Source organism: Dyadobacter sp. SG02, assembly GCF_900109045.1.
Classification (GTDB): Bacteria; Bacteroidota; Bacteroidia; order Cytophagales; family Spirosomataceae; genus Dyadobacter.
The window spans coordinates 57,672-115,342 of record NZ_FNYL01000015.1 but is presented as its reverse complement, the minus strand read 5'-3'; the positions used below and the strand labels follow the sequence as shown (position 1 = coordinate 115,342).

The window sequence follows — 57,671 nt, the reverse complement described above, 5'->3', positions numbered from 1 at the left end:
CGAAGAACGCTTTTTTCGTGAAAAATTACCTTTCATCAATAACTTGAAACTACGGGCGTCGATAGGCTTTCTGGGCGGCGACCGCACTGCTGCCTGGCAATGGTTGCAACGCTACACGCCGCAGGCTTCGAATGGAGCCGTGTTCGGCGGCAACAGCGACCGCGCGGTGGGTATCAAACTGGAAAAGCTGCCTAACTATTTCGGCCGGTGGGATGATGTTACCAAAAAGAATGTCGGTATCGATGCCGCATTCCTGAACAACCGCTTGTCGACCACCATCGATGCGTATCACGACCACGGTTACAATTTGCTGACGACGCTCGCTTCGTCCGTACCGCTCACGATCGGTTCGGTCATGCCGGCGGAAAACTATGAAACCGTAAACTCGTTTGGTCTAGAATTTGCGACCGGTTGGAGCGACCGCATCGGCAAGAATATCGACTACAACATCGGCGCATTCCTGGCTTGGAGCGATAACAGGAACGTCCTCGTGGACGTGGCCGCAACCAACCTGGGCAGCTGGCAAGACCCTACGGGCCGGTCGAGCGACCGCGGCTTGCAGGGCTACCGCTACCTGGGCATGTTCCGCTCGCAGGAAGAGGTGGACCGCTACCTCGAAAAGAATCCCGATTACACGATTATGGGTTACGCGCCGAAGCCGGGTATGCTTTACTACCAGGATATCCGCGGCCCGCGCCAGACCGATGGCACCTACGCCGCGCCGGATGGCAAGATCACAGAGGACGACCAGGAATATCTTACCAGAAAGGAGAACAACCATTACACATTCGGTTTGTCGTTCGGTTTCGGGTTTAAAGGATTTAAAGTGGATGTCGTGACGGCCGGTTCTTTCGGCGGACAGGGTATTGTGGACGGCGACGCGCGCAAGAAAGCGGCAAAGGACATTTCCCGCCCCGTTTTCTGGGCCGACCACTACACGCCGGAAAACCCTAATGCAAAATATCCCGATCCTTACTGGGAAGAGACTTACTCGGTGGTGTCGTCGTTCTGGTTCCGCAATGCATTCGCATTCAACATGCGCAGCCTGAATGTATCGTACCAGTTAAGCCAGAATGTGGCCAAGAGGCTGGGGATAAGTTCCGCGAAAATCATTGGTGTGGGTATGAACCCGATCACCTTCTTCAACCCGTACGACTACAAGGCGGCCTCGGGCACCTATAACGTGTACCCGCAAATGCGCACGTGGTCACTGGGACTAAACCTTACACTTTAAAATCGGTATAGCGATGAAAAAGCATTGGATAATAGCAGCATTTATCGGTCTTGCATTGACCAGCTGCGAAAATATACTCGACAAAACCGACCTTTCGGCCTTCAACGAGGAGCAGGTTTTCAACGATACCCTTCTGGCAAAGGGCTATGTGGATTATGTGTATGACCAGAATCTGCCCACCTGGCCCACGGGCGATTTCCTGAAATGTACCGACGAGATTGGCGGCGAAAGCCGGTTTTTCGAAGGTACCGTGCAGGTGAATACCGTGCAGGATTTCGGTATCGGGGTGAATGCAACCAACAATTATGGTAAGCTTCGGTCGATCAACCAGTTCCTGGCCAAGCTGCCGAACGGGAGTTTGAGTGAGGATGCGCAAAAACGCCTGATGGCGCAGGTGACGTTCTTCCGCGCTTTCCGCTATTGGGACCTCGTGCAGCTTTACGGCGGCGTGCCGATGGTACTCGAACCGCTCGAAGGCGTAGGCGAGGAGGCCAAGGAAGAGGCCGCCATTCCGCGCAGCAGCACTTCAGAGAGCGTTGCGCTTATCGTGAAAGACCTCGATTACAGCATAGCCAATCTGCCGGCCCGCTGGGGCAATACCAACGACTGGGGCCGCATTACCAGCGGTGCAGCGGCGGGTTTCAAAGGCCGCATTCTCCTGCATTATGCGAGCCCGCAACATAATCCAACCGATATGACCGAGCGCTGGCAGGCGGCTTACAACGCCAATAAAAAGGCAGTTGAGATACTTTCGGCCAACGGTTTCAAGCTCCACAGCAGTTTCAGTGATTTGTGGTTCCAGGAGGTAAATAACCCCGAGGCTGTTTGGGTAACCTGCTATAATAACAAGGTCGGCGATCAGATCAACAAGAATATGACCTGGGACAATGGTACACGCCCGTCGTACCTCGGTACCGGCGGCGGTTCCAACCAGCCTACCTGGGAAATCGCGCAGGCATTCCCGATGAAAAACGGCAAGAATATCGAGGAAAAAGGCTCCGGTTACGATGCACAGCTTTTCTACAAAAACCGTGACCCGCGTTTCAACCAGACCATCGCATTCAACGGAGCAACCTGGGCCATTAATGGCAATCCCAACTACCGTTTATGGACCTATTTTGTAAACAATAAAACCGTGGAGCAGAAAGCTACTTCCACCGGTTTCTATTGCCGCAAAGCCATCGACCCGAACCTCGCACCAGGCGCCGTTGCCAATGCCGGTACCGACTGGATCGAAATGCGCTATGCCGAGGTAATGCTCAATTTCGCGGAAGCGGCGTGCGGCGTGAACAAGCTGGATGAAGCTTATACCCAACTGACCGAGCTACGCAAACGTGCGGGTATCGAGCCGGGTGCGGATGGTTATTATGGATTGAACCCCAAAATGACCCGCGCGGAAATGTTCGAAGCTATTTTACGCGAAAGACAAGTGGAACTGGCATTCGAAGGAAAGCGCTTTTACGACCTGCGCCGCTGGAAGAAATTTGAAACCGTCTTGAATGGCAAAAGCCGCAACGGGGTGACGATCAACCTGAAAGCATCGGCCCCCGAAGATTTCGCAACACGCCGCGACGTTATGAACCTCGATTCTGTTTACAAAAATTACCTGGAAATCGTACCTAAAAAGCTGGATACCAAATACCTTGTGAGCTGGAAACCGGAATACTATTTCTTCGCGATCCCGCAGCAGGCATTGACCAATAATCCAAGGCTCGAACAAAATATCGGTTGGCCGTCCGGCACGTTTGATCCATTGAAATGATTTAAAATGCCAATTTGGCGACCGTTATGGCGATGTGTACGCATGCAATCATCACGTCGCCCAGGTTCACAATAATCACGGCGCCCGGGTTCACAAATATTACGGCGCCCGGATTCACAAATATTACGGTGGTCTACAAATATTACGGTGCCTACAAATATTACGGTGCTCTGCACCTACAATTATCCGGGTGTTCTACACCTGCTACAAATATTGCGGCGCTCTGCGCCTACCCAGTGATGGTGCAGCATCGTAATATTTGCGGGAATAACATAATCAACCAATGCAGGGCGCAGCGTAGCGAAATATTTGTAAGAACATGGTAATCAAATCAATGCCAAGGTGCAGCGCACCAAAAGATTTGTAGGTGCCGCAATATTTGTGAACGATCATCAATCAATGCCAAGGTGCAGCGCACCAAAAGATTTGTCGGCAACGCAACATTTGTGAACGATCATCAACCAATGCCAAGGTGCAGCGCACCAAAAGATTTGTCGGCACCGCAATATTTGTAGACGATCATCAACCAATGCCAAGGTGCAGAGCACCGAAAGATTTGTAGGTGCAGCGAACCAAAAGATTTGTAGGCGCCGAAATATTTGTGAACGATCATCAACCAATGCCACGGTGCAGAGCACCAAAAGATTTGTAGGCGCCGAAACGTTTGTGAACGATCATCAACCAATGCCAAGGTGCAGCGCACCAAAAGATTTGTAGGCACCGTAACATTTGTGTACGATCATCAAACAATGCCAAGGTGCAGCGCACCAAAAGATTTGTCGGCACCGCAATATTTGTAGACGATCATCAACCAATACCAAGGTGCAGCGCACCGCAATATTTGTAGGTGCAGCGCACCAAAAGATTTGTAGGCACCGCAACATTTGTGAACGATCATCAACCAATGCCATGGCACCGCGCACCAAAAGATTTGTAGGCGCCGAAATATTTGTAAACGATCATCAACCAATGCCACGGTGCAGCGCACCAAAAGATTTGTAGGTGCAATGCACCGTAACATTTGTACAGCAAAAAACAACGCATTTAATAATATGACATCCATTCCTAAACATTCCATTCATTTGGCCCTGGCAGGCCTGCTTTTAAGCACAGCCGCCGTCGCGCAGTACCCGAAAATCCCTGCCGCCGCCAAAAAAACGAGCGATTCGCTCCTCGCTGAGGCTGAACGCAAATCCGAAATCGCCTGGCAAAAGGCACTGCCTGTCATTGAAGCAGAGGCGAAGAAGGGCAAGCCCTACATTCCCTGGGCGGCGCGGCCGGTGGATTTGCCGCAGTCCGATATTCCGGCGTTTCCGGGCGCGGAAGGTGGCGGTGCATTCAGTTTTGGTGGCCGCGGCGGGCAGGTTTATGTGGTCAAAAGCCTGGCGGACAGCGGTCCGGGAACATTGCGCGATGCTTGTGAGAAGGGTGGGGCGCGCATTATCGTGTTCAATGTGGCCGGTATTATCCGTCTGAAAACACCGCTCATTATCCGGGCGCCTTATGTTACGATTGCGGGCCAGACTGCCCCGGGCGACGGCGTTTGCGTGGCAGGTGAGAGTGTTTGGATCAACACGCACGATGTCGTGATCCGCCATATGCGTTTCCGCCGGGGCGAAACTTTCGTGGGCCGTCGCGACGATTCCATTGGTGGGAACCCGATCGGAAACATTATGATCGACCACGTATCGGCGAGCTGGGGGTTGGACGAAAATATGTCGATGTACCGGCATATGTACAACGACAGCACCGGCGCGCAGGAGCAGAAGCTTCCGACCGTGAACATTACCATTCAGAACTCGATTTTCTCCGAAACGCTCGATACCTGGAACCACGCATTCGGCAGCACATTAGGCGGCGAGAACTGTACGTTCATGCGTAATCTCTGGGCGAACAACGCGGGGCGTAACCCGTCGATCGGCTGGTTCGGGATATTCAATTTTGTAAACAATGTGGTGTTCAATTGGGTGCACCGTTCCATCGACGGCGGCGATTACCGGGCGATGTACAATATCGTAAACAACTATTTCAAACCGGGCCCCGAAACACCGAAGGATTCGCCGATTGGCTACCGCATTCTGAAACCGGAAGCGGGCCGCAGCAAGCTGAAATACCAGGTTTACGGACGTGCTTACGTGAATGGAAATATCATGGAAGGCTACGACAAGGTTACCAAAAACAACTGGGACGGCGGCGTGCAGGTGGAAGATCATGCGAATGCGGGCAAATACACCGACAATATCAAATGGCACGAACCGCTTCCGATGCCGGCATTTCCGATCATGAGCGCAAAAGAATCGTTCGATTACGTGATCGCGAATGCGGGCGCCACGCTCCCGCGCCGCGACCCCGTGGATGCGCGCGTGACCACGCAGGTACGTACAGGAAAGATCAATCCGCTGGATAATGTAAAATTGCCGGAGAAGCAGTTCGAGCACCGTCGCTTGCCGATCGATTCGTACAAAAACGGCATTATCACCGACATTTCGCAGGTAGGAGGTTACCCTGAATACAAAGGAATCCCGTACCCCGATTCCGACGATGACGGTATGCCGAACGACTGGGAGGTCAAATACGGCCTGAACCCGAAAGACCCGTCGGATGCGCGGAAAGACATGAGCGGGGATGGTTATTCCAATATCGAGAAGTTCATCAACGGCATCGATCCGAAGAAGAAAATGGATTGGAAAAACCCTAAAAACAACCATGATACCCTGGCTTCGCTGAAAGGCGCGCCGGGCCAAAAATAGTATTGCTTTGGACAGACTGAGATACTTGGTTAAGGTGATGAAATTCGATACGATCCTGTCGCTGACAGGATTGTATTTTCTTTTGGTACCCATTGCTTTTGGCCAGAAGAAGCCTAAAAAACCGTCACCCGTGGCATTGGCCGAGGACGGGCGGCTGGCCTATGCGCCCGATTCGCCCGGCAATCGCATTGTCGATTTCTCGTACGCGGGCTACATGGCCGGCGAGCAGGCGATCCCGGACGCGCCCATACGCGTAACCGTGGCGGCCCGCGAAGGCGATGCTACGGCACGCATTCAGGCGGCGATCGACTATGTGGGTGGGCTGCCTTTGGATGCGAACGGTTTACGGGGCGCAGTGTTGCTTGGTGCGGGTACGCATTCCGTTTTGTCAGGTATCGTCATGAGGAAGTCAGGTGTCGTTGTTCGTGGGATGGGAATGGGGGATGGTGGTACGGTACTGTTGGGCGATGGGCGTACGCGGGAGACGGTAATCCGGGTTTTGGGGGAAGAGAATGTTGTATTAAAACCTAAACTGCGCATTACCGATCCTTATGTGCCGGTGAATGCAATGCGTTTTGAAGTTGAAAATGCCGGTTCACTGAAAATCGGCGACCGGATCCGTATTGTGCGGCCTTCTACGGGTGAATGGATCAGAAGCCTGAAAATGGAGGAATTTGGCGGTGAAACCGGTTGGCTTGGCTGGAAACCGGGGCAGCGCGACATTACCTGGGACCGGACTGTGACGGCCGTTTCGGGGAGCAGCATTACGATCGACGCGCCGGTTACTACCGCGTTGGACGGGAAGTTCGGGGGCGGGTTTGTGGTGCCTTATCAATGGGCGGGCCGCATTAATCATGTTGGAATTGAAAACATCCGTATTGAATCGACATTTGACAGCCAAAACCTGAAAGACGAAAACCACCGCTGGATGGGCGTCACTTTCGAAAACATCGAAAATGCCTGGGTAAGGCAGGTTACTTTTCGCCATTTGGCAGGCTCGGCGGTGGCGGTTTATGAATCGGCTTCCAAAGTCACCGTGGAGGATTGTAAGTCGCTGGAACCGGTGTCGGAGATCGCCGGGCAGCGGCGGAATACGTTTTTTACGCAGGGCGGGCAGACGCTCTTTTTGCGTTGCTATTCCGAAAACGGGTTACACGATTTTGCGACGGGCTACGTCGCGCCCGGCCCGAATGCATTTGTGCAATGCGAATCACACTTACCGAACGGTTTCAGCGGGGCCATCGACAGCTGGGCTTCCGGCGTATTGTTTGATATAGTGAATGTCGATGGGAATGCATTGAGTTTTAAAAACCGGGGCCAGGACGGTCAGGGGGCCGGGTGGACGGCCGCTAATTCGGTGTTCTGGCAATGCTCGGCGTCGCGGATCGAGAATTTCGCCCCACCGGGGACGCAGAACTTTGCGTTCGGGGCGTGGGCTGCCTTTGCGGGTGATGGCTTTTGGGAGAATGTCAATGAGCATATCCAGCCGCGCAGCCTCTATTTCGCGCAATTGGCCGACCGGTTAGGCAAGCAGGTTCTGGCCAAAGCGTTTCTGGCGCCCAAAGAAACGGAAGCATCCAGCAGCCCCAGCCTCGAACAGGCCGCCGCATTGGTCACGGGTTCGCATCAGCCCGCCGTTTTATTGACCGACTGGATCGATCAGGCTGTGCAGCGTAATCCAATTACAGGGACCGTTCCCGCAGCCCGCGGTGCAGTCAAATCCATCGATGAAATCAATTTTAACCCAACCCAAAACACTAACACACCCCCGGCATTAACTATCCGCAATGGGCGACTGGTGCGCGGGAACGAACTCGTTACCGGTGCGCGGCACGAAGTACCCTGGTGGCGCGGGAGCATCCGTCCGCACGACGTGAGCGCGGCAAAGCCGCACATTACCCGCTACGTGCCCGGGCGTGTCGGCAGGGGCTTTACCGACGATCTTCCGGAAATGACCGACTCGCTGCAAGCGCGGCACATCACCGTCGTGGATCATAATTACGGTCTTTGGTACGACCGCCGCCGCGACGATCATGAGCGCATCCGTCGGATCGACGGCGAAACCTGGCCGCCGTTTTACGAGCAACCGTTTGCCCGAAGCGGCAAAGATGCCGCCTGGGACGACCTCAGCAAATACGATTTGCAGCATTATAATGAATGGTACTGGAACCGCCTGCGCGAGTTCGTGACGTTGGCCGATCAGAAAGGGCTTTTGTTGTACCACCAAAACTATTTCCAGCACAATATCCTCGAAGCCGGCGCGCATTACGCGGATTTCCCGTGGCGGACTGCCAACAATATCAACCACACGGGCTTCCCCGAGCCGCCGCCTTACGCGGGCGACAAGCGGATTTTCGTCGCCGATCAATTTTACGACATCGGCAATGCGGAGCGGAAGGCATTACACCGGGCCTATATTCGTCAATGTCTCCATAATTTCGTCGGTCAAAGTGGTGTCATTCAGTTTATTAGTGCGGAGTATACCGGGCCGCTGCAATTTGTGCAGTTCTGGCTGGATGTGATCGGTGAATGGGAGCGGGAGAAGGGTAAGAACGTGCTGGTCGCATTGAGTACTACCAAAGACGTGCAGGACGCGATCCTGGCCGATCCTAAATATGCCGCGTTGGTTGATATTATCGATATACGCTACTGGCATCGCCGCGAAAATGGCAGCGATTATGCGCCGGAAGGAGGCAAAAACCTCGCCCCGCGACAGCATGCACGTATTCAGAAAGTTGGTAAAGTGTCGTTTAATTCGGTGTACAGTGCCGTTTTGGAATACAAAAAGAAATTCCCTGAAAAGGCTGTGCTTTACAATGCCAACGGTGCCGAGCAAAATGCCTGGGCGGTGTTGCTGGCCGGTGGTTCGGTGAGTGCGGTACCGCCTTTGCCGAAGCCGTTTCTCGAAGCGGCCTCCGCAATGCAGCCTGTGGAGATGAAAGGGCGTTATATTTTAGCCCAAACAAGAGAGGGCTTGATCATTTATCAGGAGGCGAACGGGGAAGTGCAAGCGGATCTGACGCAGTTCAATGGTAATTATCAATTACAGCGTATCGATGCACGAACGGGTGCAGTTTTAGGTAAATCTGAAAAAATTAAAGGAGGAAAAATGGTTTCACTGTCTTCCAAAGAGGCAGGCCCGGTTATCTATTGGTTTTCGAAAAAGGGATGAGGAATTTAAAAATTGGTTTTGGCTTGATATGTGTCGGCCTCGCGGGGCTGACAGGCTGTGCGCGAAAAGCGGCGGGACCTTCCGTTTTGAAAGCGGAGGATTACCGGCACCATGTGGTGTATTTCAACCGCATGGAGGATGAAAACAAGGTGAATGCGATTCCGAATGCGCAGTCGTGGGAGTGGATGAAGGCTAATGTGCCGTTGTTCGATTGTCCGCAGGATAATTTTCGGGAGATTTATTACTACCGCTGGTGGACTTACCGGAAGCACATTCACAACACGCCGCAGGGCTTTGTAATCACCGAATTTCTCGTCGACAGGAATTATGCAGATAAATACAATATGATCAGTTGCGCCCTCGGCCATCACATTTACGAAGGCCGTTGGCTGCACGATCAGCGCTATCTGAACGACAATGTGCACGTGTGGTTCCGGGGGAACGACGGTGCGCGTATGAAAAAACTGTTGAATTTCAGCAGCTGGACAGCTGACGCGCTCTACAACCGCTACAAAGTGACCCAGGACAAGGCTTTTCTGCTCGATATGCTGCCCGACCTGGATTCGGAATACAAAGCCTGGGAAAAAGACCGTCGAACCGAAAGCGGGCTTTTCTGGCAGACCGATGTGAAGGACGGCATGGAAGAGTCGCTTAGCGGTGGTCGCCGCGAGCAGAATGCACGCCCGACGATCAACAGTTATATGTACGGCAATGCCAAAGCGCTTTCGGCCATTGCCGCATTGAAGGGCGACCAGGCCATGGCCGGACTTTACGAAAGCAAGGCGGATACTTTGAAGCGATTGATCGATAGTAAGTTATGGAATGCGGATAGTGCCTTTTTTGAAACAGTAAAGAAACGTGGTAAAGGCCCTTTTGCCGGAGTGAAGGAAGCGATCGGGTTTGTGCCGTGGTATTTCAATTTGCCCGACGAGAAGTACGATGCGGCCTGGAAGCAAGTGTTTGACCCAAAAGGTTTTAATGCGCCATTCGGCCTCACTACCGCCGAGCGGAGGCATCCCGGGTTCCGCACGCACGGCTGCTGCCAATGCGAGTGGGACGGCGCTGTGTGGCCATTCGCGACCGCGCAGACGTTGACCGGCCTGGCCAACCGCCTGAATGCGCCCAAGCCGGAAGTGGTGGCGGATACGACCTATTTTGGATTGCTGGAAAAGTATGTGGAATCGCAGTATTACCGCGGCAAGCCGTATGTCGGGGAGTATTTGGACGAAAAGACCGGCTACTGGCTCAAGGGCGACCAGGAACGGAGCCGCTACTATAATCATTCGACATTCAACGACCTGATCATCACCGGCCTCGTGGGTCTGCGCCCGCGTGCTGACGAGGTGATCGAAGTTAACCCGCTCCTGCCGGACGATAAATGGGACTGGTTTTGTCTCGACGACGTGCATTACCACGGCAAGCGCCTCACCATTCTCTGGGACCGCGACGGCAGCCATTATAAAAAAGGCAAAGGCTTGCAGGTATTTGTGAATGGCAAAAGAGTGGGCTCGGCCGATACGATTTCAAGGATTTTAATTAACCCATAAACCCCTGCATGGCAGCATTAACCAACATTTCAATGCAAAGAACCCAACCCATGAGAAGAGCATTACTAAAATGGCTGCTATGCGGCTCCGCGGCACTACTCGCGTGGCCCGCAAGCGCACAAAGCTTCAAGGACGGCATTACCGTCGACGAATTCATTTTTGAAACCGCCCCGTTCCCCGAGAGCCATGCCTCGACCATCGCCGAAACGCCCGCCGGACTGGTGGCCGCGTGGTTTGGCGGTACAAAGGAACGTAACCCGGATGTCGGCATTTGGATAAGTCGCCTCGAAAACGACAAATGGACCGCACCCTTTGAAGTAGCGAACGGCATTGTGAACGACAAGCTGCGCTACGCCTGCTGGAACCCCGTTTTATACCAGGTACCGAAAGGGGATTTGATGCTTTTTTACAAGGTAGGGCCGAACGTCGCAGGCTGGAAGGGTTTCCTGATTACTTCGAAAGACCATGGTAAAACCTGGTCGAAGCCCACGGAATTGCAGGAAGGCTTTTTGGGACCCGTGAAAAACAAACCCGTATTGCTGGCGAACGGTGAGCTCTGGTGCCCGTCTAGCACCGAAGGCGAGCTGGGCTGGCGGTTGCATTTCGAGGTGACGCCCGATTTTGGGAAGACATGGCGGAAAGTAGGCCCGCTGAACGATGGAAAGACGATCAAAGCCGTTCAGCCGAGCCTGCTGACGTATGCCAATGGCGATATGCAGATCCTTTGCCGCAGCCAGAGCCGCTCGATCGTCGAATCATGGTCGAAAGACGGGGGTAAGACGTGGTCGGAAGTGGCACCTTCCACTTTGCCCAACAACAACTCGGGGACCGATGCTGTGACGTTGAAGGATGGCCGGCAGTTGCTGGTTTATAATCACGTAAAACCGCCGGTAGGTCAGCCAAAAGGACCGCGTACGCCGCTGAACGTGGCTGTTTCGAAGGATGGTAAAAACTGGGAGGCGGTACTCGTTTTGGAGGATTCACCGATTAGTCAGTATTCGTATCCTTCTGTTATCCAGACTGCTGATGGGATGGTGCACATCGTGTATACCTGGCGCCGCCAGCGGATCAAGCACGTGAAAATCGACCCGTCGAAGTTGAAAGGCAAGGCGATCGTGGAAGAACAGTGGCCAATTTGATTTTGAACTCATGAAAAGAAGAAGTTTTCTGAATAGTTGCGTTGCCGGGATGGCGGCGTTGCCATTCGCGTCGTGGGCTGCGGAGATGTCCGGCATGGATATGTCCCGCATGGATATGCCCGGCATGGATATGCCCCGCATGTCGAAAAAGGCGCGATACAAGATCGCCGTAATCGATTTGATGATCCTAAAAAGACAGAAATTGAGCGCATTGCCGCTTGCAGACGAGATTGGAGCCGACGGCCTTGAAGTGGATATGGGCGGCCTGGGCGACCGGCCAACTTTCGACAATAAACTCGCCGACCCGGCTGTGCGCCAGCAATATATCGACAAAGCCAAAGAACTGGACCTGGAAATCTGCTCGCTCGCGATGACCGGTTTTTACGCGCAATCGTTCGCGAAGCGCGACGGCGCCGAAAGGACGGTGGGCGATTGTATCGAGACTATGAAGCAAATGGGGATTAAAACAGCCTTCCTGCCGTTGGGTATCCAGGGCGATCTGGTCAAAAATCCGGAATTACGTCCTGCAATCGTAGAAAGGCTTAAAAAGGTGGCCGAAATGGCTGAAAAGGCGGGTGTGGTAATCGGTATTGAAACGGCTCTAGACGCGAAAGGCGAAGTAGCATTGCTGAAAGAAATCGGTTCTAAAAGCATTCAAATCTATTTCAACTTCTCGAACCCGCTCAAAGAAGGCCGCGATCTTTGCGAGGAACTGCGCATTTTGGGTAAAAACCGCATTTGTCAGATCCATTGTACCGACGAGGACGGCGTCTGGCTCCAAAACAACACGCGGCTTGATATGAAAAAGGTCAAAGCCACGCTCGACAAAATGGGCTGGAAAGGCTGGCTCGTGATCGAGCGCTCGCGCGATGCGAGCAAGCCGCGTGATGTGAGGGGTAATTTCGGCGCGAATACCGCTTTTATGAAAACCGTTTTTCAATCCTGATCTACATTTTATCGGGCCATTTCGGCCTTTACATATCTACTCATGTCTCCTCGTTCTTGCCGGTTTGTCTTTGTTTTGTTTCTGTTGCTAAGCCAATACCATGCTTTTTCACAGGATTTCTCACCGGACCAATACAATTTGACATGGACGAGCCAGAGCAAAAACTCAGGCGAATCGATGCCTTGCGGCGGTGGCGACATTGGGCTGAATGTGTGGGTCGAGAAGGGCGATTTGCTCTTCTACATCTCCCGTAGCGGCATTTTTGACGAAAATAATGTCTTTCCCAAGCTCGGGCGCGTGCGGATGGCGCTTTCACCGAACCCGTTCGATGCGGGCGATAGTTTTCGGCAAGAGTTGAAGCTGAATGAGGGATACGTGGAAATTTCAGGTAAAAAAGGGAAGCTGAATGCCACTGTAAAGGTTTGGGTGGATGTTTTTAAGCCAGTGGTGCATGTCGATATCGAGGGTAACCAACCGGTTTCCGCGCAGGCATGGTACGAAAGCTGGCGGACTGATGTCACGGAAATGAAAGGCAATGCCAAAAGCGCCAGTTCTTACAAATGGGCGGCGCCGGTAGTGACTGTTTTGCCGGATACCGTCCGACACGAGAACAATGGCGTGCTATTTTACCATCAGAACCGCGATTCTACGATTTTCGATGTGATGGTGAGTCAGCAAAAGCTGGACGCCGTGAAATCAAAACTCTGGAACCCGCTGAAAAACCTCACTTACGGGGGATGGATGAGTGGCCGGAATATGATTGCGAATCCCGCGATTGCAAGCGGTCGGTACGTGGATGCGGCGTTCAAGGGGTTTGGGTTGAAAACCAAATCTCCCACGCGCAGCGTTCAGCTGAGCATTTACCTGCATACCGATCAGCAAAGTGATATTGCTGTCTGGAAAAAAGGACTTTTGGAAACGGTCGCCAAAGCGAAACTGGACGAGAAGACGGCGTCGGTAAAATCGTTGGAATGGTGGAAACAGTACTGGCAACGTAGTTATATTGCATTGAATGTCGGTAAAAAAGATGGCGCATCGCCCGTTTGGCAGGTTGGCCGCAACTTCCAGCTCTTCCGCTACATGCTCGGTTGCAATGCATTCGGTACCTATCCTACTAAATTCAACGGTGGGCTGTTCACTTACGACCCGGTTTTTGTAGATACTTCCTATCATTTCAACGCCGATCACCGCAACTGGGGCGGCGGTATTTTCACTGCGCAAAACCAGCGGCTGGTATATTGGCCGATGCTGAAAAGCGGGGATTTTGACATGATGAAGCCGCAATTCGAGTTTTACCAACGCATTTTAAGCAATGCGGAAACCCGTACGCAGCATTACTGGGGCCACAAAGGCGCTTCGTTTACCGAGCAGATCGAGAACTTCGGCCTGCCCAACTTTGCCGAATACAGTTCGAAGCGACCGGCCGGCTACGACCCCGGTTTGGAATATAACAAATGGCTGGAATACCTGTGGGATACCTCGCTGGAATTTTGCCTGATGATCCTCGACCAGCAGCATTTCACCGGTGCGGACATTAGAAGTTACCTCCCGTTGATCGAGAGCTGTGTCGTGTTTTTCGATGAGCATTATCAATACCTGGCAGCCCGGCGGGGCGCGGCTAAGCTGGATCAGAATGGCGATCTCGTACTTTTCCCTGGAAGCGCCGCCGAAACCTACAAAATGGCGTACAACTCCGCCACGACCGTCGCGGGTTTGAAAACCGTGCTTGAAAGAATGCTTGCATTGCCTTCGGAATACGGTGACGAGGCGCAGCGCAAGCGTTGGAATGAAATTCTGGAACGGGTTCCGCCGCTGAGCTTCCGCGAAATGCAGGGGCATCGCACGATCGCGCCCGCACAGGCGTGGGAACGCATCCAAAACACCGAAATCCCGCAATTGTACCCGGTATACCCTTACGGCATTTACGGCATCGGTAAGCCCGACCTCGAAACGGCGATCAATACCTGGAAATACGATACGGAAGCTATCAAAAACCGCAACCACACAAGCTGGCACCAGGACGGGATCTTCTGCGCCCGTTTAGGCCTTACCGAAGAAGCAGCCGCATTGACCATTAAAAAATTACAGGACTCCGGTCGCCGTTTCCCGGCATTCTGGGGCCCGGGCCACGATTGGGTACCCGATCACAACTGGGGCGGCTCCGGGATGATTGGCTTGCAGGAAATGCTCATGCAAACGCACGGTGATTCGATCTATCTGTTGCCTGCGTGGCCCGATGATTGGGACGTGCAATTCAAGCTCCACGCACCAAAGAACACGGTGGTGGAAGGGGAGTGGAAAGAGGGGAAAATCGTGAAGCTTAAAGTAACGCCCGAGTATAGGAGAAATGATGTAATTAGCTCAAAATGTGATGATTAGTTATTTGTAGTCGTTTGCAAACGTTTACAAACGGATAAAACCGGATAGATGCTTGACATTGCTTTGACATAGTGCTAGTTTTGTTAGGTTAGTTCTTTGTTAAACTATAAATCACGCACTGATATGAATACGAATACAGAAAATAGGAACGAATTGGGTAACCCAACTTCGTTTGGTGTTGCACTAGGATTATTGGCAGGCTTCTTCTTCGGTCCCGCAGGAGCAGTCGTCGGATTTGCTGCTGGCGCAACGCTTGGATTTTGGTACGATAAAAAAGAAAATCATATCATCAAGCCTTGTGATGGCGCAAAGGCGGCCAGCAAGCCTAAAATACAACGTGCCGCAGACTGCAGTCATTAACATCCACGAATGATTGTATGGAAAAGTATTCAAATCCTTATGCCATTTCGTTGGCTGTAAGTCTATTGGGCTGTGTAGCCTACACGATTGTTGCGACTGTCCGCTGCGGATTTCAGAACATACAGGAAAAAGACGTCGTGATCATCTTTGCGGACTTTTTGGCGATCTGTTCATCCCTTAAAATCATTTACATGTCCTTTGATACGTCGAACTGCCCGATCGAGACGCGGCTTGACATAATATTCTTTGCGTTGGGAGGTTTGATGATGCTGATAGTCTCATTTAAAAACATTGCAGCGAAGTTCAAGCAGCTCAGTAAGCCTGTAAATTGTACCGAAGGCAATATACCACATAAATAAATCAATATTTTTTAGCTTTGTTTTCGATTGTTTTTCTTTTCTTTGTTTTAGTAAACAGAAAATGGTTTAACATATTCAAAATAATGCTTCGCGAATGTTGAATGGCCCATTTGTTCTGGCGATCGATCAGGGTACGAGCAGTACTAAAACCGTCATTTTTAACGAGAAAGGAGCGGTGGTGGCACGCGGCAGCGAGCCGTTGCGTACGATGTATCTGGAAGGTGGCCTGGTAGAACAAGATCCCCGGGAAATTTTTGAGAATGTACTCGCGTCGGTCGCCAAATGCCTAGCCGACCTTACCTCGAAGGATGGACGTATAGAGGATATCCGTTCGTGCGGTATTTCCAATCAGCGGGAGACGTTTGTGCTTTGGGATAATGAGGGAAAGCCGTTGCACCATGCGGTAGTCTGGCAATGCAAGCGGTCGATGGCGGTCTGCGAGCAATTGCGCAATACGGGATTGGAAGAAACAATCCGGCAAAAGACCGGTCTGCTGGCCGATCCTTACTTTTCCGGCTCAAAGGTAATTTGGCTGAACCTTTACAATGAACGCGTCAAACAGGCGATTGCGCAGGGCAATGCATTTTTTGGAACGGTAGATACCTGGCTTTTGCATCAACTGACTGGCGGGGCGGCCTACCTCACCGACCACACCAATGCATCGCGGACGCTGTTTTTTAACCTTGAAACATTGACCTGGGACGAGGAACTAATACGGTCTTTTGGGTTGGATGGGTTGCATTTGCCTGGTATTCAGTCGTCTTCTTCGCATTTTGGTGCGACGGATTTTGGTGGGTTGCTGCCCTCTACCATACCGGTTACAGCGATGATCGGCGACTCACATGCGGCTGCGTTCGGCGAAGGATGTTTCAGTCCTGGTATTGCGAAAGCCACATTGGGTACAGGCTCGTCGATCCTGATGAACATCGGCCCTGAACCGAAGGCTTCGCATAAAGGCATGGTTACCACAATCGGTTGGAGCGCGGGCGACAGGGTAGAGTATGCGCTGGAAGGCGTGATCGTGACCTGCGGAGCAACGATCGAATGGCTCAAAACACACCTCGGACTGTTCAATGAGGTTCGGGAAACGGAATCTATGGCTCGTTCGGTCAACGATAGCGGCGGCGTTTACCTTGTTCCGGCATTCAGCGGGCTGGGTGCTCCGCACTGGGATATGAACCGAAAAGCATCCATTACAGGTCTCACATTCAATACCAACAAAAATCATATTGTTCGCGCGGCGCTGGAATCCATTCCTTTTCAGATCAAAGACGTGATCGTGGCTATGGAATCGGATACGGGCATTGCGTTGGAGGAATTGAAGGTGGATGGAGGGTTAACTTCCAATTCTTTCGTCGTACAACTGCTGGCCGATTTGCTTGAAAAGCCGGTCGTTAATCTCGGATTTCCGGAAGTTTCAGCTTTGGGTGCGGCGTACTTATCAGGATTGTATTCAGGTGTTTATCCCGATATCGACTATTTACAAAAATTAAGTGCGGGCCATTCATCGATCTTGCCCAATGCTGCCAACGAAGCAGTGAGGACAGCTTACCGGGGTTGGCAAGATGCCGTAGGTACGACACCGCAGGTTTATATAACACATTGATTATGAAGTTTAATGGTTTAGTTATAGCTCTTTTTTGGTGTTCTCTTTCCGCATTTGGACAGGACGGTGTGGAGCGCCCCGTGGAGCGCTGGGAGCGGTTTGAAATTACGCTGACCGGCCCGCAAACCGGCAATCCGTTTGCGGACGTCAGTCTATCCGCCGAGTTTTCAAACGGTGCCGAAAGGTTGAAGGCAGACGGGTTTTATGATGGTAATGGGCAGTACAAAGTTCGTTTCATGCCTCAAAAAACGGGTGAATGGAAGTACAAGACGATCAGCAACCTTAAATCTTTGAATGGTAAAACCGGAACGTTCAGTTGTGTAGAACCGGGTAAGGATAATCACGGACCGGTGCAAGTGGCTGATACATATCATTTTAAATATGCGGATGGCAAGCGCTATTATCCTTTCGGGACAACTTTGTACGCGTGGACGCACCAGCCCGGGGGTTTGGAGGAAGTCACCTTGAAAACACTCGCGAATGCACCTTTCAACAAGGTGAGGATGTGTGTTTTTCCTAAATTTTACGCGCATGTCGAGAATGAGCCGCCGTACTATCCTTATGTAAAGAAGTCGGAAACGAGAGATGCGAAGGGTAAACCGAAATTTCAATGGGACCTCTCGCGGTTTGAGCCGGCGTTTTTTCAACACCTTGAAAAGCGGATCGACGATCTGAAAAAACTGGGTATCGAGGCCGATTTGATCATTTTTCACCCGTACGATAAGGGTCATTGGGGATTCGACAGTCTTGGTAGAGAGAACGATCTGAAATATATCCGGTACCTGACGGCACGTCTGGCTTCTTTCCGGAACGTGTGGTGGTCGATGGCGAATGAATTCGATTATGTCAAAACCAAGCCACGCGCCGATTGGGACATTTATACCAAAGCGGTGGTGAACGCGGACCCGTACGGCCATCTTTGTTCGATTCATAACGGAAGCGTTTATTATGACAACTGGAAGCCGGAGTTTACCCACGTGAGCATTCAGAACGGATCCACCGTGGAGGATTTTGGTCGCGCGACGCTTTTGAGGGATGTGTTTTTTAAGCCGATGGTGTATGATGAGGTGTGCTATGAGGGGGATTTGCTGCAGCGCTGGGGGCATTTGAGCGGTGAGGAAATGACGGAGGCATTCTGGCAGGGCGTGATCGCGGGTACGTATGTGACGCACGGGGAAACCTACAAGAATGCGGGCGATACTATTTTTTGGGCCAAAGGTGGTCGCCTGATCGGAAGTAGCCCGGCCCGGATCGGCTTTTTAAGGAAGATATTGGAAGAAGCACCGGGGCCGCTGGAATTGTCGGACCCGTGGAAAGACCACCATACCGCACGTGCCGACAGCAGCTATTATCTGGTATACTTGGGTAAAAATATGCAACCGGAATGGGAATTCAGCTTACCGCGTAAGGGCGGGCCGAAGGCGGGGCGGAAGTTCAAGGTAGAGGTCATCGACACCTGGAATATGACGGTCGATGAGCGTCCCGAGATCTTCGAAATTGCCGAAACCACCGACTACCGCATTTACGACAAGAAAAGAACAGCGATCCGCTTGCCCATGACACCCTATCTGGCGCTTCGGATTAAAGAGTACCGGGAATGATAAAAACTTTGATTGGTTAACATAGATAGTAAAGGATTAAAAAGACCGGATCATGTCCGGTCTTTTTTTACTTTTGGCTTTGCAAAACCAGAACATTTAATTAAATTTCGAAACAATTAGAATATAATCGAAAGATAATTCGTCCCATCCGCCACAACCTGGCAATTATACTTTTCCGAAAAACGTATTCATGAAACCAGTGACATTAGGGCTGATTCACACGTCGGCTACACTTGTGCCGATCTTTCAGCAGCTGTGCAGCGAATACCTGCCGGGCGTAAATGTTTTTAATATCGTCGACGACAGCCTGATCAAAGACGTGATCGCAAAAGGCAAACTGGTGCCGGGAACCGCGCGCCGGGTGGTCGATTACGTGGCCTCGGCCGAAGCTGCCGGTGCTGACCAAATTCTCGTAACCTGCTCGTCCATTGGCCGGGCGGTGGAAACTGCTGCTGCGCTTTCATCCGTGCCTGTGCTCCGCGTCGATCAGCCGATGGCCGATCTGGCCGTTTCAAAAGGCACGAGAATCGGCGTGGTAGCAACTTTACCTACAACGCTGGAACCGACCGCCGACCTTGTAAAACGCCGCGCACAGGTTGCCGGTAAGGAAATTGAGCTGACCAGCAAGCTTTGCGAAGGCGCTTTCGACGCGCTGATGAGTGGAAATCCGGGCTTGCATGACCAGATGGTCGCGCAGGCGTTGCGGGAGCTGTCTGCGCAGGTAGATGTGATCCTGCTCGCTCAGGCGTCGATGGCGCGGGTGGTCGATACGCTTTCGGAAGCGGAGAAGACGGTTCCGATCATAGCAAGTCCGCCAGAAGCCGTTCGTTATCTGGCTTCGGTTATTAATCGGGTATAATTATGTTGGTATTCAGGAAGATATGTCTTGCGCTAGTCGTATTGGGTGTAGCAATGCTGGCCTTCGCCTGGATTACACAGGCAGAGGGGCTGTTCAAAGCCGCCTCGCTGGGTACGGCAATTGCCTGGGCCATCGGCATTGGCGCTATTCCGCGGTTACAGGGCTATCAGTACACGGTCTGGATTGTGGCCGCTGTTGTAGCCGGTATGATTTACCCGCAGTCTTTCCTGCATGTGGGAGATTTTGATTTACGGAATAAATGGCTCATTCTCATTGTAGTACAATTTGTAATGTTCGGAATGGGGATTCAAATGAGCCTGCGCGATTTTTCGGAGCTCGCTACCTCGGGAAAAGGCGTTCTGATCGGGTTATGCAGCCATTTCACGATCATGCCACTTACCGGTTTCGCATTAACCAAAATCTTCCATTTCGACCCTGAAATCGCTGCCGGGATCATTCTTTTGGGCTCCTGTTCGAGTGGATTGGCTTCCAATGTGATGGTTTATATTGCCCGTGCGAACCTTGTACTTTCTGTGGCCGTCACGGCTATGACGACACTCGCTGCCCCCTTTCTGACGCCTTTCCTCATGAAAATCCTGGCGGGAACGCTCATTCAAATCCGTTTCCTGGATATGATGATGGAAATCATCAAAATCGTCATTGTGCCTATCGGAGCTGCGCTGATTCATGATTTCCTGAAAACAGCATCGCCCGGCGGACGAAGAAACGTTTATAGTATAGCGTCAGTGTCGCTGATCTGGCTCGGTGCATTGATTTTAGGCCTGTGGTCCTGGCTCGCGGAAGCAGTGTCGGCGCCGACTTTGCAATCCCTCGAAGTACTGTCATTTTTCGGAGGGGCCGTTCTGGTCGGGTTGGCCTATCATTTGATCACATTATCCTTCGAAAACCTCGACCGTTATATGCCTTACGTTTCCATGTTCGGCATTATCTATTTCACGACTGTTACCACGGCAGCTGGTCGCGACAATCTTTTACAAGTTGGTTTTCTGCTCTTTTTCGTCTCTGTCTTGCACAATTCGGCAGGATATTTTTTCGGATATTGGTTAAGTCGTTTACTGGGCCTGGACAAAGCTTCGGCACGGACGATGGCATTTGAAGTGGGCTTGCAGAATGGCGGAATGGCTTCCGGATTAGCAGGTGCAATGGGAAAATTGGGGACCGTAGGGTTGGCAGCGGCTGTTTTCAGTCCGTGGATGAATATTTCCGGGTCGATTTTGGCCAATTATTGGCGTAGGAGAGAAGCGGAGCGCGTGGAAGAGATTCAGGAAATTTCCATTAATCCGTAAACTCCGGAATTGTTAAAGGTCGTAATCTCTGTTAGGGTGTTTAGTAGCAACCGGGCCACAGCATTGGTTGAACAGTTCCCTGTTTTCAAAAGTATGACTTTGGGTGGGAATGAGAGTAGGTCAGCCAGGTCCTTGAAGTCTTCATCGAAAGTTACTATGATGTAGCCTTTGTTCTTGGCGTATTCCCAAATGTAGCGATCACGAGACGCGTATTGGAGAGGGGTATGACTGACGTGAATGCTGTCAGGGAACGAGGATTTTAACTTTTTGACGATTCTGTAAGATATATTTTCGTCAAAAAGAAGTTTCATGTTTCTGTGATTAGAATTTTAGAGTTCTCTTCCCCGTTTGCGGCAAAATCAATGGCGGCCAGAATATCCTCCCGTGTAAGCGGAGGGAAATCTTCTATGATTTGCTCAACGGTCATGTTATTTGCCAGCCAGCCCAGAATATCGCGCACGGCTATTCTCGTGCCTTTAACACAAGGCTTTCCGAACCGTATTTCAGGGTTAATGCTGATCCGTTCCTGCCAATGCTCCATGATTTTTGAAATTTGGTTTTTATGAAGATACAATTTTAATGTGAGGTTTGAGGTGCTGTTTTATCAACCATTATCTATGGATTAGCAAAAGGCTGTAAAATAATCCTCCCCGCCAACTTGCCCGCCCTTGAAGTTAACCTCCAATCCGTTAGCAGGCGAGTCCGGCGCGAAAGTGCGGCAGAGTGGAGCGCCGGGAGATAAAGGGGCGATCATTTCTACGGCCTTGATGCCCAGCGTGCGGGCTACCACGCCGGAGGTGTCGCCGCCGGCGATGATCAGCCGCTTGACCGGAGCGTTTTCCAGTATATTGCGGGCGACGGCGCCCAGGGCTTGCCCGTAAAGCGTGGACGTGTGTGTTTGAATTTGAATGGGAGTTAATCCGTTGTTTTTGAGAATATTATTGGAGCGGATGAAACGCGGGTCCTGTGTGCTCCTCGCGGTGTGTATGATTACATTTTTGCCGCTTTCGATAAACCGGACAGCCTTCCCGATTTCATTCACATAGGCCGGATCATGTGTTCCGGCGGCAATGGCGGGCGTGTCGAGGGCGATTTCTTCGAAACCGTGCGCTAATGCATAGTCGATCTGTCGGGCGGTGACGGGTGAGCAGCTCCCCGAGACCACTAGCAACGGCGAGGACTCGCCGGGTTGGGGCCATTGCGTACGATTTTGGGTGATCCCTTTCGCATTCCAGAAGCCGGTCAGGGCCATTTCGACGCCGGACGAGCCTACTGAGAAGTGGGGGGATCCGTGGTTTCCGTAACGATCGATGAGTGCGCCGATGCGGGACATCTGGTGGGCATAGAGTCCGTCGAAAAGCACGATTTGTTTTTCCTCAATGATTTTTTCAAGTAATGCGGACGTTTCTTCTGGCGGCATTTCGATCTGCAAAATATCGATCAGGCCGCAGGATTTTGTGGTTTGTTTGCTCAAATGCAGCCGCAAATCGCTCTCGTCGGCGGGTGTCGTCGGATGGTTACTCATGCTTGGATGGCGATCGAGGCGGTGAATGTGGCCGTTACTGCCGATACCCATTCGGGCAAAAAGGTTTCCGAATGTGCAATAGCGGCCCAGTGACGGTGCAGCTACGACCAGGGATATGAACTTCGGCTCAAATACCTCTGCGCCAATGTCTATGGCTTTGCCAATGCTGCCAATATCGGGTGACGAATCGAACGTGGAGCACACTTTATAATGAATATGCCGTGCGCCTGCGTGTTTGAGTATTTCAAATGCGGGCCGAAGGGTGTCCTCCATTTGCCGGGGCGTCATCGCGCGCGTCATGCCGGCGATCCCGAACGCGCGTATGTACGGGAAGCGGCTAAGTTCTTCCGAAGTTGGTGGTTCTATGAAGAGCGCGGTACGGATACCGGCGCGTTCGAGGATTTCCATGGCGTCGGTGGAGCCGGTGAAATCGTCGCCGTAGAATGCGAGCAGGAGGTCGTTAGGGGTCATGCGCGATCAAATTGCAGTTTCCCGAACTTTTCTACCGACTGGCCGAACTCCGGATATTGCCGTGCGGCTTCTTCGAGCGTCAGGCCGTTCACTGCCCCTTTCCAGGCTTGCTGCAAAGCCGTCACGCCGGCCGCCGGTCCGCCCGGGTGTGCCATAATGCCGCCGCCGGCCATGTAAAGAAGGTCTGTGGTTCTCGTGCGCAGGTAAGTCTCGAAAGCTTGCCCGCCCCATTGCCCGGAAGATACCACCGGCAGAACCGGTTTATCCATCAGTGTGCGATCGAGGCAAGAGGTAATGGAGCGCACAACCGAGTCGTCCGATTCCCAGAACTTGTTTTGAATGCCATTCACATGCAGTTGATCCACGCCCGCAAGCCGCCAGAGCTTCTGGTATGCCGGAAATTCGATTCCCAGCAACGGGTGGCGGTTCAACATGCCCCAGCCGTTGCGGTGGCCGTGGATCGCCAGCTCGCCCAGGTCGCAGATGCGCTTGGCGCCCGCCAGCCCGACGCTGTTGAGGCTGATCATCGCGCAGGTGCCTCCGGCTTTGACGATGTGTTCATATTTACGGAGCATCGGCTCCATTTCATCGCTGATATTGAATGCATACATCACTTTTTTGCCTGTCCGGTCGGCGTGGCGGTTGATGACCCGCATGACGGCGCTCACGCGATCTTCGAAGCGGGAGTTGGCGGTCGAGGCCATTAACTCATCATCTTTGATAAAGTCGATACCGGCATGCGCGAGTGTTTCAACGATTTTAGCGGTTTGCGCAGGCGTAAGGCCCACGCTGGGTTTGATGATCGTGCCGATCAGCGGCTTGCCCGGGGCGACGCCGGTGAGCGACCGGCAGCCCTCGATGCCGAACTGCGGGCCGCGGTAATTTTTCGCATAAGACTCCGGGAAGCGGATGTCCATCAGTTTTAGTCCCGTAAACTGAGTAATCTCGTACAAATTCCCCTGCAAGGTAGAAACGAGGGTAGGGAGGTTGTGACCGAAGTTTTCTATCGACCACGACACTTCCACGTATGCGCGGCGGTATAGCCCATCGGGCGAAGTCGCGCCGGGAATTGCCGACTCTGAGACGGATTCAAGGTGTTCGATGAGCTCCACGCGGGCTGCGAAGCGATTTTTCAGTTCTTCCGTTTCGCCCGGTACAGCCACGAATGTTCCCGAAGACTGCTCCCCAGCCAGCACAGCTGCCGTTTTTTCTACTACATAAGGGGTTTCAATGTAGTATCGCGCCGTTATTCTTTCCATTATTTCCAGGTAATCTATTTTATGCTTACGAATATAGTCTTTTTTGATTCGATTTAAAGTCTCTATGGACTACCATCTACGCACCTTAAAATGACAAAAACTGTTTTTTAACAATTTTTTATAAAAATAAGATAGAAAAAGTTTTCAAATATTTTTTTAAACTGAAATACTTCATACTTTTCGTAAAAATTAGAATAAAAAAGAAATAAAAAGAAAATCACTACTTCCCTAATCGTTTGAAATGTTTATGAAACAACTCTTACGCATCATGCTGGTATGTCTGCTGGTACTCCCGGCGGTTCATGCGCAGACGCTGTCCGTAACGGGCAGGGTAACGGGTGTAAGCGATGCCGACCCGCTCCCGGGTGTGAGTGTCGTCATCAAGGGCACGCAGCGTGGAACGACCACCAACTCGGACGGAGCGTTCCAGATCGACGTGCCTGATCAGGCTACGGTGCTGGTATTCAGTTTTGTGGGTTACAAGTCTGTCGAAGAAACCGTTGGTGCGCGCGCCGACATCGGTGTAAGGCTTGTGCCTGAAAACAAATCGCTGGAAGAGGTGGTAGTGGTCGGCTACGGAACGCAAAGCAAGCGGGCGGTGACCGGTGCGGTGATTTCCGTCAACTACGATAAATTCAAGGACCGTTCATTCAGCAACGTTAGCCAGTCGCTGGCCGGAACGTTGCCGGGGGTAAATATCTCTCAATCCCAGGGCGCGCCGGGCGCGTCGCCGGTGATCAAGATCCGCGGGATCAGTTCGATTACCGCAGGTACCAACCCGCTGATCGTCGTGGACGGGGTGCCGCTGGAAAATTTTAACCTGAACCTGATCAACCCGCAGGACATTGAATCCATCGAAGTGCTGAAAGACGCATCTTCGGCGGCCATTTACGGTTCGCGCGGGTCGAGTGGGGTCGTTATCGTGACCACCAAAACCGGCAAGCCGGGTAAGGTGAATGTCAGCGCGAACGTCGAATATGGTTCGCAAAAAGTGACGCGCCGGGTGAAAATGATGGATGCGCAGCAGTATATCGAAACTTATATCGATGCTAAAAACAATGCGTGGACCGCGCAAGGCGGTAATGCGAGCGATCCTAACAGCGCCCGTCCGGCTACTTTGCGCATTCCCGAGGATTTTACCACCAATCCGCAGCAATTCGGAAAGGGTACCGACTGGCAGGATGTGATGTTCCGTACCGCGCCGTCGTTCAATGCGCAGGTAACCGTGACCGGAGGCACCGAAAAGACGCAATACATGTTTTCGGGTGCATACCTTGATCAGACGGCGGTTTTGGACGCTAACTATTATAAGCGTCTTGCATTACGCTCGAACCTTAAAACACAGATTTCCAAACGGCTCAGTGCGGGTTTGAACATCGGTATCACCTCCATTTTCGACCGTACCGATGGAACGCAGGGCAAAAGCGACGTGATCAGCCTTGGTCTCCAAAGCGATCCGATCTTCCCGGTTTACAATGAAAACGGCAACCTCGGTTTCCGTGACCCGAATTCGACCTGGTTCCGGTTTACTTCCTACGCCGATATGAACCTCTGGCACCCGTACTCGCTCACACGCGAGGTGGATAAGGGCCGGAAGTCGTTCAATACGCTGGCTACCGGTTACCTGGAATATGAAGTAATTGACGGGTTGCGGTTTCGTACCAGTCTGAGCGGTAACCTTTACAACACCCGCAGCAATTTTTATTGGAATGATAAACAGAAATACGGCTATTCGGCCGTGCTGGCCGCGCAGGGTAATGCTGGCGATGCTTATATGCTGAACTGGCTGAGTGAGAATACATTGACTTACGATAAGAAGTTCGGCGAACATGCATTTACCGGTCTGCTGGGCTATACGAGCCAGAAGCAGCGCGACGAAACGATGTATGTGGCGGCCAACAATTTCCCGAACGACCTCGTGCACACGCTCAATGCAGGAACGGTGACAGCCGGTAACACGACCGCCAGCGAATGGTCGCTGCTTTCGTATCTGGCGCGGGTTCAGTACAATTTCAAAAACCGCTATTTCCTGACGGGCGCGCTGCGTCGTGACGGCATGTCACGGTTTGGCGAGAACAACAAATGGGGGTATTTTCCTTCTGTATCAGCGGGTTGGTTGCTTTCGGATGAGGCATTTATGTCGGGTGTGACGGCGGTAAACAACCTGAAACTCCGTGCGAGCTACGGGGTGACGGGTAACAACCAGATCCCTAACTACGGAGCGGTCAGTCTGCTGGCCGCGGCGCAGTATGTGAATGGGGCGAATTTGGCCAATGGGTTGAAAGTGAACAGCCTGGCGAACCCGAACCTGAAATGGGAAAAGACCAATCAGTTCAACGTCGGTGTGGATCTGGGCCTTTTTAATAACCGCATTAACCTGTCGGCGGAGTATTACAACTCGGTTACCCGCGACATGCTGCTTTTCGTGCCGGTGCCCGACATTACCGGTTTTTCGACCCAGCTGACCAATATCGGTAAAATGCGCAACAGCGGGGTGGAATTGAATATTTCCAGCAAAAACCTGACGGGTGCATTTACCTGGACAACGGATTTTAACATTTCGAGAAACAAAAATAAAGTACTGCAACTTGGTCCGGGCAATGCGCCGATCCAGTATGTCGACAACGTCGTGACCGTGCGCACCGAGGTCGGACAGCCGGTTTCAAACTTCTATGGCTACATTTTCGACGGGGTTTTTAAAAACCAGGCGGAAGTCGATGCCTATCCGCACCACGCGAGCACCACGCCGGGTGATCCGAAAGTGCGCGACGTGAATGGCGACGGCAAGATCAGCGATGCCGACCGGACGACCCTGGGCAATTACCAGCCGAATTTCATTGCCGGTATTACCAACACGGTGGGCTACAAGGGCTTCGAGCTGTCGTTCCTGTTCCAGGGCTCCTTCGGCGGCGAGATCGCCAACAACAATGTGCGCTACCTCGGTACCTGGGATAACGGCCGCAATTTCTTCGCCGATATGTACAACTACTGGCGCTCGGAGAGCAATCCTGGCGATGGCAAACATTTCAAGCCGTCGGTGAATTACCTCGGGTTGCAGAAGCAGTTTTCTTCCTACTGGGTGGAGGATGCTTCGTTCGTGCGGCTGCGGAACGTGCGCGTATCGTACGCGCTGCCTGCGAAATGGGTTTCGAAGCTGAAAGTGAGTGGCGCGCGGGTGTATGTGAATGCGGAGAATGTGCATTTGTGGAGCAAATACATTGGCTATGACCCGGAGAATACCACCTATGGAACTACTTCCTATTCATCGAGCATGGAAACTTCCAGCTCGTACAGCAGCGGCAATGCGCCTGTGCCGGGAGCATTCCAGGGGGTTGATTATGGCTCTTATCCTTTGCCGAGAGTGATTACTGTTGGGATTAAGGCTGATTTCTAAAAAGACGAACGATGAAAAGATATATTAAATCCATAGCCCTCGCAGCATTGATCACTACGCAATGGAGCTGCAAGGACTCATTCCTCGAACTGGCGCCGGTATCGAACCCGAGCGCGGAGAATTTTTACAAGACGAAATCGGATTTCGATATTGCCACCAATGCGGCCTACAATACGCTTTACACGGTTTACCACCCGCAGGGCCCGGTTTCCTACGCCGGTGAGCTGATGTCCGACAATGTCACGATCTTCAATATTTCCGGTAACCAGGCAGATAAATGGCAGTTTCGCGACTACACGCTCGCGCCTGCGAACACGATGGTGTACCAGTTCTGGCAGGATTTCTACCGCTCCATTTACAACCTGAACATCATTCTAGACAAAATTCAGAATGCGGACCTCGACGCCACTTATAAAGCCCAGACGCAAGGCGAAATGCTTTTCCTGCGCTCGTTGTACTACTTCAACATGGTCCAGCTCTGGGGAGATGTGCCGCTGGTGACCCGCCCGGTGAGCGCCGCCGAAGCGTACGACATCCTGCGCACACCGTCGACGGAAATCTATGCGCAGATTACGAAAGACCTCGCCGAAGCGAAATCCAAACTTCCCGCAACATCGACCATTTCGGGAAGGGCTACCAAAGGCGCGGCGCAAACACTGCTCGGTAAGGTTTACCTGGCCACCGGCGATAAGGCAAACGGGGTGAAGGAGCTGAAAGAAGTGTACGATAGCAAGCAATACGAACTACTGCCGGCCTATGCTTCGCTTTGGGACCCCAAGACAAAGAATACCAAGGAGTCGATCTTTGAAATTCAGTACCTGGGTGGCTCGGCGACGGCTCCTTACAGCAACTATTACCTCGAATTTTTCCCCAATTCCAATGCATTGGGCTTCTACGGCGCAGGTATGAACCAGGTAGTGGAGGATATCTGGAATGAATACGAGAAAGGCGACGGCCGTCGCGAGGCTTCGATCGACACGGGCTTTACCGATGCGAAAGGCAATTTTACCAAAGCGAAATTTCCCAAAAAATGGCAGGACAAAACCGCGCCGCTGATCAACCAGAACATTGCCGCCAACAATAATTTCATGGTATTGCGCTATGCCGATCTGTTACTGCTGCTGTCGGAAGCGACCGGTGACGCCACCTACCTCAACCAGGTACGCAAGCGGGCCGGGTTGCCATTGTACGGAGAGGCCGGTTACCCCGCGAAATACAATACCGTGGCATTGGCCGTAGAGCACGAGCGCCGCGTGGAGCTCGCATTCGAATTCCATCGCTGGTTCGATTTGAAACGCACCAACCGGGTAATAGACGTGCTGACGGCAAAGGGTAAGCCGGTAAGCCCAAACAAACTGGTTTTCCCGATCCCGAATTTCGTGAGGGACCAGAATACCAGGATCACGCAGAATGCAGGGTATTGACCTTTAAACTTATGGACTTTAAACTCCTGAATTCTAGATTGCTAATGCTCCTTTGTGCCGGACTTCTCGCCGGCACAAAGCCTGTTTATAGCCAGACGCTGAAAATCTCGGAAAACAAGCGATTTTTCACCGATCAGAATGGCAAACCGTTCTTCTGGCTGGCCGATACCGGCTGGTTGCTTTTCAACCGCCTCACCCGCGAGGGCGCCGACCGCTACCTCACCGATCGCCAGCAAAAAGGGTTCAATGTGGTGCAGGTGATGGTAGTACAGGCATTGCGAACGGTGAATGCGTATGGAGACTCGGCATTGACCAACCGCGATTTAGGATCGCCCAAAGTGACCGAGGGTAATGCTTTTGAGGATGCCGGACAATATGATTACTGGGATCACGTCGATTATATCGTAGGGAAGGCGGCGGAAAAGGGCATTATGATTGGTATGGTACCTATTTGGGGCAATGCGGTGAAGAACGGGAAAACCAGTGCCGCGCAGGCAAAGGCTTACGCGCAGTTCCTCGCGCGTCGCTACCGTAACCGGCCCAATATTGTCTGGATCAATGGCGGTGATATTCAGGGGGATGTCGTCCCGGATGTATGGGAGGCGATAGGCAGTACATTGCGTGCCGAAGATCCGAACCATCTCATTACTTTTCACCCGTTCGGGCGAATGCAGTCTTCGAAATGGTTTCACGATCGCGAGTGGCTGGATTTCAATATGTTCCAATCGGGTCACCGCACTTATGCGCAGGATAACGAGGCAAAGGATTTGCGGTATGGCGAGGACAACTGGCGGTACGTGGAGACTGATTACGCCCGGCAACCGGTGAAACCTGTGCTCGACGGTGAGCCCTCGTACGAAAACATCTGGCATGGCCTGCACGATAAAACGCTGCCGGTATGGACGGCGGATGATGTGCGCCGGTATGCCTACTGGTCGGTGTTTGCGGGCGCCTGCGGGTTCACGTACGGAAACAATGGGGTAATGCAAATGCGGCATGCAGGAGGTTTGGCAAATTCCAATACGAATGCAGCGCAGGCGAGTGCGGGCAACCAAAATGCAGTCTCTTCCGCAGGATCAGCCAAACTACCCTCCTGGGAAGAAGCGATCAACGATCCCGGAGCCGGTCAGATGGTCCATTTGAAAAAATTAATGCTCTCAAAACCTTACTTTGAACGTGTGCCGGACCAGTCGCTCATTGCCGAAAACGGCGAGCGATACGATCGCCTGCTGGCAACACGGGGAAAGGATTATGCATTGATTTACACCTGGAATGGTCGTGATATGAAGGTCAATATGGGTAAAATCGGCGGCGCGAAAGTGAATGCGAGCTGGTACGACCCGCGTACAGGGCAAACCAAAGTTTTGGGAAAAATTGAAAACAAGGGTATCAAAACATTTAACCCGCCCGGGGAGGTTAGAAACGGGAATGATTGGGTTTTGGTGTTGGAAAAATAGGATTATGCAGAAAGAATTAACAGGAATGCTGGCCTTGTGCCTCGCTATGGGTGCAGCAAATGCGCAGGATACGATCCGCTACACGGGTAAGACGCTCGTGAACGTCGATTACCACCACGGGCAGTTGAGCCCGGCCATCGGTGTGCATTCGTACCAGACAATGCGCGCCAACCGGACGGATGCCAGCAAAGATTCGGCCATCACCTGGACCTACAACCATGCGCCTATGCTGGCCTATTGGAATGGTACTTTTTATTTGAATTACCTCAGTAATCCCGTCGGAGAGCACATTCCGCCCGGGCAAACGCTTTTACAAACTTCCAAAGACGGGCATAGCTGGACCAAACCGGTCGCCATTTTTCCGCCGTATAAAATCCCCGACGGCACCCAAAAGGAAGGCCATCCGGGCGTAGCGAAAGATTTGTACGCGGTCATGCACCAGCGCATGGGTTTCTATGTATCCAAAAGCAACCGGCTGCTCACACTGGCCTATTTCGGGATGGTACTGGACGCCAAAGACGATCCCAACGACGGCCACGGCATCGGCAGGGTAGTGCGGGAAATCAGGAAGGACGGTACCTACGGCCCCGTCTATTTCATCCGGCATAATGCTTCGTGGAAAGCGCCTTCCGATTATCCTGTTTATACGGAAAGTAAAGACAAGGGCTTCGTGGAGGCCTGCGACGAGTTACTCGCCAATAAGCTGGTTACCCAGCAGTGGGTAGAGGAGGCCGATCGTAATGATCCGGTGATCAGTTTGAAAGGAGAGTATAAGGCATTCAGTTACTACCATTTACCCGATGGCCGTGTGGTAGGCCTTTGGAAAAATGCATTGACCAGCATTAGTAAAAACGAAGGCAAGTCCTGGCTGTATAATCCCAAACGTGCCCCGGGTTTTGTGAACAGCAATGCCAAGATCTGGGGGCAAAAAACGTCGGACGGCAAATATGCGACGGTTTACAATCCCTCCGAATTCCGCTGGCCGCTGGCGATTTCGGTGAGTGACGATGGTTTGAACTACAAGAACCTCTTGCTCGTGAATGGCGAGATCACCTCGATGCGCTACGGCGGCAACTACAAATCCTACGGCCCGCAATATGTTCGCGGCATATCCGAAGGCGATGGTACTCCGCCGGATGGCAACCTCTGGGTGACTTACAGCATGAACAAGGAGGATATCTGGGTGTCGGAAATACCGGTTCCTGTGCGTGACAAAGCCGAAAAGCACGCCTCCGACCGTTTTGCGCAAATGCCGGGTGGTAAGGAGTTGGACGAATGGAACATTTACAGTCCGCTGCAAGCGCCGGTACATATGGGTCAAGGGCGGACTGGTAAAGCTTTAATTATCAAAGATTCCGACCACTTCGACTACGCCCGCGTCGAGCGCGTGATCCCCGCGACCAAAAAGCTGATGGCTGAATTTTCGGTAACACCCAATCAAAACAATACCGGGTTGCTCGATATTGAATTTCTGGATGCAAAGGGTACACCCGGCATTCGTTTGTCTTTTGATTCAACGGGCGTGTTCCGGTTAAAAGCGGGGTATCGGAATAAAACGCTTTTGGAATACCAGAAAAGCCAGCGCTACGATATTAAGGTACAGGCCAATACCGAAACGCGGCTTCACAGTGTAATCGTGAATGGCAAGCAGGTAGGTTCCGGCGTACTATTCGCACCACTGGAATCCATAAGCCGCATTGCGTTCCGCACCGGCGACACGCGGCGCTTCCCCGATGCCGACACGCCTACCGACCAGATGTACGACCTGCCAAAAGGCGGTGCGACGGACGCGGAAGCCGTTTTTGAAATTGACTATCTGATTACGAAGCCATTCTGATGCAGGTTTCTGCCGGAAATACGTGGCCGATTTTTGAAAATATGAAAACTACAAAAACCATTATTGCGCTCTCGCTGGGGCTCGGGCTGCAAGCATTTGCGCAGGAAAAAGCGCTTGTGAATACCTCGCAGAGCAAATTTGCCAAACTGCACGGCACGGATATGACCGCAGTGCAATGGACGCAGGGCTTCTGGGCTGACCGTTTCAAAGTATGTCGTGAAACCATGGTGCCACAGCTCTGGAAAACCTACACCGACCCAAACCTGAGCCATTCGTTCCGAAACTTCGAGATCGCCGCAGGCCTGGAACCGGGCAATTTTAAAGGCCCTTCTTTCCATGACGGCGATTTTTACAAAACATTCGAAGCCGTTGCCAGCCTTTACGCTTCAACGAGAGATCCTAAACTGGACGAGTTGATGGACAAAACCATCGCCGTGATCGCCAAAGCCCAGCGTGGGGACGGCTACATTTATACCAAAGCCATTATCGAGCAAAAGCAGCAGGGCGAAGGCAAAATGTTCGCCGACCGCCTCAGTTTCGAAGCCTACAATTTCGGGCATTTGATGACCGCCGCATGCGTGCATTACCGCGCTACCGGCAAAACCAGCATGCTGGACGTTGCCAAAAAAGCGGCCGATTTTCTCATAACCTTCTATAATGCAGCCACTCCCGAGCAAAGCCGAAACGCCATTTGCCCTGCACACTACATGGGCCTTTCGGAACTCTACCGCACCACACACGACGAAAAATACCTGACGCTCGTGAAGCACCTCATTGCCATCAAAGGCGCCACCGAGGGCACCGACGACAACCAGGACCGCATTCCGTTCCTGAAACAAACCAAAGTAATGGGCCACGCCGTGCGCGCCAACTACCTGTACGCGGGCGTCGCGGACGTGTACGCGGAGACGGGCGACCAGGCGCTGCTCGCGCAGCTGCACGCGATGTGGGACGACGTTACGCAGCACAAAATGTACGTGACCGGCGGCTGCGGTTCGCTCTACGACGGCGTCTCGCCCGACGGTACGTCCTATAAACCCGACGAAGTCCAGAAAATCCACCAGGCATACGGCCGCGACTACCAGCTGCCCAACTTCACCGCCCATAACGAAACCTGCGCCAACATCGGCAATGTCCTCTGGAACTGGCGCATGCTCCAAATCACCGGCGATGCCAAATATGCCGACATCATGGAGCTTGCATTGTACAACAGCGTGCTGTCCGGCATTAATCTCAAAGGAGATAAGTTTCTCTACACCAATCCGCTAGCCTATTCCGACGCATTGCCGTTCAAGCAGCGCTGGGAAAAGGACCGGCAGGCGTATATTTCCAAATCGAACTGCTGCCCGCCGAATACGGTGCGGACGGTCGCGGAGGTGAGCCAATATGCTTACAGCCTTTCCGATGCGGGTGTTTTCTTCAATTTGTATGGTGGGAATACATTTCAAACAGCGGTAAAGGGTGGCCAGCTACGACTTACGCAAGCCACTGATTATCCGTGGAATGGCAAAATTTCCATTACACTCGACCAGGCGCCGAAAGAAGCATTATCGCTATTTTTCCGGATTCCGGGCTGGTGTAGCAAGGCAACTTTGCTGGTGAATGGTAAAAATGAATCTGTTAATCTCGCATCCGGCACGTACGCGGAAGTGAAAAGGGCATGGAAGTCGGGTGATAAAATCGAATTGACGCTGGATATGCCCGTCAAACTGATTGAGTCGAATCCATTGGTAGAAGAAACGCGCAACCAGGTAGCAGTGAAGCGCGGGCCGGTCGTTTATTGCGTTGAATCCATTGATCTGCCCAAAGGTAAAACGATCTTCGATGTCGCTATCGCTACCAGGAATAACTTAAAGCCCGCATTATTAACAATTGAAAATAGTCCGGTCATGAGCTTGCAAGGCGACGCGGTGTTGGTGGATAATTCAGATTGGAGTAAAAAGCTGTATCGGGAAGTCTCCGCTGACGCGCCCAAAACGATTCCTGTGCGGCTGGTGCCTTATTACGCCTGGGGGAATCGGGGGCATGGGGATATGTCGGTTTGGCTGCCGTTGGTGAGGTGACCGGTTATGCATTGTCCAGCAAAACACCAGGATCAATGCCTAGTTTGTGATAAACGGCTTTCAGAAATGGAACATCCGGTTCACGCTTGCCCCGTAGGATTTGGATGAGCTTTGTCTTGCCCAGGCCCAGCAGATCAGCAAGTCCATCCTGCGTCAAATTGAGTTCGAAGCGCTTTTGTTCCACCATTTCAGGTATCGTTTCGGGCGGAGGGAATGGAAAATGTTTGTCTTCGTATGCCTCCGCGGCAAGAGCCATTTCTCTAACCTTATCCTTTTCTACCTCGGTAAGATTAACTTCGCCCTTGTTCATTAAGTCATATATTTCATCCATTGCCGCTTCATACTCGGCTTCCGTGTGGTAAATAAGTTGTTCGGTATTCATAGCTTCCTTTTATGGTTAACAGTTGAAGCGATGAAACGATTGAGCGTGGTTTTTGATATGATAGCCGTCATGCGAACAGGGGATTTCAAAGTTCCCGAATATCGAAAACAGCGCTTCAATGCATGAAATCTCTTACCCGAACTGCCCGTATCGCTTATTCTGCGGCCAGCCCTACAGCTCCCTAACCCAAATATTCCGAAAACTCACCCGGCTCCCGTGCTCCTGCAACTGCAATGGCAGCTTGGCGTCATGGTATTTGTACTTCGGAAAGCCCTGGTATACCATCGGTCCCTTCAATTCTACATGATTCAAAATCAACACATTATTATGAAAAACCGTCATAAATGCCGGCTTTTCAACTGTTTTGTCCACGCGGAAAACGGGTGCTTCGAAGATGACGTCGTAGGTCTGCCAGGTCTGGGGTTTGCGGGCGGAATTGACGAGGGGTGCGTGTTGTTTATAGATGCTGCCGGCCTGGCCGTTGTAGTAGATCCGGGTGTTGTAGTTCCAGGATTCGTAGATCTGCAATTCGTAGAGGCCCATGATGAGCACGCCGCTGTTGCCGCGGTTGAAGTCCTTGTCTTCTGAAGGGTCGGGTGTGCGCCATTCGAGGTGGAGCTGCATATTGCCGAATTTTTGTTTCGTTCGGATGTCGGTGGCTTTGGGTACGATGGTGATGGCGTCGCCGTCGGTTTTCCATTTGACGGGCGAGCCGTCCGGGTGTTCCCATTTGGTGAGGTCGGGCTGGTCGGCGTACAGGATAATGGCGTCCGAAGGCGGTTGTGCGTAGGTTTCACCGGGCGTTACGAGAGGCGGTTTAAACGACCAGTCCTCGGTCACCGACGGCGAAGGTAATTTTTCTTCTTTTTCGGATTGGGCGATTGCCAGCGTGCTGACGCACAAGCTGAATGTGCCGATGATAAGGTTCCGGAGCATGTATTTGTGTCGCATAGGCTGGATAGCAAAATCAAGCATAAATCGAATGGTTGTGGTTATACAAAGAAATAGTAGTACAATAACTCACTATTATTTTCAATTTTCTCTTTTTATTTTCTTTTATTTACGTAAATTTGCTTTTAATAAGTTTAAGCATTCTATTTGAGCTGTGAATGGGTTTATTTTTTGTCGGTATGTGACGAATTGTTTCTTTTCCATCTATTTTTAGGTAAAAAACAAAAGTTAATACAATGCTGGCAAATCAGAGAAGAGAGAAAATTCTTGAACTGTTGAAAGAAGACGGCTCGGCCAAGGTTATTGACCTCGCCCGGCTTTTTAAAGTAACCGAGGTGACGATCCGGCAGGATCTGGACAAGCTCGAAAAGGACGGCCTGGTGATCAAGGAGCACGGCGGGGCGTTTTTGAAGAATGTCGAAGACCAGGTGCGCAATTTTTCGCTCGCCAACCAGGAGAACCTCGATAAAAAGGAGCTGATCGCCGCCAAATGCCTGGAATTCATTTCCAACGGCGATACGATCATCCTGGATTCGGGTTCGACCACGACGGAGATCGCGAAGAAGTTGCGGGGCAGCAACAAGCACCTGACGGTGATTACCAATGCGCTCAACATCGCATTGATCCTCGGGGCCGAAACGGGCATCGAGGTGATCATGACCGGGGGCGAATTCAAGCCGCCTACCTTGTCGCTGACGGGGCAAAAGGCAGCCGACTTTTTCAAAGGTCTGAACGTGCAGAAGCTCTTCCTCGCCACAGCGGGGTTGTCGCTGAAAGCAGGGCTTACCTATCCGAGCATTGCCGACCTGGTCGTAAAAAAAGCCATGATCGACGCCGCGGACACGACTTACCTCGTAGCCGACTCGACCAAAGTAGGAAAAAGCGCATTCGCAAGCCTTGGAGCCCTGTCCCTGATCGATTACATCATCACCGACGCCGGGATCGAGGAGAAGCATCAGCAGCTTTTTCATGATAATGAGATTGAATTGATTATTGCGGAATAGAGCGTCTGAGAGTCACGGGCTGGGAGGAAGTCAGGTAATGGTCAGTGGTTGTCAGGTATGGTTAGATGTTGTCAGGAATTTAATGGAGCATTCGATGACAACACATGGCTATCAATGACAACACTTGACAACACCTGACCACAATAGCCCGAACAAAGTAACATACCATGAACATGAAAGGAAGTATCGGAGTCATTATTGGTAACAGGGATTTCTTTCCGGACCGGCTGGTGGCCGAGGCGCGGGTAGAGATCGTCGATTTACTTAAAAAATTGAATATCAATGGGATCATGCTCGATACCGAAGCGACCAAGCTCGGGGGCGTCGAGACGTTCCAGGATGCACAGAAATGTGCCGCATTGTTCCGGGCGCACCGGGACGAAATCATCGGGGTGCTCGTGGTACTGCCTAATTTCGGCGACGAGCGGGGCATTGCCGAGACGTTGAAACTGGCGGACCTGAATGTGCCGGTGCTCATTCAAGGCTATCCCGACGATCTGGATAAGCTGGACGTAGCCCGCCGCCGCGATTCGTGGTGCGGAAAGATTTCAGCCTGCAACAATTTGTATCAGTTTGGCATAAAATATACGCTTACGACAAAGCATGTCGCACATCCGACCGATCCATCTTTTATCAAGGACCTAAACGATTTCGTAGCGGTGTGCCGCGTGACCAAAGGTTTGCGAAATGTTCGTATCGGCGCTATCGGTGCCCGTCCGGGTGGTTTCAACACGGTTCGTTACAGTGAGAAGATATTGCAGCGGAACGGTATTTCGGTCGTAACGGTGGATTTATCGGAGATTTTGGGCAATGCCAACAAGCTTGCTGCCCAGGATGCGAAAGTGAAGGAGCGTTTGGATAAAATCATTTCCTACGCGTCTCGCGGGCGTACGCCGGACGAAGCATTGATCCAGATGGCTAAACTGGATGTCGTGTTGAACGATTTTATCGAAGCGAATGCATTGGATGCAACCGCGATACAATGCTGGACTTCGGTGCAGCAGAACTATGGCTGCAATGTATGTACCAGCATGAGCATTATGAGCGAAAACATGATGCCGAGCGGCTGCGAAGTGGATGTTACGGGTACGTTGAGTATGTATGCATTGCAACTGGCCTCGGGCTCGCCGAGTGCGCTGGTGGATTGGAATAACAATTACGCCAACGACGATAACAAATGCGTGCTTTTCCATTGCGGTAACTGGGCAAAATCGTTTCTCCCGGATATCGAAATCGCGACGGCGCCGATTTTGGGCACGTCGGTGGGAGAGGAGAATACCTGGGGTGCACTGGCCGGTCGCACGCCGGCGATGCCGCTCACGTACGGGCGCATCAGCACGGACGACCCGCGCGGGGTTATGAAGGCATACATAGGCGAAGGCCGGTTGACGGACGATACGCTGAAAACCTTCGGTAACCGCGCCGTGGCCGAGATCCCGAACCTGCAAAACCTGATGCAATACATCTGCCGCAACGGTTTCGAACACCACGTGGTGATGAACGCGTCGAAAACGGCAGGCATTTTGAAAGAAGCATTGGGCAATTATATGGGCTGGGAAGTGCAGGTTTTTGACGAACCGGCGCAGCAACCTTACCCGACGCGCGTGCCCGACCGCGAACTGGTTTCGCAGAACTAACCCTGAACTATCGGAAAATTACAAATACCGGCCGCAATGCCGGACTAATGCTAAGAGTCATGTCGGAAAAGGAGCTGGCGCAGAAATCGGTGGAGTACCGCAAGAAAATACTCAAATATATCTACCAGGCCAAAGCGGGCCACACGGGCGGCAGCCTGTCGTGTATCGATATTTTGAATGTGCTCTACAACCATACGATGAACGTCGGCCCCGACAGTTTCGAATCGCGCGATCGTGACCGGTACATTCAGAGCAAGGGGCATACGGTGGAGGCATTGTACGTGGTACTCGCGTCGCGGGGATTTTTCCCGGAATCGGATCTGGAGACTTTGTGCAAATACCAATCGCATTACATCGGCCACCCCACGCGCAAGGTGCACGGCGTGGAACAAAATACAGGCGCATTGGGCCACGGACTTTCGCTGAGCGTCGGTACCGCCATTGCCGGAAAGCTCGACAAGCGCGATTACCGTGTGTTTACCGTCCTGGGCGACGGCGAGCTGCCAGAAGGTTCCAACTGGGAAGCCGCATTATCGGCCTCGCATTATAAGCTTGACAACCTTTGCGCCATTCTGGATAAAAACACCTTGCAAATCAGCGGGCCTACCAGCGCCGTGTGCAATACCGACCCTGTCGACGAGAAGTTCGAAGCTTTCGGCTGGGCGGTGCGGCATGTAGACGGGCACAATATCGGCGAGCTCGTGGCGGCATTCGAGGCATTACCATTTGAAAAAGACAAGCCGAGCCTCATTATCGCGCACACCGTGAAGGGTAAGGGGGTGAGTTATATGGAAAATCAATTGAAATGGCACCACGGGGTACCTGATAAGCAGCAGTATGCCGATGCGATACAGGAACTGGACGAGCTGGAAGAAACCCTGGCCTGATCCGTTTCTGAGTAATCAATTTAAATGCAAGAAATTGTGGATGCGACTATCGAGAACATTGCTGTGACCCAGCGCGCCAACCTGGAAGTATTTTCGGGCACATTGCAGCACCTCGCCCAGGCCGACAGGGACATTATCGTAGTAACGAGCGATTCGCGCGGCTCGGGCAAGCTGGTGCCGTTCGGGCAGAAGTTTCCGGAACAGATCATCGAAGTGGGTATTGCCGAACAAAACCTTGTGGGCGTTGCGGCCGGGCTGGCTTCGACGGGCAAGAAGGTTTTCGCGGTTTCTCCCGCCTGCTTTCTGACGGCCCGCGCATTGGAACAGATCAAAAACGATGTGGCCTATTCCGACAACCCGGTGAAACTGATCGGCATTAGCGCGGGCGTGAGCTACGGCGCATTGGGCTCCACGCACCATAGTTTGCATGATTTCGCGGTTTTGCGCACCATTAATAACCTCATTGTCGTAGCCCCGGCCGATAATTTCGAAACCGAGCAGGCCATTTTGCTGGCTGCTGAAACCGATATGCCGGTGTACATCCGTTTTGGCAAAAAACAGATGCCTTTACTTTCGGACGATGAGAAGACATTCGAATTCGGCAAAGGCCGCATTGTGCGGGAAGGTGCCGATATTACCATTGTCGGAACAGGCGAAACGGTAGCGCCCGCCTTACGGGCCGCCGAAAAGCTCGAACGCGAGCACAATATCTCGGCTGCTGTGGTGAGCATGCACACCATTAAGCCGCTCGATTACGATCTTCTGCAAAACATCGCAACTTCCGGCCAGCCGATTATCACGGTGGAGGAACATAGCGTCTACGGCGGACTGGGCGAGGCTTGCGCTTCGTTTTTGATCCAGCATAACTTTCATAACCGGTTCAAGATCATGGGTATTCCCGATGAATACACGGTCACCGGCTCCCAAACGGAGATTTTCAATCATTACGGTATTTCGGAAGGAGGCATTGCCGCGGCGGCACTCGGCCTCGTAGGATAAGCGATCGTTCGTGTAAGTGTAAACGGGCCGTTAATGAGTCGTTTTAAAATCAGGTCCTTTTCAAATAGGGTTATTTGGCCAAAATTTATGAAACTGATAAGAGCTATGTGCTGTGGTGCCGCTTTGCTTCTCGCAAGTGTCACATACGCACAGGATGCGACCAGGCACCGCGTGCTGGTGCTGACAGACATTGAAAACGAGCCGGACGACACCCAGTCGATGATCCGGTTTTTGACCTATTCCAACCAATGGGACATCGAGGGGCTTGTCGCCACGACTTCCATTCACCAGCAGAAGCGCGTTGCACCGGAAAAGATCAGGCAACTCATAGAAGCCTACCGGAAAGTACGTCCTAACCTGCTTTTGCACGAGAAAGGTTACCCCGAAGCGGATTACCTCGTGAGCATTACCAAAAGCGCCTATCCCGATTTCGGCCTGAACGCAGTAGGTAAGGGCAAGGATTCGGAAGGTTCGGAATGGATTATCAAGGTAGTTGACAAAAAGGACGACCGGCCGGTATGGATTCCCGTCTGGGGCGGCGCCAACTGCCTGGCACAGGCGCTTTGGAAAGTGAAAATGACGCGCTCGCCCGAGGACGTACAGAAGTTTGTCTCCAAAATCAGAATGTATACCATTTCGGACCAGGACGATACCGGTCCGTGGATCCGCAAAAACTTCCCTGACGTTTTTTATGTGGGTAGTCCGGGTTACCATGCGGCTGGCGCTTACCATTATGCGACCTGGTCGGGTATCAGCGGCGACAAGTTTCACGGCCGCTTCTCCGGCGCCAATTTTGAAATCGTAGACAATCCCTGGCTCGACGAACACGTGCGCAGCCATGGCCCGATGGGTAAGGAATATCCATTCACCAAATTCCTCATGGAGGGCGACACCCCATCGTTTTTAGGATTGATCAACAACGGCCTGAACGATCCCGAGCATCCCGAATACGGCGGCTGGGGCGGACGATACGAACTTTACACGCCACGCACACTCAAATATTTTTACGAACCCGAAACCCGTCCGATCTACACCGACGCGATGGACGAGGTGAAGGGTGTCGACGGCGCCTACCACACCAGCAACAAGGCCACATTATGGCGCTGGCGAGAGGCGTTCCAGTACGATTTCGCGGCGCGGATGGACTGGACGATCAAACCTTACAAGGAAGCCAATCACCCGCCGAAAGCCGTTGTGAAGGGCGGCACGCGTATCGATGCCAAAGTGGGTGAAAATGTGCAGCTTAACGCGGAAGGCTCCCTGGACCCGGACGGCAACGCACTGAGCTATGAATGGATCTACTACCCCGAGCCGGGCAGCTATAACATCAAAGAATCCATCGGTATTAAGGATATAAAAGCGGCGCGGACGTCTTTTGTGGCTCCAAAGGTGGAGAAACCGGAGACGATCCATGTCGTAATGGCCGTGACCGACAATGGTACGCCTGCGTTGACGCGTTACCAGCGCGTGATCGTGACCGTGTATCCGTGAAACTGATTAGAGCGGCGGCCTAAACCCATTGCAGCAACATGAAAAACAGCATACATTACCGGATAGCGTTTTTTTGCATCCTTTTCGGGATTGGATTTATTAGTTGTAAAACAAAAGAATCCAAAGACGAGCCGAAAAAGATTGCGATCGTGATTTCGACACTCAATAACCCGTGGTTCGTTTTCCTCGCGCAAAAAGCCGAGGCAAAGGCGAAACAACTGGGTTACGAATCCAAAATTTTTGACTCGCAAAACAATACCGCACAGGAAACCGACCATTTCGACAATGCGATCGCCTCGGGGTATGACGCCATTTTGTTCAATCCTACCGACGCCGACGGCTCTATTGTGAATGTAAAGAATGCGGTGGCTGCCGGTGTGCCTGTGTTTTGTATGGATAGGGAAGTGAATGCGAACGGGGCGGCTACTTCGCAGATTTTGTCGGACAGCTATTCCGGCTGTGTAGCGATCGGCAAGTATTTCGTCGAGACGCTGAACAAGAAAGGGAAATACGTCGAAATCCTCGGGATGGTGGGCGATAACAACACCTGGAACCGTTCGAAGGGCTTTCACAGCGTGGTGGATTTTTACCCGGGACTGAAAATGGTGGCCCAGCAAAGCGCCGATTTCGACCGGAACAAGGCGATGGAGGTGATGGAATCCATCTTGCAGGCGCACCCGGATATCGACGGTGTTTTTTGCGGCAACGACGCCATGGCTATGGGCGCTTACCAGGCATTGGTGGCCGCCGGGAAGGCCGAGCGCGTGAAGGTATTCGGCTTCGACGGGGCCGAGGATGTCGTGAAATCCATTCAGGATGGGAAGATACTGGCCACGGGTATGCAGTTCCCGGAAGTAATGGCGCAGACGGCGGCCACATTTGCCGACGAGTATTTCAAAGGTAAACGTGATTTCCCGGGTAAAATGCCCGTAGCCGTGGAACTGGTGAAGAAGGATAATGTCGAAAATTATGCCGCTTACGGCGAAAAAGAATAGCTATGCCCAAACCGATCCGATACCTGCTTTACCTGGCGGTGTTTGCATTACTGGCTTATAATTCGGTGTATTTCAAAAAACTGGATGAAGTGAAGGCCGGTACGGCGGCGTTCGATGCTGCCGGTTACGCCCGGGATTTTTGGGATAAAAAGCTGACGCCGGGCCTCTCCAAAGCCACGGACCTGAACGCATTGACCGCCCTTTTGAAAACTGACAAGGAAAAGGCATTTAACGAGCATTCGCACGCGCTGGGCATTGGTAATATCCGCTATTTTCTCGTGAAAGGGCAGGGTGTTGTGACGGACGTGAATGAAAATGAGGTGTCTGTCGAACTGGTTAATGCGGGTCAAACTGCTGGAAATGTGCGTCTTGCGACGGAGTATATTTTCGGTAATGCGGTCCGCGACGCTTCGGGTGCAATCGATATCAATGCATTCACGAATTCCATGGATTTCAATAATGTATCGGCCGAGATCAATAAACTGATCCGCGAAAAGGTGGTGCCGCCATTCAAATCCAAAGTGAAAAAAGGCGACCGGGTAACATTCCACGGCGCCATCGAACTCAACCGTGCGCATTTGCAGGTGAATGATATCGAAATCATCCCGGTTAATCTACAAATCGAAAAGCCATGACGGACACAGCTACATTGTTGGAAGTGAAGCATATCACGAAGCGGTTTCCGGGCGTGATTGCGCTGGATGACGTTTCGCTTTCGATCGAAGCCGGAAAAGTGACCGCGCTGATAGGCGAGAACGGGGCCGGGAAATCGACCTTGATGAAGATCTTATCGGGTGTTTATCCGGATTTTGAAGGAGCTATTTATTACAAAGGGGAGACGGCAAAGTTCGCCGGCCCGAAAGACGCCCAGCAACAGGGCGTGGTGATCATCCACCAGGAACTTAATTTAATTCCCTATTTAACCATCACAGAAAATATTTTCCTCGGCCGCGAGCTGGTCACCCAGTACGGCACGATGGACAAAAGTCGCATGCGCAAGCGTACGCAGGAGCTGCTGGACCGTTTGAAACTGAAAGCCAGCCCTGATTCGCAGGTTTTCAAGCTCAAAGTAGGCCAGCAGCAGATCGTCGAAATCGCCAAGGCATTGCTCACCGACGCCGAGCTGATCATCATGGACGAGCCGACGTCGGCCATCACCGGCGCGGAAGTGGAAGTTTTGTTCGACATCATCGCCGATCTCAAAGCGCAGAACAAAGCCATCGTCTACGTCTCGCACAAGCTCGACGAACTCTTCCGCATTGCCGATAATTACGTGGTACTCCGCGACGGCAAGAGCATCGAATCCGGCGAAATGGCGGGGATGACCCAGGACCAGTTGATCAGCAAAATGGTCGGCAGGAAAATCGAGGTAATGCGGAAAACCACAGCTCGTGGCGCTTGCGAGCCGCTGCTGGAAGTGAAAAACCTGAACCTGAAAAGTCGGCTGAAAGCGGGTAACGTACTCCGCAATGTTTCTTTTAACATAGGTAAAGGTGAAATCGTGGGCCTTTTTGGTCTGATGGGCGCAGGTCGTACCGAGTTGCTCGAAACCATTTTCGGGTTACACCCGGCGCATTCGACCGGCGAAGTGCTGCTAGGCGGGGAATCCATTTGCTGCGATTCTCCCGCACGTGCGATCGCGGCCGGGCTCGCGCTCGTGCCCGAAGACCGGAAAAAGGATGGTTTGATACTCGGGCTGGGTGTCAAGAATAACATCAGCCTCACCACCCTGGAAGAAATGGAGGATTTTGGGACACTCAACGATTCGAAAGAATGCGGGCTGGCTGATCACTATATCAGTGAGTTACGCATTAAAACGCCGTCGAAGGAGCAAAAGGCGAAGAACCTCAGCGGGGGCAACCAGCAAAAGATCGTGCTCGCCAAATGGCTGGCCACCCGTCCGAAAGTGCTCCTGCTCGACGAACCGACGCGCGGCATCGATATCAATGCCAAAACGGAGATTTATAAACTCATTATCCGTCTCGCCGACGAGGGTTTGGGGATTTTAATGGTTTCTTCGGAACTCCCTGAAATCCTGGCTATTTCGGATCGTATTCTCGTCATGTCCGAAGGAAGATTAACGGGCGAATTTTCATCAGATGAAGCATCGGAAGACGGAATACTTAAAGCAGCGATAGGCGTGAGCCCAACGGCAGTCGGCGGTCAGCGGCCTGCCGTTGGCGGTCAAACGCGCCCATAAAAAACGAACAAACGCATATGCCACAAGACATTCAACCCATAGCAGGAGAAAAACAGACCACAGAGGGCCGGTTGCCCGCATTGCAGGGCCGGTTTCCGATTGCGCGCTTTCAGTCTCTGATCGCGCTCTTTTTGCTTTGCCTTGCTTTAAGTATTATGTCGGATAAATTCCTGACGTTTTCGAACCTATGGAATGTCATGCGGCAGATTTCGGTCAATATCTGTATCTCCGTGGGGATGACTTTGATTGTGCTGACGGCTGGGATTGACTTATCTGTCGGCTCGGTGCTGGCATTATGCGGCGCAATTACAGCCGGTTTGCTTAAAAACGGCATTGAAATACCTTCTCAAAATCTCTACATCGGTTTCACCGTGCTCGGCGCGATCCTCGCGGGCGGGTTGACGGGCTCGGCATTGGGCGCATTCAACGGCTGGGCGATTACGCGGTTCAGTGTGCCGCCATTTGTGGCTACGCTGGCTATGCTTACCGTCGCGAGGGGACTTACTATGCTCTGGACGGGCGGTTTCCCGATCAGCGGGCTGGGAGATACGTTCCTTTTCATCGGTACCGGTTGGTTTCTGGGCATTCCGGTGCCGGTATGGATTTCGATTGTCGTCGTGGCGCTCGCCGTTTTCCTGACCGACAAGACGCGCATCGGGCGCTACATTTACGCGATCGGGGGCAACGAAAGTGCTTCGCGTTTGTCTGGGATCAATGTTAGCAAGGTTAAAATCATTGTGTATACGCTAGCCGGAGCGCTCGCTGCGGTGGGCGGGATCATGGTCACTTCGCGCCTTGATTCCGCCCAACCCAACGCGGGTATCAGCTACGAGCTGGATTCCATCGCGGCCGTCGTGATCGGCGGCACCTCCCTCTCCGGCGGCCGCGGAAGCATCCTGGGCACCGTCCTCGGGGCGCTGATCATCGGGGTTTTGAATAACGGGTTGGTACTATTGAACGTATCACCGTTCTGGCAGCAGGTGGTGAAAGGGCTGGTGATTTTGCTGGCGGTGATTATTGATAAGTCGAATGGGAAGGGGGAGTAGAAATCAGGTGTTTCGCAATCCAATGATTAATGGCATGAGGTCGAAGTACATTGAGCGAAAGCCATCCTGCGGTATGTGTTCTTCTTCGTTGGCATACTCGAATCCGTATCGGGAATAGTATAGAGACATGTCGTAGTGGGGCTCGACATCAGCATCATAGAGGGCATCGACCGTCAGGAATCGGGCGCCGATTTTATCGGAAACATTCATTGCAACGTATTCCATCGCCCATTTGATCAATTTTTGACCCATTCCTTTAACACGTCTGTCTCCCGCTAACCAGCCTATTTTGATAGCGGGAAATGTAGAACGAGCTACGCCCTCATTTAATAGAATTGGCTCTTTGACAACCAATTTGTCTGCAAGCAAAGTCACATAGCCTGCCAAATGGCCTCCATGATGAACTATAAAACACTTGCTTAGTATGCTGTCAGACTCTGTTTTAATAAGGTTCCCTCCGATATAACTTTGGAACTCTGGTCTTTTGCATTTGAAACCCCGACACAGGTCTCCTATATCGGGTTCATCTCAACAACCGGAATATCATTGAAGCTTACACCTTCAAACCTGGCTTTCGGGGGCATCTCGTTTTGTTTGCTGTTTTTTACTTTCAAGAATTTGCTGAATGGTTTCCCGGGCAGCAGCATTGGAGACATAGGAGCCAGACTTAACAGCTGTCGCAAGCCGTTCCGCTGACTTTCCTGTTACCGGCTTTGAAACTGTGTTCCCTGTGTACTTCATATCCTTAAGATTTTTGAAAAGCATTTCTCAAAATTACTTTATATCAGGCTAATTGTTGCTACGATATTAATGGGAATGAGTAGGATGCACTTGTCGATGTCCCAATAACCAATTCCAATGATCAACCGTTACACTATTCTGATGAAAGTTACCGATCTGCTGATAGCACTGTTCGCAATAGCCATATTCTCCTGCCAAAAACAATCCTACCTCTTCACCTCCTTCCGTGAACCCGCTACCGACGGCCTGCATCTCGCTTACAGCCACGACGGCTACCATTGGAACGATCTGGGCGGTGGTTACCTCAAACCGGAGGTAGGCGGGAAGCTCATGCGCGATCCGTCGATCGCGCGCGGGAAGGATGGGACGTTTCATCTCGTGTGGACGACTAACTGGAAGGGCGACAAGGGTTTTGGTTATGCAAGTTCGAAGGACATGGTGCATTGGTCCCCGCAGCGGTTCCTTCCCGTGATGGAGCATGAGCCCGACGTGGTAAATGTGTGGGCGCCGGAGTTGTTTTATGATGAGGAAAACGATCGTTTCGTGATTATCTGGGCATCGACCATCCCTTTCAAATTCCCGAAAGGAGAGGAGGACGAGCGGAACAATCACCGGATGTATTATGTGACTACGAAGGATTTTCAGACGTTTTCCAAAGCCGCATTGTTCCTCGATCCGGGTTTCAGCGTGATCGACTGCGTGATTGCGAAGCGTAAAAAGGACGACTACGTACTGGTTTTAAAAGATAATACCCGCCCGCAGCGGAACATTAAGGTAGCGTTTGCGAAAGATGTTTTGGGGCCTTACCATGATGTTTCGGAGCCGTTCACGGGCTTTCTGACCGAAGGGCCGACTGCGGCGCACGTCGGAGAGGACTGGCTGATCTACTTCGACCAGTACCGCGACAAGACCTATGGCGCAGTCAGGACGAAGGATTTCAAAAGTTTTACCAATATCTCAAGGGAGATCACAGTGCCCGAAGGCCACAAACACGGAACGATCATTCGGGTCAGTGCCGGAATGCTGAAAAAGCTCAGGCAGCAGGCGCCGGGTATGCCCAAATGATGTAATTGCAGGCCAGAAGCAGGAATAAATTGTCGGATTACAGGGGAATTGATGTCGTTGTCCTGATTATCTGTAAATTATCGCATTCACTCAAACTTTGTGCGATGCGAGATCATGAACCGCTTATCGACGAGCTCCTGGGGCGCTTCCGACAGGAGATCGGTGCGGACCTTGAAAAGTATTCCAATCATGTTCACCGGGTCTTCGAGACTTGCGTGATGCGCGATAGCAACCCTGCTAATCGGCATAAATATGCCATTGCAGCCGTATTTCATGATATCGGCATCTGGACGGCCCACACGATCGACTACCTCCCGCCCTCCATCGTGCAAGCGGAACATTACCTGAATACCACGCAAGGCGGCGCCGGGGTTTCCGAGATCACAGCCATGATCTACTGGCATCACAAGATCGGGCATTACCATGGAGCGTTTTCTGTAACTGTCGAAACTTTCCGGAAAGCGGACTGGATCGACGTTTCGCTCGGCTTGCTCACCTTCGGCGCCAGCCGTCCAATGCTCCGCCGGCTGCGGAGGCGGTACCCTAATGCAGGTTTCCATATGTTTTTGATACGGAAAATCGGTGCTAATTTTTTGCGGCATCCGTTGAATCCGCTGCCGATGTTCAAATCGTAATTACAGGAGCTGCGTATAAGGTATGCGTTAGTTGTGTGGTTATAATTGTTTGATGATTAAATAAGATGAATGATAGTAAGAAAGCTATGAAGACTGCTTTTCGTTTCAAGACCTGGCTAAAATTCACCCGTTTTCATGAAGGCTTTTACCCGTCCGGAACTCCGTCTGGCCCATTATTTGGAAGAAGAGCAGAAACTGTGGCGGGAAATGCTTGCGGGGGATGTCACCGCATATGAACACCTCATTAACCGTACTTACGACCTGCTTTTTCACTACGGAACGAAGTTTAACAGCGACCGCGAGCTAATCAAGGACTGCATTCAGGACGTTTTTCTCGGTATTTGGGAAAAGCGGGATGCATTGAATCCCGACATCCCGCCGAAGCCGTACCTGCTCGCTTCGCTACGCCGCCGGTTGCATCGCCTCGCTTCCCGTCTGCGCATGGATTGCATGGATTACTATAATGAATCGGACATTGTTTTCGATCTCGAATTTGGTGTGGAATACGAGTTGATCGAGTCCGAGAACGACCGCCTGCTGGCCTCCCGGATGACGGAAATGCTCAACGAACTTCCCAAACGGCAGAAGGAAGCCGTTTTTCTTCGTTTTTATAATGATATGGAGCGTGAAGAAATCGCGCTCGTGATGGACATTCAACCGCAGTCCGTTTCCAATCTGCTGCAAGAAGCATTCAAGTTTATCAAATCGCATTGGAAAGCCATTGTTTCATTGTTTCTGGCTCTGCCGTTTTGATTTTGGAATACCTCATTTAAAATTTCAAAAAAAATCCAAAAAAATACAGTATCCCGCTAGCGGGACGGTCTAATGGTGTTTGAAAAGCTAAATTTTGCACATGGACCGTTACCGGGATTTCAGTTTGGGGGAGTTTGTCTGGGATAAATCGTTCCGCAACTGGGTGCTTAACCCGACGCGCGAGGACGACGAAACCTGGCAGAACTGGCTCGCCGCCAATCCAGACAAAAGCGAAATGGTGGACCGTGCGCGCCAACTGGTACTGTCCATCCGGCCGAATAATGCATCGCTCGGCAACCCCGAAAAACGGAAAGCGGTGGAGCGGATCGTTGAAAGGCTGGAAGCGAGAAACCTGGACCGCGCCGAAGACACGCATGCGCCCTGGTACGCCGGTAGTATGGTGCGTATTGCGGCTATGGTCGTGCTACTGGCAGGGTTTAGCTGGATATTCTGGCTGCGTCACGAACAGCCTGAGATTATTGGTTACGACCAGCTGGTGGCCGCCGCAAATGGGGAAATGCGCGAAACAACGAATACCACCGCGCAACCGCTGACGATCAGCCTCGAAGACGGAAGTCACGTTACGCTCGACCCAGGCAGTAAAATGAGTTACCCGCCCCATTTTAACGGTGTCCGCCGTGAAGTGTTTCTTTCCGGAAAAGCATTTTTCGACATTGCCAAAGATCCATCCAGGCCCTTTTTTGTATATGCCAATGAGTTGGTAACCAAAGTTTTGGGTACCAGTTTCACGGTCCGCTCCTTTGCCAATGAGCAGGAGGTCTCGGTCGCTGTAAAAACCGGTAAGGTGGCGGTCTTTTCAAGGGAAGATACGGACGCGACCGAGAAACAAAGTTCGCGGGAACTGACCGGTGTGGTGATCGAACCGAACCAGCAGGTCGTTTTTGTCCGTAAATCCGTCAAAATCACCAAAAGCCTGGTTCCCGAACCGGAAGTGGTCGCGGAGGCTGGTGCCGCCCCGCATTTTGAATTCGACGAAGCGCCTGTATCGGCTGTTTTCAGCGCGTTGCAGAACGCTTACGGCATCGATATCATTTATGACAGGAACGTCATGGACGAGTGCCCGATTACCGCTACGCTTACCGAAATGTCGCTTTACGAGAAGCTGGACCTGATTTGCAAGGCTGTGGGCGCCAGCTACAAGAGCATTGACGGGCGGATCGTGGTGGAGGGAAAAGGTTGCAGAAATAACTAAATAAAAAGCCGGCTCATGCGACAACATGGCCGGCTCGGATATCCTCAGTGGTTAGCAGACCGTCACATCTCACGCAAATGGGATGAGGAGGAAGATTTTGCCAAGTTTCAATTAACAAAACCGTTCAAATTTATGAAAATACCGGTACAGTTCCATCGTAAATGGTTAGTTCTTATGCGGATAAGCGTCGCACAATTGATAATGTCGGTTTGGCTGGTCGGGAATGCGTTCGCGGCGGACGTGCGCGCACAGGAACTGCTCAACAAGCGCATCAGCCTGCAAGCCCAGGACCTGGAAGTGAAGAAAGTCCTGCACCAGATCGAGAAGCAGGCCGGCGTCCGGTTTATTTTCAGCTCCAAAATGATCCAGTCGGGCCGGAAAGTGACGATCCAGCAATCGAACCAGGAGCTTTCGAAGGTATTGGAGGATTTTCTGGTGCCGCTGGGGCTTACCTATGAAGTTTCGGGTAAAAATATCGTGATACGGCCCTCGGAAACGCCGAAATGGAACTCCGGGGAGCCTGAGGCTTCGGTTAAAGGCGGTTGGCAGGCCGGTACCGAAGTGACGATCAAAGGTCGCGTAACCGATGCGGAGAAAAACGAGCCCTTGCCTGGCGTAAATATCCTTGTGAAGGGTACACAAACGGGCACGTCCACGGACGCTAATGGGAACTATACTTTGGGGGTCGAAAATGCTAATACTGTGCTCATTTACAGCTTCGTAGGCTACGAGCCGCAGGAAGTGCAGGTAGGGAGCCGGACAGAGATCAATATTAGTCTCAAAACAGACCAGAAATCGCTCGAAGAAGTGCTCGTGGTAGGTTATGGCACGGTTAAGAAAAGCGACATTACCGGCTCTGTAGCATCCGTGAAATCGCAGGAACTGACTGCTTATCCGGCATTAGGAACCGTGCAGGCTTTGCAGGGCCGCGCCGCAGGCGTGCAGATCCAGGCCAATAACGGTGAGCCGGGCTCGAATTTCAAGGTGCGTATTCGCGGAGGTACTTCCATTAATGCAAGCAGCGATCCTATTTACGTGGTCGACGGTTTTGTTGGCGGTACATTGCCGCCGCCGGAGGATATCGAATCGATTGAAATCCTGAAAGATGCGTCGGCCACAGCCATTTACGGATCGCGCGGCGCCAACGGCGTGATCATGGTGACGACCAAAAAAGGTACTTCGGGTAAGCCGCGTATCGACTTCAATACTTCGTTTTCAAGCCAGAAGGAGATCAATCGCCTCGATTTGCTCAATGCGAAGCAATTTCTCGACTATGTGCAGGAGGCCCGTCCGACCATCGTTTCGCAAGGTGCCGATACCGACTGGCAGGACGAAATCTTCCGTCGTGGCGGCATTCAGAACCACCAGTTGTCGGTAGCAGGCGGCAGCGAGGCGGTGAAATATTATGTATCGGGCGCTTATTACGATCAGAAAGGTATTATCCTCAATTCGGGTTACAAGCGGTATTCGGTGACGAGCAATATCGATATCAATGCCACCAAGAGGCTGAAACTGGGTTTGAACCTCTTCGCGCAGCGCGTGTCGCGCCAGCAGTCGCGTACACAGGAGGGCTCGGGCGGACTTACGCCGGGAGTAATGTCGGCGGCACTGAAATTCGAACCCGACCAGCCGATACGCGACGCTAATGGTCGTTTTACGGTAGGGCGCCTCAGCGATCCGATCGATAATCCCTATGCGATTGCCACACAGCTGGAAAACGAGTCGCTGGCCGATCGCATCCAGGGCAACCTTTACGCCGAATACAATATTCTCAAAGACCTGAAATTCAGGGTGACGCTGGGTGCCACGACCAACAGTGGCCGTACCGGCACGTTCACGCCGACTACATTGAATGACGGCCGGAACGTTGGAGGTGCAGCGACTGTAAATGGTTCAAAAAGTACATTGCTGTTGAATGAGAACTATTTGACCTACAACAAAAAAATCGGCAGTGCGCACGACCTGTCGGTCATGGCGGGCTATTCCTACCAGAAATCGTCCAGTGAAACCTGGGGCGGCTCGGGGCAGTCGTTCATTACGGATGCGGTTTCTTACTGGAACCTGGGCGGCTCGTCGGTGTGGCAAAGCCCGAATTCGGGGCTTACGGAATGGGTACTCGCTTCCTATTATGCACGTCTCACTTATTCATTGGCTGACAAGTATTTGTTTACGGCCAATATCCGGCAGGACGGCTCTTCGAATTTTAGTAAAAACCACAAATGGGCTACGTTCCCCTCCGGCGCATTTGCATGGAAAATGTCGAGCGAGCCTTTTATGCAGAACATTTCGGCGATCAGCCAGTGGAAATGGCGCGTGAGCTACGGACTGACGGGTAACCAGGCGATAGAGCCTTACCAAACGATGGCCCGCTTCTCGAATGTGTATGCCGTTATCAACGGATCACCAACGAACGCCGTGCGCCCGACCACCGTCGCCAACGACGACCTTACCTGGGAAACAACGCATCAGTTGGACTTCGGTGCGGATGTGAGTTTGTTCAACAACCGCATCAACCTCGTGGCCGATTACTACCGCCGCGTCACGAAAGACTTGCTTTTTAGCGTGCAGTTGCCGCAGTATTCGGGTTATACCAACCAGTTACAGAATATCGGCGAGGTTGAAAACAAAGGAATCGAGTTTACATTCAATACCCGCAACCTCGTGGGTGCTTTCAAATGGAGTACGGATATTAACTTCTCTTTAAACCGTAATAAAATCCTGAAACTGCCCGCAGGCACGGATATTCTTTACGGCTCGGCACCGGGGCACATGGTAGGGATGGGTCAAACCCAGGTATTGCGCGAAGGCTATCCGGTTGGTAGTTTCTATGGCTGGATCTACGACGGCGTGTACCAGGATGGCGATAGCTTCATTCCCGGCGGCGGCTTCGAAACGGTAGCGGGCGGCGAGAAATTCAGGGATATTAATGGTAAAAAGGACGCGAACGGCCAGCTCACAGGCGAGCCCGACGGCATGCTCAACAGCGACGACCGCACGATCATCGGTAACCCGCACCCGAAATTCACCTGGGGAATGAGCAACGATTTCAGTTACAAGGGTTTTGACCTGAATGTTTTTTTCCAGGCTTCGAAAGGCAACGATATGCTGAGCTATACTTTGATGGAATTGAACCTGCTCTCGGCCATCAACAATGCGACCACCGAAGCATTGAACCGCTGGACACCGACCAATACCAATACCGACGTGCCGAAAGCGGCGGTCGGCCGCACGCGCCGGGTATCGACGCGGTGGGTGAAGGATGGCAGTTTTGTGAGGATGAAAAACCTGGCTATCGGTTATAATTTTCCCAAACCCGTGCTCGAAAAGCTGCATATCAGCAAGCTGCGCATTTACGCCAGCGCCCAGAACATCCTGACATTCACCAAGTACAAAGGCTACGACCCGGAAGTGAACTACTCGTCGGACGGGAACACCGACAGCAACCGTAACCTCGGCCTCGACTACGGCAGCTATCCGAACGCGAAATCGTACACCATCGGCCTGAACCTGGGTTTTTAAAGCATTAAACGGACATCAAAAATGAAGCATTTATTCAATAGATCGATAATCCTGACCGCGGCGCTTTCCATGCTGCTCGGCTGTGCGGACCTGGACGAGAAGCCCGTGGGCCTGCTCGCGCCCGAGGCATTGTTCAGGACTTCCAAAGATGTGGAAACAGCCATTATGGGCGCTTACGGCTGGATGGCTACCGAACGCCTTTACGGCCGCCAGTTTGTGTCGGCGCTCATGCTGCGGAGCGACATGGAGGACATTGGCGACCGCGGTACGCCGGCCGAACGCCAGCAGGTGAACGACTTCAATATGGATGATAACAACAACATGGTCAACCAGTTCTGGCCGGTTTGGTACCAGGTTATCAGCTCGACCAATGCGTCCATTTTCGGCGCGCAAGCGCTCAATCTGCCCGAAGCCACCGGTAACCCGCTGATCGCCGAGGCCCGTTTCATCCGCGCGTTCGCCTATTTCCACCTCGTACAGGTATTCGGCGACATTCCCTACATCGATTATTTTATCAGTAACCCGGAGTCCGTCAAATCCATTTCCAAAACGCCTGCGGCAACGGTTTATACCAATATCATCGCCGACCTGGAATTTGCCAAGCAATGGCTGCCCGACAAACAGCCGTCGGAAGTGCGGAGCCGCGCTACCAAGGGCACGGCCGCTTCCTACCTGGCCTCGGTGCACCTCACGATGGGCCAGTTCCAGAAGGCTTATACCGAAGCAAAATGGGTGATCGACAACAAAGACAAGTTCGGGTACGCGCTTGAAGCGGATTTTCAAACCCTGTTCAAAGCGCCCCAGGCCCCGAATATGAAGGAGCATATTTTCGATATCGACTTTTTGGGTATGAAAACCGGCGAGGGCGGTGCGAACGACGACATTATGGCGCCCATGACAGGCGTACGCGGAGGCGACGCGCCACGTAGCGGATGGAGCGTGATCGTACCTTCGATGAAAGTGTACAACACCTGGGATAACCGCGATTACCGCAAGGAAGTCAGTTTCGACGACTCGCTGCTGATCGGCGGCAAGCTCGTTCCATACACCGAATTTACGAACACCAAACGCCCGCATATTGCCAAATACGCCCGTTTTGCAGGTAATTCCAATTCAGAAGGCCGCGATTCCGACCATAACTACGCCGCGATGCGCTACGCCGAGATCCTGCTCATCGCCGCCGAAGCATCGGTGGAAGTGAACGGTCCTAATGCGGAGGCGCTGGGCTATATCAATCAGATCCGGGCCCGCGCCAGAAACTGGGCCGGCAAGCAAACGACTTTCCCCGAGGACGTAAAGGCAGGTCTTGCAAAAGAGGCAATGATCGACCTGATCCTCGACGAACGCCGCCTCGAACTCGCATTCGAGTACAAGCGCTGGTACGATATCAAGCGCCGCAACCTGGGTGAAAAGGTTTTCAAAGGCACCAACTCACTGGAACCGCACGATAGTTTCAATGCGACCCGCGATTACCTGATGCCCCTCCCGCGCGTGGAGTTGCAGGTGAACCCGAATTTGATGCCGCAGAATCCGGGGTATTAATTTTGAATGATCCGCCGTGGAACGGGTGGAATGACCTGATAAAATCGCGTAGCGTGTAATATTGGTAGCAATAGGGCGGATCAAAAAAAGCGAATAAATCCCGGCAGGGATGTAACGACAATGCCGCGGCAATGCGCCTGCGATGCATTGTTGTTACATGCCCAAGGGCATTTCGGTAGACATTTATGTTTTCGGTTGCTACCGATGTTACATGCCTGACGGCATTGTCCTGTTGTTGGTCTGTTCGAAAACTTTTCGGATTTCGTCGCTTTCTTGCATTGTTAAAAAAAATGTCCGGGCTGTCACCTGATCTGTAACTACATTATCTGCGAGTAGTAATCTTGTTTGAATCAGTCGCGGTTGCAGCCAGCCCCTTTCTCCGCCTTTCAGTTCAGTAGGAACAAGCGGTTCGCTGAAATCGTAGGCGGTCTGTTTGAACCGGAATACCAAAACCGGAGTGCCTTCTTCCCACCTTGAATGGCATTCGACGTTTCCTGAAAGCAGGTCGTCGGGAAAGTGCGTGTTTTTGAGGATAATGTCGAGCGTATCCGCGCCTGGGAGTACACGTATGTAGGGGGAGCGTTCGGGGATTGGCATCGTTTTCAAAATTTCTTTGCATCATGAACAAAACCCGCTCTGGAATGATTCAGGGCGGGTTTTTTGTGCGATGTGACCGTGTTTTAATAATTGTGACGTTTTTGTGACGCCGTTTTTTAGTCTTTCGGTGACATAAGATGCTTATTTGCCTGAAACCTAAATCACAAAAACCTATCAGATTATGGATCCATTTTTGGGTGAAATCAGGGCATTGGGCGGACCTGTGCTTCCCGCGAATTGGGCTTACTGCGACGGTTCTCTTCTTTTGATCGAGGAGAATGACGCGTTGTTCCAGCTAATCGGTACAAGCTATGGTGGCGATGGTATTACCAATTTCGCATTGCCGGATCTCCGGTCGCGGATACCCATGGGCCAAAGTCTCCGTAATCTCCCCGGCCATCAGGGAGGCTCGGAACTAGCAGATTTGAGTGTGGAGAACTTGCCTGCGCACAGGCACTTACCTGCGTGTAGTACCGATGACAAGCCTGATACAAAAGACGCGACGAATGCCTTCTGGTCCGGCGCAGCCGAAGGTGGATTGAGGTACGCGCCAGCCCCGGGGAGCGTCGGCATGAATGCTGAAAGTATACAACAGGAAGGTGGTGGTGAACCGCACGAAAACCGGATGCCGGTTCTTGCCGTCAACTATATCATCGCGCTCAGCGGCTTATACCCAAGTCCAGCATAACTAACCATTCATCATTCGATATTTTATGCAGCCTTATATTTCAGAAATCAGGAGTTTCGCTTTTTCATACGCGCCACGGGATTGGGCGCTCTGCGATGGAAGAGCAATTGTAGTGAACGATTCCACAAGGACGCTTTACTCGCTGATCGGAACTACTTTCGGAGGTGATGGCACCTATTTCAGGCTGCCTGATCTCCGCGACAGGGTGACTATCGGTAACGGTCCGGGTTACCCGGCATTTGCCCGTGGAGGCGAAGAGACCCATCAACTTACGCACCAGCAAATGCCTAAGCACCGCCACCGCGGCATGGCGAGCGTCAACGGGGCGGACAGCGCGGACCCGAAAGGCCATTTCTGGCCGTCCGATGCCGGATATATGCTCCGCAGCAACAACGACATGAGCGAGCTGGCTACCGAACTGGTGGGGGGCGGCATTGCCCATAACAACATGTCGCCATACCTGGCGATAACCTATGCCATTTGTCTCGTGGGATTGTATCCCGGACTAAATTATCGGGTTACGGATGATTTTATAGGTACTATCAGGCCCTTTCCCAGGAACTTCGATGCGGGCTGGTGGCTTCCGTGCGATGGGACTGTTTTGCCGGTGGAGAGTTACCGGGCTTTGTATTCTGTGATCGGGCACACCTTCGGCGGCCCGGACGACAAACATTTTGCATTACCCGATTTGCGGGGTCGGGCGACTGTCAATTCGGGTAAACCCGAGGGGCTTTCTCCGTACCTCATTGGAGATAAGGCTGGTGAAGCTTTGGTAAAACTCACCACCAAAGAGTTGCCCCGGCATAGTCATGCCGCCCTGGCCAGCACACGGGGCACAACAAGGCAGCCAGATGGCCAGGTATGGGCTAATGAAG

The 57,671-nt window shown here is 52.2% G+C and carries 45 protein-coding genes (2 of these 45 cut by a window edge); 36 read left to right on the top strand and 9 right to left on the bottom strand.

Going from position 1 to position 57,671, the window contains the following annotated elements; translation table 11 throughout:
- The 14 genes from BMW93_RS28605 to BMW93_RS28540 all read left to right on the top strand — a co-directional run.
- Positions 1–1,234, top strand: the 3' end of a protein-coding gene (locus BMW93_RS28605) for a SusC/RagA family TonB-linked outer membrane protein (protein WP_090384602.1). Its footprint begins 1,895 nt before the window's first position; only the last 1,234 of its 3,129 coding nucleotides appear in the window; its start codon lies off the left edge, out of view; the stop codon is at positions 1,232–1,234.
- Between the two features lie 13 nt (positions 1,235–1,247).
- On the top strand, positions 1,248–2,996 hold the full coding sequence (locus BMW93_RS28600; RefSeq protein ID WP_090384599.1) for a RagB/SusD family nutrient uptake outer membrane protein: 1,749 nt from the start codon (positions 1,248–1,250) through the stop codon (positions 2,994–2,996).
- Positions 2,997–4,048: 1,052 nt separating this feature from the next.
- On the top strand, positions 4,049–5,746 hold the full coding sequence (locus BMW93_RS28595; protein ID WP_218147749.1) for a polysaccharide lyase family 1 protein: 1,698 nt from the start codon (positions 4,049–4,051) through the stop codon (positions 5,744–5,746).
- Positions 5,747–5,753: 7 nt separating this feature from the next.
- Complete coding sequence (locus BMW93_RS28590; RefSeq protein ID WP_229240921.1) at positions 5,754–8,918, top strand: DUF6298 domain-containing protein; 3,165 nt, start codon at positions 5,754–5,756, stop codon at positions 8,916–8,918.
- The gene (locus BMW93_RS28585; protein WP_090384596.1) at positions 8,915–10,465 is read left to right on the top strand and encodes an MGH1-like glycoside hydrolase domain-containing protein; all 1,551 of its coding nucleotides are present in this window, start codon (positions 8,915–8,917) and stop codon (positions 10,463–10,465) included. The genes BMW93_RS28590 and BMW93_RS28585 overlap by 4 nt, the downstream gene beginning before the upstream one ends.
- Positions 10,466–10,515: 50 nt before the next feature.
- Positions 10,516–11,604 carry a sialidase family protein gene (locus tag BMW93_RS28580; protein WP_090384594.1) on the top strand — a complete coding sequence of 363 codons (1,089 nt, stop codon included), beginning with the start codon at positions 10,516–10,518 and terminating at the stop codon, positions 11,602–11,604.
- 10 nt (positions 11,605–11,614) lie between these two features.
- Complete coding sequence (locus BMW93_RS28575; RefSeq protein ID WP_090384591.1) at positions 11,615–12,550, top strand: sugar phosphate isomerase/epimerase; 936 nt, start codon at positions 11,615–11,617, stop codon at positions 12,548–12,550.
- A gap of 42 nt (positions 12,551–12,592) precedes the next feature.
- A complete protein-coding gene (locus tag BMW93_RS28570; protein ID WP_090384588.1) occupies positions 12,593–14,929 on the top strand; it encodes a DUF5703 domain-containing protein in 2,337 nt (778 codons plus the stop codon).
- Between the two features lie 123 nt (positions 14,930–15,052).
- Positions 15,053–15,289: a DUF456 domain-containing protein gene (locus tag BMW93_RS28565; protein ID WP_090384586.1), complete on the top strand. Its 237-nt coding sequence runs from the start codon at positions 15,053–15,055 to the stop codon at positions 15,287–15,289.
- A 17-nt stretch (positions 15,290–15,306) separates the two neighbouring features.
- The gene (locus BMW93_RS35745; protein WP_090384584.1) at positions 15,307–15,648 is read left to right on the top strand and encodes a hypothetical protein; all 342 of its coding nucleotides are present in this window, start codon (positions 15,307–15,309) and stop codon (positions 15,646–15,648) included.
- Positions 15,649–15,742: 94 nt separating this feature from the next.
- Positions 15,743–17,254: a glycerol kinase GlpK gene (locus BMW93_RS28555; RefSeq protein WP_090384581.1), complete on the top strand. Its 1,512-nt coding sequence runs from the start codon at positions 15,743–15,745 to the stop codon at positions 17,252–17,254.
- 2 nt (positions 17,255–17,256) lie between these two features.
- Positions 17,257–18,855, top strand: a complete 1,599-nt coding sequence (locus BMW93_RS28550; RefSeq protein WP_090384578.1) for a DUF5060 domain-containing protein — start codon at positions 17,257–17,259, stop codon at positions 18,853–18,855.
- 190 nt (positions 18,856–19,045) lie between these two features.
- Positions 19,046–19,714: an aspartate/glutamate racemase family protein gene (locus tag BMW93_RS28545; RefSeq protein ID WP_090384576.1), complete on the top strand. Its 669-nt coding sequence runs from the start codon at positions 19,046–19,048 to the stop codon at positions 19,712–19,714.
- A gap of 2 nt (positions 19,715–19,716) precedes the next feature.
- Entirely contained in the window at positions 19,717–21,021 is a 1,305-nt protein-coding gene (locus BMW93_RS28540; protein ID WP_090384574.1) for a bile acid:sodium symporter family protein, read from the top strand.
- Here BMW93_RS28540 and BMW93_RS28535 read toward each other — a convergent pair.
- The 4 genes from BMW93_RS28535 to BMW93_RS28520 all read right to left on the bottom strand — a co-directional run bounded on the left by BMW93_RS28535 (position 20,997) and on the right by BMW93_RS28520 (position 24,276).
- A complete protein-coding gene (locus BMW93_RS28535; protein ID WP_177194231.1) occupies positions 20,997–21,332 on the bottom strand; it encodes a DUF5615 family PIN-like protein in 336 nt (111 codons plus the stop codon). The genes BMW93_RS28540 and BMW93_RS28535 overlap by 25 nt on opposite strands.
- Positions 21,329–21,562 carry a DUF433 domain-containing protein gene (locus tag BMW93_RS28530; RefSeq protein WP_090384571.1) on the bottom strand — a complete coding sequence of 78 codons (234 nt, stop codon included), beginning with the start codon at positions 21,560–21,562 and terminating at the stop codon, positions 21,329–21,331. Before BMW93_RS28530 ends, BMW93_RS28535 begins: the two co-directional genes overlap by 4 nt.
- Before the next feature lie 81 nt (positions 21,563–21,643).
- On the bottom strand, positions 21,644–23,017 hold the full coding sequence (locus BMW93_RS28525; protein ID WP_090384568.1) for a four-carbon acid sugar kinase family protein: 1,374 nt from the start codon (positions 23,015–23,017) through the stop codon (positions 21,644–21,646).
- Positions 23,014–24,276: a ribulose-bisphosphate carboxylase large subunit family protein gene (locus tag BMW93_RS28520; RefSeq protein ID WP_090384566.1), complete on the bottom strand. Its 1,263-nt coding sequence runs from the start codon at positions 24,274–24,276 to the stop codon at positions 23,014–23,016. Before BMW93_RS28520 ends, BMW93_RS28525 begins: the two co-directional genes overlap by 4 nt.
- Before the next feature lie 247 nt (positions 24,277–24,523).
- On the opposite strand from BMW93_RS28520, the gene BMW93_RS28515 reads away from it, so the two are divergent.
- Genes BMW93_RS28515 through BMW93_RS28495 form a run of 5 tightly spaced genes read left to right on the top strand, consistent with a single transcriptional unit; the run spans position 24,524 to position 34,451 of the window.
- Complete coding sequence (locus tag BMW93_RS28515; protein WP_229240917.1) at positions 24,524–27,670, top strand: TonB-dependent receptor; 3,147 nt, start codon at positions 24,524–24,526, stop codon at positions 27,668–27,670.
- Between the two features lie 11 nt (positions 27,671–27,681).
- Positions 27,682–29,094: a RagB/SusD family nutrient uptake outer membrane protein gene (locus BMW93_RS28510; RefSeq protein WP_090384561.1), complete on the top strand. Its 1,413-nt coding sequence runs from the start codon at positions 27,682–27,684 to the stop codon at positions 29,092–29,094.
- A gap of 11 nt (positions 29,095–29,105) precedes the next feature.
- Positions 29,106–30,551 (top strand): glycoside hydrolase family 140 protein, encoded by a 1,446-nt coding sequence (locus BMW93_RS28505; RefSeq protein ID WP_229240915.1) that lies wholly within the window; start codon positions 29,106–29,108, stop codon positions 30,549–30,551.
- A 4-nt stretch (positions 30,552–30,555) separates the two neighbouring features.
- A complete protein-coding gene (locus BMW93_RS28500) occupies positions 30,556–32,388 on the top strand; it encodes a six-hairpin glycosidase (protein WP_090384550.1) in 1,833 nt (610 codons plus the stop codon).
- Positions 32,389–32,429: 41 nt separating this feature from the next.
- Positions 32,430–34,451, top strand: a complete 2,022-nt coding sequence (locus tag BMW93_RS28495) for a glycoside hydrolase family 127 protein (RefSeq protein ID WP_090384811.1) — start codon at positions 32,430–32,432, stop codon at positions 34,449–34,451.
- 4 nt (positions 34,452–34,455) lie between these two features.
- Here BMW93_RS28495 and BMW93_RS28490 read toward each other — a convergent pair whose 3' ends face one another.
- Complete coding sequence (locus BMW93_RS28490) at positions 34,456–34,833, bottom strand: type II toxin-antitoxin system HigA family antitoxin (RefSeq protein ID WP_090384548.1); 378 nt, start codon at positions 34,831–34,833, stop codon at positions 34,456–34,458.
- 171 nt (positions 34,834–35,004) lie between these two features.
- Positions 35,005–35,808, bottom strand: a complete 804-nt coding sequence (locus BMW93_RS28485) for a DUF1080 domain-containing protein (RefSeq protein ID WP_229240913.1) — start codon at positions 35,806–35,808, stop codon at positions 35,005–35,007.
- A gap of 212 nt (positions 35,809–36,020) precedes the next feature.
- On the opposite strand from BMW93_RS28485, the gene BMW93_RS28480 reads away from it, so the two are divergent.
- The 9 genes from BMW93_RS28480 (at position 36,021) to BMW93_RS28440 (ending at position 46,043) form a co-directional block, all read left to right on the top strand.
- The gene (locus BMW93_RS28480; protein WP_090156563.1) at positions 36,021–36,788 is read left to right on the top strand and encodes a DeoR/GlpR family DNA-binding transcription regulator; all 768 of its coding nucleotides are present in this window, start codon (positions 36,021–36,023) and stop codon (positions 36,786–36,788) included.
- Between the two features lie 167 nt (positions 36,789–36,955).
- A complete protein-coding gene (locus BMW93_RS28475) occupies positions 36,956–38,425 on the top strand; it encodes an L-fucose/L-arabinose isomerase family protein (protein WP_090384546.1) in 1,470 nt (489 codons plus the stop codon).
- A gap of 59 nt (positions 38,426–38,484) precedes the next feature.
- Entirely contained in the window at positions 38,485–39,312 is an 828-nt protein-coding gene (locus BMW93_RS28470) for a transketolase (RefSeq protein ID WP_090384541.1), read from the top strand.
- Between the two features lie 24 nt (positions 39,313–39,336).
- On the top strand, positions 39,337–40,311 hold the full coding sequence (locus BMW93_RS28465) for a transketolase family protein (RefSeq protein ID WP_177194230.1): 975 nt from the start codon (positions 39,337–39,339) through the stop codon (positions 40,309–40,311).
- 87 nt (positions 40,312–40,398) lie between these two features.
- Positions 40,399–41,802 carry a DUF1593 domain-containing protein gene (locus BMW93_RS28460; protein ID WP_218147748.1) on the top strand — a complete coding sequence of 468 codons (1,404 nt, stop codon included), beginning with the start codon at positions 40,399–40,401 and terminating at the stop codon, positions 41,800–41,802.
- A 38-nt stretch (positions 41,803–41,840) separates the two neighbouring features.
- Positions 41,841–42,797 carry a D-ribose ABC transporter substrate-binding protein gene (locus BMW93_RS28455; RefSeq protein WP_090384536.1) on the top strand — a complete coding sequence of 319 codons (957 nt, stop codon included), beginning with the start codon at positions 41,841–41,843 and terminating at the stop codon, positions 42,795–42,797.
- 2 nt (positions 42,798–42,799) lie between these two features.
- Complete coding sequence (locus BMW93_RS28450) at positions 42,800–43,432, top strand: DUF2291 domain-containing protein (protein WP_090384534.1); 633 nt, start codon at positions 42,800–42,802, stop codon at positions 43,430–43,432.
- On the top strand, positions 43,429–44,997 hold the full coding sequence (locus BMW93_RS28445; protein ID WP_090384523.1) for a sugar ABC transporter ATP-binding protein: 1,569 nt from the start codon (positions 43,429–43,431) through the stop codon (positions 44,995–44,997). Before BMW93_RS28450 ends, BMW93_RS28445 begins: the two co-directional genes overlap by 4 nt.
- 17 nt (positions 44,998–45,014) lie before the next feature.
- Positions 45,015–46,043, top strand: a complete 1,029-nt coding sequence (locus tag BMW93_RS28440) for an ABC transporter permease (RefSeq protein WP_310590247.1) — start codon at positions 45,015–45,017, stop codon at positions 46,041–46,043.
- Between the two features lie 3 nt (positions 46,044–46,046).
- Here BMW93_RS28440 and BMW93_RS28435 read toward each other — a convergent pair whose 3' ends face one another.
- Positions 46,047–46,430 (bottom strand): hypothetical protein, encoded by a 384-nt coding sequence (locus BMW93_RS28435; protein WP_218147747.1) that lies wholly within the window; start codon positions 46,428–46,430, stop codon positions 46,047–46,049.
- 174 nt (positions 46,431–46,604) lie between these two features.
- Positions 46,605–46,784, bottom strand: a complete 180-nt coding sequence (locus tag BMW93_RS28430) for a hypothetical protein (RefSeq protein ID WP_090384520.1) — start codon at positions 46,782–46,784, stop codon at positions 46,605–46,607.
- Between the two features lie 117 nt (positions 46,785–46,901).
- Here BMW93_RS28430 and BMW93_RS28425 point away from each other — a divergent pair, with 117 nt between their 5' ends.
- The 6 genes from BMW93_RS28425 to BMW93_RS28400 all read left to right on the top strand — a co-directional run bounded on the left by BMW93_RS28425 (position 46,902) and on the right by BMW93_RS28400 (position 55,511).
- Complete coding sequence (locus tag BMW93_RS28425) at positions 46,902–47,849, top strand: glycoside hydrolase family 43 protein (RefSeq protein ID WP_229240911.1); 948 nt, start codon at positions 46,902–46,904, stop codon at positions 47,847–47,849.
- A 104-nt stretch (positions 47,850–47,953) separates the two neighbouring features.
- On the top strand, positions 47,954–48,484 hold the full coding sequence (locus BMW93_RS28420; protein ID WP_090384518.1) for a hypothetical protein: 531 nt from the start codon (positions 47,954–47,956) through the stop codon (positions 48,482–48,484).
- 135 nt (positions 48,485–48,619) lie between these two features.
- On the top strand, positions 48,620–49,237 hold the full coding sequence (locus BMW93_RS28415; protein WP_090384515.1) for an RNA polymerase sigma factor: 618 nt from the start codon (positions 48,620–48,622) through the stop codon (positions 49,235–49,237).
- Positions 49,238–49,337: 100 nt separating this feature from the next.
- Positions 49,338–50,450, top strand: a complete 1,113-nt coding sequence (locus BMW93_RS28410) for a FecR family protein (protein WP_090384512.1) — start codon at positions 49,338–49,340, stop codon at positions 50,448–50,450.
- Between the two features lie 201 nt (positions 50,451–50,651).
- On the top strand, positions 50,652–53,969 hold the full coding sequence (locus BMW93_RS28405) for a TonB-dependent receptor (RefSeq protein WP_409013124.1): 3,318 nt from the start codon (positions 50,652–50,654) through the stop codon (positions 53,967–53,969).
- 21 nt (positions 53,970–53,990) lie between these two features.
- Positions 53,991–55,511 carry a RagB/SusD family nutrient uptake outer membrane protein gene (locus tag BMW93_RS28400; protein ID WP_090384508.1) on the top strand — a complete coding sequence of 507 codons (1,521 nt, stop codon included), beginning with the start codon at positions 53,991–53,993 and terminating at the stop codon, positions 55,509–55,511.
- A gap of 207 nt (positions 55,512–55,718) precedes the next feature.
- On the opposite strand, the gene BMW93_RS28395 is transcribed toward BMW93_RS28400, so the two are convergent.
- A complete protein-coding gene (locus BMW93_RS28395) occupies positions 55,719–56,108 on the bottom strand; it encodes a hypothetical protein (protein ID WP_090384505.1) in 390 nt (129 codons plus the stop codon).
- 181 nt (positions 56,109–56,289) lie between these two features.
- On the opposite strand from BMW93_RS28395, the gene BMW93_RS28390 reads away from it, so the two are divergent.
- Entirely contained in the window at positions 56,290–56,796 is a 507-nt protein-coding gene (locus tag BMW93_RS28390) for a phage tail protein (RefSeq protein WP_218147746.1), read from the top strand.
- Between the two features lie 25 nt (positions 56,797–56,821).
- Positions 56,822–57,671, top strand: the 5' portion of a protein-coding gene (locus BMW93_RS28385; protein ID WP_090384501.1) for a phage tail protein. It continues 170 nt past the right edge of the window; the window shows 850 of its 1,020 coding nt (coding positions 1–850); the start codon lies at positions 56,822–56,824; its stop codon lies beyond the right edge, outside the window.

Bases quoted from the DNA above. Each gene is read 5' to 3' on its own strand.
- BMW93_RS28600 (WP_090384599.1), top strand. From the start codon at position 1,248: ATGAAAAAGCATTGGATAATAGCAGCATTTATCGGTCTTGCATTGACC.
- BMW93_RS28595 (WP_218147749.1), top strand. From the start codon at position 4,049: ATGACATCCATTCCTAAACATTCCATTCATTTGGCCCTGGCAGGCCTG.
- BMW93_RS28585 (WP_090384596.1), top strand. From the start codon at position 8,915: ATGAGGAATTTAAAAATTGGTTTTGGCTTGATATGTGTCGGCCTCGCG.
- BMW93_RS28580 (WP_090384594.1), top strand. From the start codon at position 10,516: ATGAGAAGAGCATTACTAAAATGGCTGCTATGCGGCTCCGCGGCACTA.
- BMW93_RS28575 (WP_090384591.1), top strand. From the start codon at position 11,615: ATGAAAAGAAGAAGTTTTCTGAATAGTTGCGTTGCCGGGATGGCGGCG.
- BMW93_RS28570 (WP_090384588.1), top strand. From the start codon at position 12,593: ATGTCTCCTCGTTCTTGCCGGTTTGTCTTTGTTTTGTTTCTGTTGCTA.
- BMW93_RS28565 (WP_090384586.1), top strand. From the start codon at position 15,053: ATGAATACGAATACAGAAAATAGGAACGAATTGGGTAACCCAACTTCG.
- BMW93_RS35745 (WP_090384584.1), top strand. From the start codon at position 15,307: ATGGAAAAGTATTCAAATCCTTATGCCATTTCGTTGGCTGTAAGTCTA.
- BMW93_RS28555 (WP_090384581.1), top strand. From the start codon at position 15,743: ATGTTGAATGGCCCATTTGTTCTGGCGATCGATCAGGGTACGAGCAGT.
- BMW93_RS28550 (WP_090384578.1), top strand. From the start codon at position 17,257: ATGAAGTTTAATGGTTTAGTTATAGCTCTTTTTTGGTGTTCTCTTTCC.
- BMW93_RS28545 (WP_090384576.1), top strand. From the start codon at position 19,046: ATGAAACCAGTGACATTAGGGCTGATTCACACGTCGGCTACACTTGTG.
- BMW93_RS28540 (WP_090384574.1), top strand. From the start codon at position 19,717: ATGTTGGTATTCAGGAAGATATGTCTTGCGCTAGTCGTATTGGGTGTA.
- BMW93_RS28535 (WP_177194231.1), bottom strand. From the start codon at position 21,332: ATGAAACTTCTTTTTGACGAAAATATATCTTACAGAATCGTCAAAAAG.
- BMW93_RS28530 (WP_090384571.1), bottom strand. From the start codon at position 21,562: ATGGAGCATTGGCAGGAACGGATCAGCATTAACCCTGAAATACGGTTC.
- BMW93_RS28525 (WP_090384568.1), bottom strand. From the start codon at position 23,017: ATGACCCCTAACGACCTCCTGCTCGCATTCTACGGCGACGATTTCACC.
- BMW93_RS28520 (WP_090384566.1), bottom strand. From the start codon at position 24,276: ATGGAAAGAATAACGGCGCGATACTACATTGAAACCCCTTATGTAGTA.
- BMW93_RS28515 (WP_229240917.1), top strand. From the start codon at position 24,524: ATGAAACAACTCTTACGCATCATGCTGGTATGTCTGCTGGTACTCCCG.
- BMW93_RS28510 (WP_090384561.1), top strand. From the start codon at position 27,682: ATGAAAAGATATATTAAATCCATAGCCCTCGCAGCATTGATCACTACG.
- BMW93_RS28505 (WP_229240915.1), top strand. From the start codon at position 29,106: ATGGACTTTAAACTCCTGAATTCTAGATTGCTAATGCTCCTTTGTGCC.
- BMW93_RS28500 (WP_090384550.1), top strand. From the start codon at position 30,556: ATGCAGAAAGAATTAACAGGAATGCTGGCCTTGTGCCTCGCTATGGGT.
- BMW93_RS28495 (WP_090384811.1), top strand. From the start codon at position 32,430: ATGAAAACTACAAAAACCATTATTGCGCTCTCGCTGGGGCTCGGGCTG.
- BMW93_RS28490 (WP_090384548.1), bottom strand. From the start codon at position 34,833: ATGAATACCGAACAACTTATTTACCACACGGAAGCCGAGTATGAAGCG.
- BMW93_RS28485 (WP_229240913.1), bottom strand. From the start codon at position 35,808: ATGCTTGATTTTGCTATCCAGCCTATGCGACACAAATACATGCTCCGG.
- BMW93_RS28480 (WP_090156563.1), top strand. From the start codon at position 36,021: ATGCTGGCAAATCAGAGAAGAGAGAAAATTCTTGAACTGTTGAAAGAA.
- BMW93_RS28475 (WP_090384546.1), top strand. From the start codon at position 36,956: ATGAACATGAAAGGAAGTATCGGAGTCATTATTGGTAACAGGGATTTC.
- BMW93_RS28470 (WP_090384541.1), top strand. From the start codon at position 38,485: ATGTCGGAAAAGGAGCTGGCGCAGAAATCGGTGGAGTACCGCAAGAAA.
- BMW93_RS28465 (WP_177194230.1), top strand. From the start codon at position 39,337: ATGCAAGAAATTGTGGATGCGACTATCGAGAACATTGCTGTGACCCAG.
- BMW93_RS28460 (WP_218147748.1), top strand. From the start codon at position 40,399: ATGAAACTGATAAGAGCTATGTGCTGTGGTGCCGCTTTGCTTCTCGCA.
- BMW93_RS28455 (WP_090384536.1), top strand. From the start codon at position 41,841: ATGAAAAACAGCATACATTACCGGATAGCGTTTTTTTGCATCCTTTTC.
- BMW93_RS28450 (WP_090384534.1), top strand. From the start codon at position 42,800: ATGCCCAAACCGATCCGATACCTGCTTTACCTGGCGGTGTTTGCATTA.
- BMW93_RS28445 (WP_090384523.1), top strand. From the start codon at position 43,429: ATGACGGACACAGCTACATTGTTGGAAGTGAAGCATATCACGAAGCGG.
- BMW93_RS28440 (WP_310590247.1), top strand. From the start codon at position 45,015: ATGCCACAAGACATTCAACCCATAGCAGGAGAAAAACAGACCACAGAG.
- BMW93_RS28430 (WP_090384520.1), bottom strand. From the start codon at position 46,784: ATGAAGTACACAGGGAACACAGTTTCAAAGCCGGTAACAGGAAAGTCA.
- BMW93_RS28425 (WP_229240911.1), top strand. From the start codon at position 46,902: ATGATCAACCGTTACACTATTCTGATGAAAGTTACCGATCTGCTGATA.
- BMW93_RS28420 (WP_090384518.1), top strand. From the start codon at position 47,954: ATGCGAGATCATGAACCGCTTATCGACGAGCTCCTGGGGCGCTTCCGA.
- BMW93_RS28415 (WP_090384515.1), top strand. From the start codon at position 48,620: ATGAAGGCTTTTACCCGTCCGGAACTCCGTCTGGCCCATTATTTGGAA.
- BMW93_RS28410 (WP_090384512.1), top strand. From the start codon at position 49,338: ATGGACCGTTACCGGGATTTCAGTTTGGGGGAGTTTGTCTGGGATAAA.
- BMW93_RS28405 (WP_409013124.1), top strand. From the start codon at position 50,652: ATGTCGGTTTGGCTGGTCGGGAATGCGTTCGCGGCGGACGTGCGCGCA.
- BMW93_RS28400 (WP_090384508.1), top strand. From the start codon at position 53,991: ATGAAGCATTTATTCAATAGATCGATAATCCTGACCGCGGCGCTTTCC.
- BMW93_RS28395 (WP_090384505.1), bottom strand. From the start codon at position 56,108: ATGCCAATCCCCGAACGCTCCCCCTACATACGTGTACTCCCAGGCGCG.
- BMW93_RS28390 (WP_218147746.1), top strand. From the start codon at position 56,290: ATGGATCCATTTTTGGGTGAAATCAGGGCATTGGGCGGACCTGTGCTT.